At 55.2% G+C, this 50,855-nt stretch carries 49 protein-coding genes, 2 pseudogenes and 1 other annotated feature; of the genes and pseudogenes, 15 read left to right on the top strand and 36 right to left on the bottom strand.

Annotated elements, in window-relative coordinates:
* The coding region (locus ENTHG_RS16515) for a substrate binding domain-containing protein (RefSeq protein WP_044182032.1) at nucleotides 1–635 on the top strand (635 nt) is incomplete at its 5' end.
* On the opposite strand, the pseudogene ENTHG_RS16510 reads toward ENTHG_RS16515, so the two are convergent.
* The 8 genes and pseudogenes from ENTHG_RS16510 to ENTHG_RS26095 form a co-directional block, all read right to left on the bottom strand.
* A pseudogene (locus ENTHG_RS16510) lies at nucleotides 610–971 on the bottom strand (DUF805 domain-containing protein). The gene ENTHG_RS16515 and the pseudogene ENTHG_RS16510 overlap by 26 nt on opposite strands.
* Nucleotides 972–1,040: 69 nt before the next feature.
* Entirely contained in the window at nucleotides 1,041–1,955 is a 915-nt protein-coding gene (gene rihC / locus ENTHG_RS16505) for a ribonucleoside hydrolase RihC (protein WP_044182029.1), read from the bottom strand.
* Between the two features lie 64 nt (nucleotides 1,956–2,019).
* Nucleotides 2,020–2,970 carry a 4-hydroxy-3-methylbut-2-enyl diphosphate reductase gene (gene ispH / locus ENTHG_RS16500; protein WP_044182026.1) on the bottom strand — a complete coding sequence of 317 codons (951 nt, stop codon included), beginning with the start codon at nucleotides 2,968–2,970 and terminating at the stop codon, nucleotides 2,020–2,022.
* 1 nt (nucleotide 2,971) lies between these two features.
* Nucleotides 2,972–3,421, bottom strand: coding sequence for an FKBP-type peptidyl-prolyl cis-trans isomerase (gene fkpB / locus ENTHG_RS16495; RefSeq protein WP_044182541.1), 450 nt, complete (start codon nucleotides 3,419–3,421; stop codon nucleotides 2,972–2,974).
* A 78-nt stretch (nucleotides 3,422–3,499) separates the two neighbouring features.
* Nucleotides 3,500–4,000, bottom strand: a complete 501-nt coding sequence (gene lspA / locus ENTHG_RS16490; protein ID WP_044182023.1) for a signal peptidase II — start codon at nucleotides 3,998–4,000, stop codon at nucleotides 3,500–3,502.
* A complete protein-coding gene (gene ileS, locus ENTHG_RS16485; RefSeq protein ID WP_044182021.1) occupies nucleotides 4,000–6,849 on the bottom strand; it encodes an isoleucine--tRNA ligase in 2,850 nt (949 codons plus the stop codon). The genes lspA and ileS overlap by 1 nt, the downstream gene beginning before the upstream one ends.
* Before the next feature lie 33 nt (nucleotides 6,850–6,882).
* A complete protein-coding gene (gene ribF, locus ENTHG_RS16480) occupies nucleotides 6,883–7,821 on the bottom strand; it encodes a bifunctional riboflavin kinase/FAD synthetase (protein ID WP_044182018.1) in 939 nt (312 codons plus the stop codon).
* 7 nt (nucleotides 7,822–7,828) lie between these two features.
* Nucleotides 7,829–8,047 (bottom strand): DUF2575 family protein, encoded by a 219-nt coding sequence (locus ENTHG_RS26095; RefSeq protein ID WP_071825892.1) that lies wholly within the window; start codon nucleotides 8,045–8,047, stop codon nucleotides 7,829–7,831.
* Nucleotides 8,048–8,150: 103 nt separating this feature from the next.
* On the opposite strand from ENTHG_RS26095, the gene rpsT reads away from it, so the two are divergent.
* A complete protein-coding gene (gene rpsT / locus ENTHG_RS16475) occupies nucleotides 8,151–8,414 on the top strand; it encodes a 30S ribosomal protein S20 (protein ID WP_044182016.1) in 264 nt (87 codons plus the stop codon).
* Between the two features lie 61 nt (nucleotides 8,415–8,475).
* Here the strand turns inward: rpsT and ENTHG_RS16470 are convergent, their stop codons facing one another.
* The 10 genes and pseudogenes from ENTHG_RS16470 to dnaK form a co-directional block, all read right to left on the bottom strand.
* The gene (locus ENTHG_RS16470) at nucleotides 8,476–9,177 is read right to left on the bottom strand and encodes an ArsR/SmtB family transcription factor (RefSeq protein WP_044182014.1); all 702 of its coding nucleotides are present in this window, start codon (nucleotides 9,175–9,177) and stop codon (nucleotides 8,476–8,478) included.
* Nucleotides 9,161–9,559: an amino acid-binding protein gene (locus ENTHG_RS16465; protein WP_044182011.1), complete on the bottom strand. Its 399-nt coding sequence runs from the start codon at nucleotides 9,557–9,559 to the stop codon at nucleotides 9,161–9,163. Before ENTHG_RS16465 ends, ENTHG_RS16470 begins: the two co-directional genes overlap by 17 nt.
* Before the next feature lie 4 nt (nucleotides 9,560–9,563).
* Complete coding sequence (locus ENTHG_RS16460; RefSeq protein ID WP_044182009.1) at nucleotides 9,564–9,875, bottom strand: antibiotic biosynthesis monooxygenase family protein; 312 nt, start codon at nucleotides 9,873–9,875, stop codon at nucleotides 9,564–9,566.
* 82 nt (nucleotides 9,876–9,957) lie between these two features.
* A complete protein-coding gene (nhaR, locus tag ENTHG_RS16455) occupies nucleotides 9,958–10,848 on the bottom strand; it encodes a transcriptional activator NhaR (protein WP_044182007.1) in 891 nt (296 codons plus the stop codon).
* 52 nt (nucleotides 10,849–10,900) lie between these two features.
* Nucleotides 10,901–12,075, bottom strand: a pseudogene (gene nhaA, locus ENTHG_RS16450) (Na+/H+ antiporter NhaA).
* Between the two features lie 109 nt (nucleotides 12,076–12,184).
* A complete protein-coding gene (locus tag ENTHG_RS16445; protein ID WP_044182004.1) occupies nucleotides 12,185–13,438 on the bottom strand; it encodes an IS1/IS1595 family N-terminal zinc-binding domain-containing protein in 1,254 nt (417 codons plus the stop codon).
* Between the two features lie 170 nt (nucleotides 13,439–13,608).
* Nucleotides 13,609–15,111, bottom strand: coding sequence for a sulfatase family protein (locus tag ENTHG_RS16440; protein ID WP_044182002.1), 1,503 nt, complete (start codon nucleotides 15,109–15,111; stop codon nucleotides 13,609–13,611).
* A gap of 19 nt (nucleotides 15,112–15,130) precedes the next feature.
* Nucleotides 15,131–15,892, bottom strand: coding sequence for an outer membrane protein OmpK (locus ENTHG_RS16435; RefSeq protein ID WP_044182000.1), 762 nt, complete (start codon nucleotides 15,890–15,892; stop codon nucleotides 15,131–15,133).
* A 377-nt stretch (nucleotides 15,893–16,269) separates the two neighbouring features.
* On the bottom strand, nucleotides 16,270–17,415 hold the full coding sequence (gene dnaJ, locus ENTHG_RS16430) for a molecular chaperone DnaJ (protein WP_044181997.1): 1,146 nt from the start codon (nucleotides 17,413–17,415) through the stop codon (nucleotides 16,270–16,272).
* 84 nt (nucleotides 17,416–17,499) lie between these two features.
* A complete protein-coding gene (dnaK, locus tag ENTHG_RS16425; RefSeq protein ID WP_044181994.1) occupies nucleotides 17,500–19,416 on the bottom strand; it encodes a molecular chaperone DnaK in 1,917 nt (638 codons plus the stop codon).
* A gap of 295 nt (nucleotides 19,417–19,711) precedes the next feature.
* Here dnaK and satP point away from each other — a divergent pair, with 295 nt between their 5' ends.
* Together satP and ENTHG_RS16415 are read left to right on the top strand one after the other, a co-directional pair.
* On the top strand, nucleotides 19,712–20,278 hold the full coding sequence (satP, locus tag ENTHG_RS16420) for an acetate uptake transporter (protein WP_044181990.1): 567 nt from the start codon (nucleotides 19,712–19,714) through the stop codon (nucleotides 20,276–20,278).
* A 110-nt stretch (nucleotides 20,279–20,388) separates the two neighbouring features.
* On the top strand, nucleotides 20,389–21,648 hold the full coding sequence (locus tag ENTHG_RS16415; protein ID WP_044181987.1) for a chloride channel protein: 1,260 nt from the start codon (nucleotides 20,389–20,391) through the stop codon (nucleotides 21,646–21,648).
* A 9-nt stretch (nucleotides 21,649–21,657) separates the two neighbouring features.
* Here the strand turns inward: ENTHG_RS16415 and ENTHG_RS16410 are convergent, their stop codons facing one another.
* The 3 genes from ENTHG_RS16410 to tal (ENTHG_RS16400) form a co-directional block, all read right to left on the bottom strand.
* Nucleotides 21,658–22,968, bottom strand: coding sequence for an MFS transporter (locus tag ENTHG_RS16410; protein ID WP_044181984.1), 1,311 nt, complete (start codon nucleotides 22,966–22,968; stop codon nucleotides 21,658–21,660).
* 126 nt (nucleotides 22,969–23,094) lie between these two features.
* Nucleotides 23,095–23,682: a molybdopterin adenylyltransferase gene (gene mog, locus ENTHG_RS16405; protein ID WP_044181981.1), complete on the bottom strand. Its 588-nt coding sequence runs from the start codon at nucleotides 23,680–23,682 to the stop codon at nucleotides 23,095–23,097.
* A gap of 101 nt (nucleotides 23,683–23,783) precedes the next feature.
* Nucleotides 23,784–24,737 (bottom strand): transaldolase, encoded by a 954-nt coding sequence (tal, locus tag ENTHG_RS16400; RefSeq protein ID WP_044181978.1) that lies wholly within the window; start codon nucleotides 24,735–24,737, stop codon nucleotides 23,784–23,786.
* Nucleotides 24,738–24,950: 213 nt separating this feature from the next.
* On the opposite strand from tal (ENTHG_RS16400), the gene ENTHG_RS16395 reads away from it, so the two are divergent.
* Together ENTHG_RS16395 and yaaA are read left to right on the top strand one after the other, a co-directional pair.
* Entirely contained in the window at nucleotides 24,951–26,378 is a 1,428-nt protein-coding gene (locus tag ENTHG_RS16395; RefSeq protein ID WP_044181974.1) for an alanine/glycine:cation symporter family protein, read from the top strand.
* Between the two features lie 77 nt (nucleotides 26,379–26,455).
* Nucleotides 26,456–27,229 carry a peroxide stress protein YaaA gene (yaaA, locus tag ENTHG_RS16390; protein WP_044181972.1) on the top strand — a complete coding sequence of 258 codons (774 nt, stop codon included), beginning with the start codon at nucleotides 26,456–26,458 and terminating at the stop codon, nucleotides 27,227–27,229.
* Between the two features lie 47 nt (nucleotides 27,230–27,276).
* On the opposite strand, the gene ENTHG_RS16385 is transcribed toward yaaA, so the two are convergent.
* The 7 genes from ENTHG_RS16385 to yjjY all read right to left on the bottom strand — a co-directional run bounded on the left by ENTHG_RS16385 (nucleotide 27,277) and on the right by yjjY (nucleotide 34,026).
* Nucleotides 27,277–27,558 (bottom strand): DUF2502 domain-containing protein, encoded by a 282-nt coding sequence (locus ENTHG_RS16385; RefSeq protein WP_044181968.1) that lies wholly within the window; start codon nucleotides 27,556–27,558, stop codon nucleotides 27,277–27,279.
* 205 nt (nucleotides 27,559–27,763) lie between these two features.
* A complete protein-coding gene (thrC, locus tag ENTHG_RS16380; RefSeq protein ID WP_044181965.1) occupies nucleotides 27,764–29,047 on the bottom strand; it encodes a threonine synthase in 1,284 nt (427 codons plus the stop codon).
* Nucleotides 29,048–29,050: 3 nt separating this feature from the next.
* On the bottom strand, nucleotides 29,051–29,980 hold the full coding sequence (gene thrB, locus ENTHG_RS16375; RefSeq protein ID WP_044181962.1) for a homoserine kinase: 930 nt from the start codon (nucleotides 29,978–29,980) through the stop codon (nucleotides 29,051–29,053).
* 1 nt (nucleotide 29,981) lies between these two features.
* The gene (thrA, locus tag ENTHG_RS16370) at nucleotides 29,982–32,444 is read right to left on the bottom strand and encodes a bifunctional aspartate kinase/homoserine dehydrogenase I (protein WP_044181959.1); all 2,463 of its coding nucleotides are present in this window, start codon (nucleotides 32,442–32,444) and stop codon (nucleotides 29,982–29,984) included.
* Nucleotides 32,445–32,468: 24 nt separating this feature from the next.
* Nucleotides 32,469–32,583 (bottom strand) — a sequence feature (Thr leader region).
* Nucleotides 32,525–32,590 (bottom strand): thr operon leader peptide, encoded by a 66-nt coding sequence (gene thrL / locus ENTHG_RS25145; RefSeq protein WP_106403311.1) that lies wholly within the window; start codon nucleotides 32,588–32,590, stop codon nucleotides 32,525–32,527. (Overlaps the previous feature by 59 nt.)
* A gap of 210 nt (nucleotides 32,591–32,800) precedes the next feature.
* Nucleotides 32,801–33,487, bottom strand: coding sequence for a tRNA/rRNA methyltransferase (locus ENTHG_RS16365; protein WP_044181955.1), 687 nt, complete (start codon nucleotides 33,485–33,487; stop codon nucleotides 32,801–32,803).
* A gap of 398 nt (nucleotides 33,488–33,885) precedes the next feature.
* The gene (yjjY, locus tag ENTHG_RS25140) at nucleotides 33,886–34,026 is read right to left on the bottom strand and encodes a YjjY family protein (RefSeq protein ID WP_106403292.1); all 141 of its coding nucleotides are present in this window, start codon (nucleotides 34,024–34,026) and stop codon (nucleotides 33,886–33,888) included.
* A gap of 95 nt (nucleotides 34,027–34,121) precedes the next feature.
* Between yjjY and arcA the strand changes: the two genes are divergently transcribed.
* Complete coding sequence (arcA, locus tag ENTHG_RS16360; protein ID WP_044181953.1) at nucleotides 34,122–34,838, top strand: two-component system response regulator ArcA; 717 nt, start codon at nucleotides 34,122–34,124, stop codon at nucleotides 34,836–34,838.
* An 80-nt stretch (nucleotides 34,839–34,918) separates the two neighbouring features.
* On the opposite strand, the gene creD is transcribed toward arcA, so the two are convergent.
* Genes creD through creA form a run of 4 tightly spaced genes read right to left on the bottom strand, consistent with a single transcriptional unit; the run spans nucleotide 34,919 to nucleotide 38,954 of the window.
* Entirely contained in the window at nucleotides 34,919–36,301 is a 1,383-nt protein-coding gene (gene creD / locus ENTHG_RS16355; protein WP_044181950.1) for a cell envelope integrity protein CreD, read from the bottom strand.
* A 57-nt stretch (nucleotides 36,302–36,358) separates the two neighbouring features.
* Complete coding sequence (creC, locus tag ENTHG_RS16350; RefSeq protein WP_044181947.1) at nucleotides 36,359–37,783, bottom strand: two-component system sensor histidine kinase CreC; 1,425 nt, start codon at nucleotides 37,781–37,783, stop codon at nucleotides 36,359–36,361.
* Nucleotides 37,783–38,478, bottom strand: a complete 696-nt coding sequence (gene creB / locus ENTHG_RS16345) for a two-component system response regulator CreB (protein ID WP_044181943.1) — start codon at nucleotides 38,476–38,478, stop codon at nucleotides 37,783–37,785. The genes creC and creB overlap by 1 nt, the downstream gene beginning before the upstream one ends.
* A gap of 5 nt (nucleotides 38,479–38,483) precedes the next feature.
* The gene (gene creA, locus ENTHG_RS16340) at nucleotides 38,484–38,954 is read right to left on the bottom strand and encodes a protein CreA (RefSeq protein WP_044182538.1); all 471 of its coding nucleotides are present in this window, start codon (nucleotides 38,952–38,954) and stop codon (nucleotides 38,484–38,486) included.
* Between the two features lie 210 nt (nucleotides 38,955–39,164).
* Between creA and robA the strand changes: the two genes are divergently transcribed.
* Nucleotides 39,165–40,034, top strand: coding sequence for an MDR efflux pump AcrAB transcriptional activator RobA (gene robA / locus ENTHG_RS16335; protein ID WP_044181940.1), 870 nt, complete (start codon nucleotides 39,165–39,167; stop codon nucleotides 40,032–40,034).
* On the opposite strand, the gene gpmB is transcribed toward robA, so the two are convergent.
* A complete protein-coding gene (gene gpmB / locus ENTHG_RS16330; protein WP_044181938.1) occupies nucleotides 40,031–40,678 on the bottom strand; it encodes a 2,3-diphosphoglycerate-dependent phosphoglycerate mutase GpmB in 648 nt (215 codons plus the stop codon). The genes robA and gpmB overlap by 4 nt on opposite strands.
* 95 nt (nucleotides 40,679–40,773) lie before the next feature.
* On the opposite strand from gpmB, the gene yjjX reads away from it, so the two are divergent.
* Nucleotides 40,774–41,289: an inosine/xanthosine triphosphatase gene (yjjX, locus tag ENTHG_RS16325; protein ID WP_044181937.1), complete on the top strand. Its 516-nt coding sequence runs from the start codon at nucleotides 40,774–40,776 to the stop codon at nucleotides 41,287–41,289.
* Here yjjX and trpR read toward each other — a convergent pair.
* Complete coding sequence (gene trpR, locus ENTHG_RS16320; RefSeq protein ID WP_044181934.1) at nucleotides 41,280–41,609, bottom strand: trp operon repressor; 330 nt, start codon at nucleotides 41,607–41,609, stop codon at nucleotides 41,280–41,282. The genes yjjX and trpR overlap by 10 nt on opposite strands.
* Nucleotides 41,610–41,672: 63 nt before the next feature.
* Nucleotides 41,673–43,613, bottom strand: coding sequence for a murein transglycosylase (gene sltY / locus ENTHG_RS16315; protein ID WP_044181932.1), 1,941 nt, complete (start codon nucleotides 43,611–43,613; stop codon nucleotides 41,673–41,675).
* A gap of 205 nt (nucleotides 43,614–43,818) precedes the next feature.
* On the opposite strand from sltY, the gene ettA reads away from it, so the two are divergent.
* Entirely contained in the window at nucleotides 43,819–45,486 is a 1,668-nt protein-coding gene (ettA, locus tag ENTHG_RS16310) for an energy-dependent translational throttle protein EttA (RefSeq protein WP_044181929.1), read from the top strand.
* A gap of 347 nt (nucleotides 45,487–45,833) precedes the next feature.
* Here the strand turns inward: ettA and ENTHG_RS16305 are convergent, their stop codons facing one another.
* Entirely contained in the window at nucleotides 45,834–46,883 is a 1,050-nt protein-coding gene (locus ENTHG_RS16305) for a LacI family DNA-binding transcriptional regulator (RefSeq protein ID WP_044182534.1), read from the bottom strand.
* Nucleotides 46,884–47,097: 214 nt separating this feature from the next.
* Between ENTHG_RS16305 and ENTHG_RS16300 the strand changes: the two genes are divergently transcribed.
* From ENTHG_RS16300 to tal (ENTHG_RS16280), 5 genes are all read left to right on the top strand, one after another.
* Nucleotides 47,098–47,535 carry a PTS sugar transporter subunit IIA gene (locus ENTHG_RS16300; protein WP_044181927.1) on the top strand — a complete coding sequence of 146 codons (438 nt, stop codon included), beginning with the start codon at nucleotides 47,098–47,100 and terminating at the stop codon, nucleotides 47,533–47,535.
* Between the two features lie 13 nt (nucleotides 47,536–47,548).
* Nucleotides 47,549–47,815, top strand: a complete 267-nt coding sequence (locus ENTHG_RS16295; protein ID WP_044181924.1) for a PTS sugar transporter subunit IIB — start codon at nucleotides 47,549–47,551, stop codon at nucleotides 47,813–47,815.
* 30 nt (nucleotides 47,816–47,845) lie between these two features.
* Entirely contained in the window at nucleotides 47,846–49,108 is a 1,263-nt protein-coding gene (gene ulaA / locus ENTHG_RS16290; RefSeq protein ID WP_044181921.1) for a PTS ascorbate transporter subunit IIC, read from the top strand.
* Between the two features lie 24 nt (nucleotides 49,109–49,132).
* Nucleotides 49,133–49,813: a D-allulose 6-phosphate 3-epimerase gene (gene alsE / locus ENTHG_RS16285; protein WP_044181918.1), complete on the top strand. Its 681-nt coding sequence runs from the start codon at nucleotides 49,133–49,135 to the stop codon at nucleotides 49,811–49,813.
* Nucleotides 49,814–49,884: 71 nt separating this feature from the next.
* Nucleotides 49,885–50,844, top strand: coding sequence for a transaldolase (tal, locus tag ENTHG_RS16280; RefSeq protein ID WP_044181915.1), 960 nt, complete (start codon nucleotides 49,885–49,887; stop codon nucleotides 50,842–50,844).
* Nucleotides 50,845–50,855 lie beyond the last annotated feature (11 nt).

Raw genomic sequence — 50,855 nt, 5'->3', positions numbered from 1 at the left:
CGGTTGCGCAGGGCAAGCTGACGCTAAGCGTGCCGAAAGCGGTGGGGCGCTTTGTGATACATCCGCTGATGCTGGAGTTTTTTAACCGCTACCCGCAGGTCGATGTCTGCCTGCGGCTGGAAGACCGCGTACTGGATTTGATTGACGACGGCATCGACCTGGCGCTGCGCATCACCCATACGCCGTCGCCGGGGCTGTACGGCAAGCCGCTGATGCCTGTCCACCACGCTATCTGCGCGACGCCTGAATATCTGCAACGGCACGGCTGCCCGCAAACGCCGCAGGATCTGCGCGAGCACAGCTGTATTACCCTTGGCGAAACGCCTGCCGATTCACGCTGGAAGTTCCGCCGCGACGGTAAAACGGAGACCGTTCAGACCCGTGGCCGCTATGCCGCCAACCATACCGCCGTGCGGCTGGATGCCGTGAAACAGCATCTCGGTATCGGCAGCCTGCCCCTGTTTACCGCGCGTGAGGCGCTGGCAAGCGGCGAAATAGTGCCGGTACTGCCGGAATGGGAATTTATCAGCAGCTACTCCGGCCAGCTGTGGCTGCTGTGGTCAGGCAACAAACATATGCCCGCCAGAATGCGGGCGATGATTGATTATCTTAGCGAGAAGATGAAGCCGGCTTAAGGCAGCACAGCCATAGCGCGACGATCAGGAACCACGGGATAAACAGGCACAGGGCGAACCACCAGCCTGAACGGCCAATATCGTGCATCCTGCGGCAGCCAACGGCCAGCACCGGGACGATCATAATCAGCAACAGGATAACGCTGAGCGGCAACGCGAAAAATATAAAAACGCCGAACTGATAGTCGTACTGCATCACCAGCAACCAGACCGCGAGCGGTAACGCGACGATGGCCAGGTTAATAAGAAAAAAGACCAGAATTCCAACCTGCTGGCCATGCCGCTAAAATTAAAACCCTTCTTCCAGCCAAGAAGATAAGCTTGTCCATAAGTCATTGTTCTCTCCATGATAATGTGTGAATCCACTTTAGGCGGCGTCGCGTCGTTAAAGGCGTCATCGCCAGGCTACGGCGCCCTCGCAATCACTTCCGCCGCCCAGCGCTGGAATCCTTCCACATCAATACCCAGCGCCACCTGCGCGTTTGCCGGTTGCCCCAGTTTGCCTTCAATATCGACCATTGTCGTCCCGGACGTCCACTCCCCCTGGGTTTCCACCGCCACAAAACAGGGCTTAAGGGTAAAGATCTCCGGACGCGCCAGCCAGGCAATGGCGCACAGATCGTGCATTCGCAGCCCGCTGCTCATGCTGCCGCTACGGTAGTGGCTAAAGAGCGCGTGCAGCATTCTGCCGGTCTGGTTGAGCGTGGGTAGCGTGGCGAGATACTCCGGGGTCAGCACAGCCTGATTGGTGACATCCAGCCCGCACATCACAATCTCAAGCCCGCTCTGAAACACTTTCGCCGCCGCCTCAGGATCGATAGCGATGTTGAACTCGGCGTTGGGGGTAAAATTCCCGCGCCCGGCGGAGCCGCCCATGATCACCAGCCGACGAAGGTTGAACAGGCATTCAGGATAGTGGGTGATCAGCAGCGCGATGTTGGTAAGCGGGCCAATGGCAACCAGGGTGACAGGCTCCGGCGCGTGTATCAGCACATCGCGTATCGCCTGAAAGGCGGGTTTCTCCAGCAGTTGCCGCTGATGTTCGACAAACGTATACCCTTCCATACCGGACTCGCCGTGCACATAAGCCGCGTCTCTGAGGGGGCGCAGCAACGGCGTAGCCGCCCCCTGGGCAACGGGCAGATCCACATTCCAGAAATGAAGCAGCTGCAGGGCGTTGCGGGTGGTTTTTTCTACGGAGACATTTCCTGCGACCGTCGTCAGCAGTTGCAGATCCAGTTCAGGAGCGAACAGCGCGGCGGCGATAGCCGCGGCATCGTCAATGCCGGGATCGGTATCAAGGATGATGGGTAGACGCATTTTTTCTCCATAAAAAAGCCAGGCGCAGGGCCTGGCATTTTAGCAAACGGTGGCAGATGAAAGGTTATTCAACCTCACGAACATCCACACGCAGCTCTTTTGGCACTTCGAAAACGATATTCTCTTCGCGCCCTTCCAGCGGGATAGCCTCCCCGCCGCCCAGCTCCTGCAGGCGGGCAATAACGTTCTGCACCAGGATATCCGGGGCGGAAGCGCCCGCAGTCACCCCAACGCAGGCAACCGCTTTGACCCACTCTTCCTGGATATCGGTGGCGTCATCAATCAAAAACGCCGCCTTGCCCATCCGCTGCGCCAGTTCGGCCAGACGGTTGGAGTTGGAGGAGTTCTTTGAACCGACCACCAGCACCACATCCGCCTGTTCGGCCAGGGCGCGTACCGCTTCCTGGCGGTTGGTCGTGGCGTAGCAGATGTCATCTTTACGCGGCCCGACAATTTTCGGGAAACGCTCGCGCAGGGCGTCGATAACGTCAGAAGTGTCATCCACCGACAGGGTGGTTTGCGTCATAAACGAGAGCTTGCCGGCATCTTTGATATTCAGCGTCTGCACATCTTCCGGCGACTCCACCAGATACATCCCGCCCGCCGGGTTGCTGTACTGGCCCATCGTGCCTTCCACTTCGGGATGCCCGGCATGGCCTATCAGAATGGCCTCTTCGCCACGACGGCTGGCGCGGGCGACTTCCATATGCACTTTGGTCACCAGCGGGCAGGTGGCGTCAAACACCGTTAAATCGCGGCTTTTCGCCTCGTTACGTACCGCCTGGGATACGCCGTGGGCCGAGAAGATCAGGATCGCGCCGTCCGGCACTTCGCTTATCTGCTCAATAAAAATTGCCCCGCGCTCGCGCAGGCTGTCGACCACGTAGCGGTTATGCACCACTTCGTGACGGACATAAATCGGCGCGCCGTAAATAGCCAGCGCGTTTTCAACAATGCTGATAGCGCGGTCTACGCCAGCGCAAAAACCGCGCGGGTTGGCCAACAGAATCTGCATTTTACGCCTCCAGCGCCGGTTCAACTTCCAGCACGTCGATATCGAAATGAACGGTATGCCCGGCTAAAGGATGGTTAAAGTCAACGGTGATGGAGTCGCCATTGATTTCACGAATCACGCCAGGCATCTCGCTACCGTCCATGGCGGTAAAGAGCATGATTGCGCCGATTGAAGGCTCGCCCGCGTCCATAAATTCCCGACGCGAGAAGTACTGGATCAGATCGGGCGTTGAGACGCCAAAGGCCGCATCCGGCTCCAGAGAAAAGGTGGCTTTATCGCCCGCTTTCAGCCCCAGCAGATGCTGCTCCAGCCCTTCGGACAGGGAACCATCCCCCAGGCGAAACAGCGCCGGTTTGCCGTTGTTACGGGTAGACTCTGCGGTAGAGCCATCGTCGAGCTTTAAGGTGAAGTGCACCAGCACCGCACTGTTACTCTGTACTGATTTAGACATGCAGGTACAACCTTTATCACGGCGAAAGTAGTAGAGGTAGCCCGGATGCGGCATCACGCCTGGTCCGGGCTACCATTTTCAGGCCTGCTCTTTGACAGCGGCTTTCGGTAAAAAGCCTTCCAGCACAATCAACGCCGCGCCGACGCAGATAAAGCTGTCGGCAAGGTTGAAGGTGGCGAAATGCCAGTTACCGACATAAAAGTCGATCATGTCGACGACAAAGCCGTGCCACAGGCGGTCGAACAGATTGCCCAGCGCGCCGCCGATAATCATCGCATAGGCAATGTTGTTCAGCTTCTGAGACGCTTTTGAACGGTACATCAGCACCGCCAGCACCACGGAGATACCAATCGCGATACCTGCGAAGAACCAGCGCTGCCAGCCGCCGCTATCGGCGAGGAAGCTGAACGCCGCCCCATAGTTACGCGCATAATGCAGATTAAGCGACGGAAACAGCGGCACCGTATCCCCCAGCGCAAAGTGCTGGAGGATAAGGAACTTGCTGCCCAGATCGATAATCAGCACGACCACTACCAGCCACAACCAGCGTAGCCCTGTTGAAAAGATCGGTTTACTCATCAGGCAAACTTACGTTTTTCGCCGTCACCGGCGACGTTGCTGACACAGCGTCCGCAGATCTCTGCGTGTTCCGCTACCTTGCCAACGTCCTGAGTGTAATGCCAGCAGCGCGGGCATTTCTCACCGTCGGCCTTGCTTAACGCCACTTTCAGCCCTTTGAGCAGTTCGCTCTGCTGAGCATCGGTGGAAGCCTGCGCATAATCCGCAACTTTCGCACCGGAGGTCAACAGGACAAATCGTAATTCATCGCCCAGCGCCGTCAGCTTCGCCGCCAGTTCCGGCTCAGCATAGAGCGTGACCGCTGCTTCCAGCGAGCCGCCCACTTTCTTGTCGGCGCGCGCCTGCTCAATGACCTTGTTCACTTCGCCGCGGACTTTCAGCAGCTCGTCCCAGTAAGCGTCGTTCATGGCTTCGGTTTCCGCCAGCCCAAACAGGCCGTTATACCATTCGCCGGTGAAGACATACTTCTCACGCTCGCCCGGCAGGTAGCCCCAGATTTCATCTGCGGTGAAGGACATGATCGGCGCCATCCAGCGCACCAGCGCTTCCGCGATATGGTACAGTGCGGTCTGGCAGCTGCGACGGGCTACGCTGTCCGCTTTCGCGGTGTACTGACGGTCTTTGATGATGTCGAGGTAGAACGACCCCATTTCGATGGAGCAGAAACGCATCAGGCGCTGCACCACTTCGTGGAAATCGTAAGACTCGTAGGCTTTAACGATATCTTCCTGCGCCGCCTGCGCGCAGCCTACCGCCCAGCGGTCCAGCACTACCATCTCTTCCGGCTTCACCATGTCTTTGGCCGGATCGAAACCGCTCAGGTTCGCTAGCAGGAAGCGCGCGGTGTTGCGGATACGACGATAGCTGTCGGCAGCGCGTTTGAGGATCTCGTCCGACACGGCCATTTCGCCCGTGTAGTCGGTAGACGCCACCCACAGACGCAGGATATCCGCGCCCAGTTTGTTCATCACATCCTGCGGCGACACGGTGTTGCCGATGGACTTGGACATCTTGCGGCCCTGGCCATCAACGGTGAAGCCGTGCGTCAGCACCTGGCGGTACGGCGCTTTGCCTTTCATCGCCACGCTGATCATCAAGGAGGACATAAACCAGCCGCGATGCTGGTCGGAGCCTTCCAGGTACATGTCGGCGGCGTGACCGGCGAATTCCGGACGGGCGTCAACGACGGAGTAGCTGGTCGATCCGGAATCGAACCAGACGTCCAGCGTGTCCGGCACTTTGACGTAGTTATCCGCGTCGTCGCCAAGGATTTCGCGCGGGTCGAGATCCCACCACGCCTGAATACCGTCTTTCTCGACGTATTTGGCCACTTCTTCCATCAGTTCCGTGGTGCGCGGGTGCAGCTCTTCGGTGTCTTTATGCACGAACAGCGCCATCGGCACGCCCCAGGTACGCTGACGGGAGATACACCAGTCCGGGCGATTCGCTACCATCGATTCGATGCGCGCTTTCCCCCAGGCCGGGATCCAGCCGCTCAGGTTCTCTTTCGCCAGACCTTCCTGCTCAATGCGGTCGATCTCTTTGAGCGACTGAATGCGCAGACCTTTTTGATCCATGCTGACGAACCACTGCGGCGTGGCGCGGAAGATGATCGGCGTTTTATGACGCCAGCAGCACGGATAGCTGTGCTGCATTTTCTCAACGTGCAGCAGCGCGCCGCTTTCGCGTAGCATCTCGACGATGATGTCGTTGGCTTTAAAAACATTCACGCCGTCAAGCGTCGGATAGGTACCCGGCAGATACGCGCCGTCCGGGCCAACCGGGTTAGCGATTTCCAGGCCGTACTTCTGGCTGATGGTGTAGTCGTCCGGGCCGTGGCCGCCCGCGGTATGCACCGCGCCGGTACCGGCATCCAGCGTGACGTGGTCGCCAAGGATAGCCGGCACGTCGAAATCCAGGAACGGATGCTTAAAGCGCATCAGCTCCAGCTCCGCGCCTTTCACGGTGCCCAGCACGCTGTAATCAACAGCGTTGATACGTTTCATCACGCTCTCGACCAGATCTTTAGCGACGATCAGCGCCTGGCCGTCAATCTGCACCAGCGCGTAGTCAAACTCCGGCGAGAGAGAAATGGCGCGGTTCGCCGGCAGGGTCCACGGGGTGGTGGTCCAGATAACCAGTGAAACCGGGCCGCTTACCGCAGGCAGGTTGAATTTGCCTTTGATGGCGTCCTGGTCAACGGCCTGGAAGGCCACGTCGATAGACGGCGACGTTTTGTCGTAATACTCAACTTCCGCCTCCGCCAGCGCAGAGCGGCAGTCGACGCACCAGTGCACCGGCTTAGCGCCTTTGTGCAGGTGGCCATTGCCGATGATTTTACCCAGCGCGCGGATGATGTTGGCTTCGGTTTTGTAGTCCATCGTCAGGTACGGGTGCTGCCAGTCGCCCAGCACGCCCAGACGGATAAAGTCTTTGCGCTGGCCGTCAACCTGAGTCGCCGCATACTCGCGGCATTTAGCGCGGAACTCGGCGGCGGTGAACTTCTCGCCCGGCTTGCCAAACTCCTGCTCGACTTTCAGCTCGATAGGCAGCCCGTGACAGTCCCAGCCAGGCACGTACGGCGAGTCGTAACCCGCCAGGCCTTTGGACTTCACGATAATATCTTTCAGAATCTTGTTAACCGAGTGACCAATATGAATGCTGCCATTCGCATAAGGAGGGCCGTCATGCAGAATGAAGGTTTTTTTGCCTTTTTTAGCCGCACGGATGATGCCGTAGAGGTCATCATCGGTCCAACGCGCCAGCATTCCCGGTTCGCGTTTAGCGAGATCGCCACGCATCGGGAACCCTGTTTCCGGCAAATTCAGGGTTGATTTATAGTCACTCATCAGATTCTCGGTTCCGTATTTTTAACTCAGCCGTTAAGCCGGTTTTGTTAGCCCAAAAAATTCACGGGCCGTTAACTCATCTTTTGCGATTTGCGCCTTTAGCTCATCGAGCGAGGTGAATCGCTGCTCATTGCGTATTTTTTTACGCAGCACTACATCTATATGGCGTCCGTAGAGGTCCATTGCAATATCCAACAGGTGAACTTCCAGCTGCTGACGAACGCCGGCGACCGTTGGCCGGGTGCCGATATTGGCCACGCCGGGCAGTAGCGTATCGCCTAATCCTGCCACTTCAACCGCATAAACCCCTTTAACAGGGGAAACCTGACGGCGCAGCGGTATATTCGCCGTCGGAAAACCTATGGTGCGCCCCAGCGCATCGCCGTGCACCACCCGCCCTGAGATGCTGAACGGATGGCCCAGCAGCGCTTCTGCCAGCGTAAGGTCGTCGTCAGACAGCGCCTGGCGGACCGCCGTGCTGCTGACGCGAGCGCCGCCCGAGCAGAAGGTCTGCGTACTGGTGACGTCAAAACCGTATTTTTGCCCGGCTGTCTGTAATAACAAGAAATCCCCCTGGCGACCAGCGCCAAAACGGAAGTCGTCGCCCACGGCCAGAAATTTCACGCCGAGCTTATCCACCAGCAAATCACTCACGAACGCCTGCGCCGTTAAGGCGGCGAAACGGCGGTCAAAACGTACGCACAGTACGTAATCCACGCCGCACTGCGCCAGCAGGCGCAGCTTTTCACGCAGCCGCGTCAGGCGCGCGGGCGATTTGTCCCCCGCGAACAGTTCAAGCGGCTGCGGCTCGAATATCATCACCACGACAGGCAGTCCACGCGCGCGGCCCTCTTCGCAAAGCCCTTGTAAAAGCGCCTGGTGGCCGCGGTGTACGCCGTCGAAATTACCAATAGTCAGCACACACCCGTGCGGTGCCTGGCTGAGATTATGTATGCCGCGTATCAGCTTCATGTCTGGCTCAAAACAGTGAAAATCGCCCGAGTATACCTTGTACAACGGGCGACGTTAACCGACGATTGCCCCTGGCCGCCAGAAAGGAGAAGGATTTCATCACGCTGGCGTTCTTTGGGATGAAAAACTGCCCTACAGGGTGATTTTTTATCGTGGAAAAGCTGTATTCGAAGCCCGCAAGCTGGTAGAATCCTGCGCCATCACTACGTAACGTAGCGTCGTACACTAGCGGCGCTTATTTGCACAAATCCATTGACAAAAGAAGGCTAAAAGGGCATATTCCTCGGCCTTTGAATTGTCCACAATAGATCATATTTGGGAGTTGGACCTTGGCTAATATCAAATCAGCTAAGAAACGTGCCGTTCAGTCTGAAAAGGCTCGTAAGCACAACGCAAGCCGTCGCTCTATGATGCGTACTTTCATCAAGAAAGTATACGCAGCTATCGAAGCTGGCGACAAAGCGGCTGCACAGAAAGCATTTAACGACATGCAACCGATCGTGGATCGCCAGGCTGCTAAAGGTCTGATCCACAAAAACAAAGCTGCTCGTCATAAGGCTAACCTGACTGCGCAGATCAACAAACTGGCTTAATCGCCCGCTTGTTGTACTTTGTGAAAGAACCCGCGTAAAGCGGGTTTTTTTATGCCTGCGGCTAGCAGGCGATATCCAGTAATGACCGCAACGCCCGTCGCCCGCCCGAGGTAAATGTTACTTCCCGAAACCCCGGCGTCCGCGTAAGCCAGCCCTTTTTCTCAAAATATGCCAGCAGCAGCGCCCCCGCCTGCCCGCCAAGGTGAAACCGCCTTTCGCTCCAGTCCAGACAGGCGCAGCAGGGTTTGCGGGTTAATTTTCCCGCCACAGGCATACCCATTCCGGCAAAAAAGTCCGCGCCCGCTGCGGTAATCGCCGCACCGTCCTGTGTCAGCCAGTTTTTTTCCACAAGCGCATCATAGATAGCCACCGCCACTTCACCAGCGAGGTGGTCGTAGCAGGTACGGGCATGGCGCAGCGCCAGCGGGGTTCGCGTGACGGGTGGCGTGACGCGACGCCAGGAGACGCCCATCATCGTCTCTATCAACCGGGCGATATCCGGCCCGGCGAGACGATAATAGCGATGACGCCCCTGGGAAAGAAAGGTGACAAGCTGGCTTAAGACCAGCCGGTTGAGATGGCCGCTGGCGGTGGAAGCAGCGACGCCCGCTACCGCCCCCAGTTCTGTCGCCGTCCAGGACCGGCCATCCATCAGCGCACAGAGCATCTTAATACGTGAGGGATCGGCCATGGCGGCGGCAATCTCCGCCAGGGCCTTCTCTAAATGGCCGTCGTCGGCCAGCTGTTCAGGAGAGAGATGCATAGTTTGCCCAGGGTTCTGTCGCCTCGCAGGCGACGCTATGGTTATCGGTCACCAGGATGAGCCGGTTAGCGTGATCGCTGTACTGCACGACAATATTCACGCCCCGTTCCGCCAGCGCGGCGGCAATCGCCCCCAGTTCGCCGGGGCGCTCCTGTCTGAGCTTGCGGATTAGCGGCTGATAAAGCCCGGCGACCATAAAACCGTGCGCCTCCAGCACCGCTTTAGCTTTAACGCCCTCCTCTACCAGAAAATGCGCATGGGCTTCTTCCCGGCAGGTAAAGACGCCGCCGCCTTCCAGGCCCACGCCGTGGTTGCCCAGCGTTCGGCCCAGTCTTGCCAGCTCGCCCGGCGCGTTAGCTAAAATAACATGAATATCATACATATTCTTAGCCCCGCTCTGCTGAGGTGTATTCACGTTCAAGACGGGCGATGCGGATGTGGTAAGAAGAGAAAATAGCGTCGCGCCCTTCCGCCTGGGCGGCACGGTGGCACAGGTTCTGCCGCCACTGGGAGATAGCCTCTTCATCGCGCCACCAGGAGAGGGAAAGAATTTTTCCCGGCGTGGCGAGGCTCTGAAAACGTTCTATGGCAATAAAGCCATCAATATCGGCAAGTAGCGGCTTGAGTTCCGCCGCCAGTTGCAGGTAGCGCGCCTGCTGCGATTCAATGGCGTTCGCTTCAAAAAGTACGGCAATCATGGGTTATCCCTCTCGTTGATAAGAGGGATAACTTTATCGCGCGGGTAAAAACATACTTCGGCGCAGAGCGAAATATGGCGGGTCAGCTGCTGCGGAACAGCGCCGAGTAGTCGCGGTTACAGATACGCTGCACCGCAGGATGCTGGATCATGCGCTCGGCAAAAATAGCGTGATACTCCTCCATCACGTTATCTATCCGCCCAATTTCGGTGACAGCGTCATCGTTATATAAATCGTTCATATAGAGCGTGGGGGCGACAAAAATGGCGTTATGCGCCGCGCCGAACGCTTTCATCAGCGCCGCATCGTCAAACTCGCCGAGGATCTCCACCTTCAGCCCCTGCGAGTTCAACCAGTTCAGAATTTTTCGGCCCAGCATAGAGCGCCTGCCGGGGATCAGCAGACGCCGCTCCTCAAGGCAGGCGGGAAAGGGTTTCTCCGGCGGGTTCATACACCAGAAGCTGACGCTGCATTCGCCGATTTTCACTGAGAACAGCCCCTCCTGCTGGGTAGAATCGATGGGGCAGTCTGAGATGATCATATCCAGCTTATGCTGGCTAAGCTGCTCCAGCAGCATCTCATGGGTAGATTCAAAACAGCGCAGATGAATTTGTTCATCTTCAACGATCACGGCATCCAGCACGCCGCTCACCAGCCGTTTTGATAAGGCGTCGGCCACGCCAACGTCAAACAGCACGCTGGCCTCTTTGCGGTAGTTGACAATATCCAGCATCTCCTGGCTTAAGGTGAACATGCGATCGGCGTAGCGGAACACCAGCTCTCCCAGTTCGCTGGGCTCCAGCCCCCTTCCCTTACGCTTAAACAGTTTGCCCTGCAGGCGTTCTTCCAGCGCTTTGATCTGCCCGGTAATGGTCTGCGGCGTAAGATAGAGCGCCTCAGCCGCCCCAACCACAGACCCTTCCTTGTAGACGTGCCAGAAATAATAGAGATGGTTGTAATTAATATGCGACATGTTTCACTCCCTGATAAATGCCGGAGAGCCGTGGCAGGCTCTCCCTAAAAAATTATGCTGCCCGGGCGGGGTTGACTGCGCGCTTGCGCAATATGAGGTAACCCGTGACCGCCGATAAAACCGAGCCGATTAAGATGCTAAGCTTGGCCCAGTTGATCAATTCAGGCTCGACGCTGGCGAAGGCCAGAGAGGCAATAAAGATCGACATGGTAAAACCAATACCGCACAGGATCCCTACCGCCATAATTTGCCGCATTGATGTCCCTTCCGGCAACGTCGCCCATTTGAGTTTCAACGCGAGCCAGCAGAATGCGCTAATCCCCACCGGCTTACCAATAAACAGCCCGGCGATAATCCCCAGCGGCAGCAGCGAGGTCAGTCCTTCGAGCGTAACGCCCTTAAGCGACACGCCAGCGTTGGCGAAAGCAAACAGCGGCAGAATCAAAAAAGAGACCCACGGGTGCAGAATATGCTCAAGCTGTTTCGCCGGAGATTTACCGTCACGCTCTTTAAGCGGGATCATAAAGCCAATGATGACCCCGGCAAGCGTGGCGTGCACGCCGGATTTCAGTACGGCGGTCCACAGTATCGTGCCCACCAGAATGTAGATCCCGGTACGCCGCACGCCGCTCAGGTTCAGGGCGACAAGCACGACGATGGCCGCCGCGGCAATAATCAACGACAGCACCGACAGATCGTTGGTGTAGAAGAGCGCGATGATAACAATCGCCCCCAGGTCGTCGATAATCGCCAGCGCCATCAGGAAGATTTTCAGGGCCGGGGAACCCGGCTTCCCAGCAGGGCAAGCACGCCGAGAGCAAAGGCAATATCGGTGGCCGCAGGGATAGCCCACCCCTCTCTGGCGATGGGGTCCTGGGCGTTAAAGGCCAGGTAAACCAGCGCGGGAACAACCATGCCGCCCAGCGCTGCGATAATGGGGAAGACAGCCTGCCGACGGCTGGCCAGCGCCCCCTGGAGCATCTCGCGCTTTACCTCCAGGCCAATCAGCAGGAAGAAGACCGCCATCAGCGCATCGTTGATCCACAGCAGCATGTTCTTATTGATTTCAAGCGCACCAACGCGCAGCTGGACAGGCGTTTCCAGAAATGAGTGATACAGGCCGCTGGTCGCTCCCATGTTCGCCAGCAGCATAGCCAGCGCCGCGGCGATGATAAGAATGATGCCTCCGGAAGCGTCACTACTAAAAAAACGCTGCAGATGTTTCACTTTTAATCTCTCTTTATGGCTAATACATCGGTAAAACTATCTTAATCAGCCTGATAAATCGAAAAAACAAGTTTATTACTGCATTATAGTTCGTTTTTTACGAGCAAAGCTATGCTTCCGGGAGGCGACTGTTCCAGGCGTGGCGCAGATGTTCAAGCACAAGCGTTACGTTGCCGGGGGACATACCGTTAAGGTAGGGAAGGAATGGATGTGACTGAATAAACTGGATAAAAGCCGTGGCGCCGCGCAGTGTCGCGTAGCGCAGATGGCGGGTTTTTTTATTGCCGGTCAGGTTACAGACGGCCAGCGAATAGTCCCGCGTTGAGAAAGCGCGCCAGACATTATTGCGAATTCCGCCGCTGAGAAAAAGGCGCGGCGGCATATCCAGGCGCGGCGGCGTTGTCCCCCGCTCTCTGACAAAAGCAATATGACAGCGCCCCTGGTGAATATCGTTGACGTTGGCCATCAGACAGCCGCCAAAAATAAAGCACTCCTGATCCAGATAGTGCTGAACGTTGAGTGCGCGTTCATCGGTAAGCTTATGCACCAGTTCAAAATGGCGATAGGCAGGCAATACCGGCTTCACCAGCATGCCCCGATCGTGGCAGTGCAATGCTGCGGGACCGTAATCAATATCATACAGCGCCCCCTGACGGCGCATTGTGAGCGCCTCTTTACGCTGCACCAGGTGAGTCAGCGTCCCTGGCGGTAGACGTTCTTCATACCGGGAGCGGTACTGATATTCGGCTTCCACGGGCTGGGAAGCGTAGTTTGTTGAGAGCGCCACGACATGGCCGGAGCCTTCTTCAACGGTCACCAATACATACAACAGACTATCGCTGCCGTTAAACCTGACGGTAAACGCGCGGGTGCTCAGCGCGATATCACAGGGGAAGCTGAACCGACTGCCCTCCTGGCGGCCCTGGTAAGAAAGGTGCGCCAGTTCACGCCTGAGCGTGGTGCTGTCGATGGCAAGGGCTGTGCGAATATCCTGCAAGGAAGTACCGGCCTGAATCAGCGCCGCCAGCTGCGTCTGCCGGGGCGAGGCCACGGCCTTTTTCGCCGCGATAAAGGTTTTATTGCAGAGGCGGCACAGCATGCGCTGCTCACCCTGCCGGGAAAACCCGTGTCGCTTTAATGAATAACCGCCGCAGCCGGGACACTGTTTAATCAGCCCTTTCCAGCCATGATTTACCGCCCGGCGAAAAAGGTTTAATGCATTAGAGGAGATAAGAGGAAACAGAAAACCACATTCCCGGCAGAGGACATTATTGCCCTGTAAAAGGTAATCCGGGCTATTTATTATGCCCAGATTGCGACAGCCCATTGTTTTACAGCTATCGACATTGACATTATCAAACATATTCTCTTCCTGCTAATATCCGTATAACAGCATCCTGAGTGCTTTTGCAGAAAAGTAGGTATTTATCTTGTGCTCGTTACGCTAAAAATAAAAAACCCTGATTCAATGCCATGCATTGAATCAGGCGGGCAGAGCCCAGGTGGCATAATATCTTTTTTATTACAGAAATGTTAGCCCCAGGTCACAGGGGTAGGCTTCTCGCCCCGGGCTTTCATTAAAGAGTCGTTATCAATATCCTGCTTATATTGCATAAATTCAGCGAACATCCGTTTTTCAACCTCCGGCTGCTTGCCAATCTGGTTCATGGTTTCGGCGCGATCCTGCTTAAGGTTATAGAGATATTTCGCTTTGCCCTCCCGGTCGATAATCATTTTCCAGTCGCCGTCACGAATCGCCCACAGGTCGGTTGGATCGTCCTGGAAAGGCATATCAATACCGAAAATCAGCGGCTTTTGCCGTTTCAGCTCGGCTTTTTCGAAAACAGGCGTCAGGGATTGACCGTCAATCGTCCGATCTTTGGGCAGATCGAATTTCATCATTTGCGCAAGCGTCGGCATCCAGTCCAGACCGGAGGCTGGCGTGTCCGTCACCATCCCTTGCGGCAGATGTTTGCCATATTTAATAATTGCCGGAACGCGAATGCCGCCCTCCCACAAATTGTCTTTACGTCCGCGCAGGCCGTCGGTCTCCCCGGCCATATTTAACTCATAGACCTTACGTGCTTCGCGCGTTACCGGGCCATTATCGCTGGTAAAAATAATGATGGTGTTATCCTCTTCACCCATCGCCTTGATTTTTTCGACCACTTTCCCGACCTGCTCATCCATATAGCTGATATTGGCATAATACTCACCCGGCCCGCGCCAGGGTTTATCCGCCCAGTCGCCGTAATACATATCCGGGTGCTGCTTCTGATAAGCGCTCATATACTGCGAATACATATCGAGATATTTCTTCGGCGAAGCGACGGGGGTATGCACTTCGGTGAAAGCGACATACAGGAAGAAGGGTTTATCTTCTTTTTTCTTCTCGCGCTCATCCAGCCAGCTCACCACTTCGGTACTGACCAGCTCGCCGCTGAGTAATTTTGCTTCGCCGACAGGTTTACCGTTGCGAAGAAAAGCATCCGGGTAGACGGCCCCGTAGCGGGGGCGCTCTTTGGCATTCGCCAGCCGTTCATTAGTAATAAACCCGCCTGCGTGTACCAGCGAATAGTCAAAGCCGATATCTTTGGCCTGCGGCTGATCGGTGCGATCCGCCCCGGCATTGAGGTGCAATTTACCCATTAACGCCGTGTCGTACCCCTGATTTTTTAACAGGTTGGCGATGGTAAGCTCATTACGCCCAATGGCGACATCTTTACCTGCCGGAATCCACGAACGAATGCCGGTACGAAAAGGCATGCGCCCGGTCAGCAAACCGGCACGGGAAGGCGAGCAGAGCGGCGCGGGGGCATAGTAATCAGTAAATTTAACCCCTTCCTGGGCGAGCTTATCAATATTTGGCGTTTTAACGATTTGATGACCATAAGCGCCTAAATCACCATAGCCTAAATCATCCGTTAAAATAATGACCAGATTGGGGCGCTTTGTGTCCTCTGCATGGGCCGTAGATAATACGCTGCCTGCACAGAACGCCAGACCAATCATGCTGGCAACGACTGTTCTTTTCATTTCAGCTCCTTTGAATAGATTAAAATTCATAACCAAGCATATAAATCATTTGATCGCCAAAACCGTCGTAGCCGAGTTTGTTATCAAAATAACGCCAGGTCACTGCCGCTTTCCAGCGTGGATAGAACTTCCATGCCAGGGTTAACCCGCCGTTTATACCGGTATGCCCGTGCTGCTGTTCGGCATAGGCATCATTGCGATCAAGCTCAAATTCATGCCAGTCGGAGAGGACGAATTTCTCGCCGCCCACCGTAAAGAACCAGGCAGCCGTCCAGCCAACCACATAGCCGTTCCAGCCGCTGGTCTGCCCGTATTTCTGCGAAACATAATCGCCGGATTGATTATGTAAACCAATATAGGGTTTAAAAAAGCCCCATTGACCCTGCCAGCCAAGGTATCCCAGCCCGTAGAACATATCTAAATCATCGCTCCACGAGTTATCCCACTGGCCATAGATTTTGCCAAACGCCGTATAATCAGAATCGAAAAGACGAACGTGCGTCATGGCGGAAACGGTGTGGTTTCGTCCGGCAACCGAATGATTTAAGACATTGCTTTCAAAAAACGAATAAAACTCCGCTTCACGAAAGTTAACGCCAAAATCAATAGTCGCTTTCCATACTTCACCACGATGGACGTTCTCAAAGCCGCTGTTCCAGTCGGCATAACCGGCATTCACTGAACCAAACGCATTTTTATATTCCAGAGCATGAGCAGAAAAACTACCTGCGGCGGTAGTTAATAAGAGCGTACAGGCAAGCAAAATTTCCTTTTTGAACACGTGACAATCTCCTGATTATTATAATCCGTGCGAACATACCTGATCTTTATGCAGCATTACGAAGTGCAACAAACGAAGCCAGTGTACAAAAAGAGCCATTTTTATATGTGATAGAGATATCACAATAGCGGGGTCAGACGGCCTGCCTGAGCCGTGTGTCAGAACATGTGGTTTTACCCGCCGTTACTCTTTGAATATAAATACAGCCGTGGCAATTATGTTTTGGTAATGGTTTTTGTCGCTGGTACAAAAAGAAGTGAAATATAAGAATGTGCTTTAGTTTATTCACACGCAGCGCCAGCGCATGTGAAATTTCTGACAGGTTAAACAGCAGCAATAAAAAAGGGCTGCCGCAGCAGCCCTTTCGGGGAGATGACCTAGCGGGTCAAATCATCAAAGAACTTCTTTACCCCGTCAAAGAAGCTTTTAGAGCGCGGGCTGTTGTTTTCGCCCGTTGGGCCGCCAAAGCTCTCCTGCAGGTCTTTCAGCAGCTGTTTCTGCTTCTCATTCAGACCGACCGGGGTTTCTACCACCACGCGGCACAGCAGATCGCCCTGCGCGCCGCCGCGAACCGATTTCACCCCTTTGCCGCGCATACGGAACAGCTTGCCGGTTTGCGTTTCGCTTGGCACTTTCAGCATCACGCGGCCATCCAGCGTCGGCACTTCGATCTCGCCGCCCAGCGCCGCCATGGCGAAGTTGATCGGCACTTCACAGTAGAGGTTATTGCCTTCACGTTCGAAGATCGGGTGCTGTTTTACCTGCACCTGTACGTACAGATCGCCTGCTGGCGCGCCATGCTCGCCGGCTTCGCCTTCACCGGCCAGACGGATACGGTCGCCGGTGTCAACGCCTGCCGGGATTTTAACGGACAGGGTTTTGGTTTTCTCAACGCGACCATGGCCGTGGCATTTGTTGCACGGATCTTTGATTAGCGTACCGCGCCCCTGGCAGTGCGGACAGGTCTGCTGTACGGCGAAGAAGCCCTGGCGCATCTGTACCTGGCCTGAACCGTGACAGGTTGGACAGGTTTGCGGCTGGCTGCCCGCCTTCGCGCCGCTGCCGTGGCAGACGTCGCACTCTTCCAGCGTAGGAATGCGGATCTCTTTGCTTACGCCGCGTACCGCCTCTTCCAGCGTCAGCTCCATGTTGTAGCGTAAATCAGCCCCGCGCGCCGCGCGCTGACGCCCACGACCGCCGCCAAAAATATCGCCGAAAACGTCGCCGAAGATATCGCTGAAATCCGCGCCGCCGCCAAAGCCGCCGCCGCCGAATCCACCGCCGCCCATACCGCCCTGCTCGAATGCGGCATGGCCGTACTGGTCGTAGGCCGCGCGTTTTTGCGCGTCGGTCAGGACTTCATAGGCCTCTTTAATTTCTTTAAATTTGGCTTCGGCCTCTTTGTCACCCTGGTTGCGGTCCGGGTGATATTTCATGGCCAGGCGCTTATAGGCCTTTTTGATTTCACGCTCTTCCGCTGTTTTCGGAACGCCTAAAATCTCGTAATAGTCTTGTTTAGCCATCTTTTTTATCTGCCCCTAACATGCGAGCACGGGCGGAGAGGAAACCTCTTCGCCCGTGCCAGTAATTACCCGTTCAAAGGGCGATTATTTTTTATCTTTCACTTCTTCGAACTCAGCATCGACAACATCGTCATCTTTGGCGTTGTTCGCAGAAGCGTCAGCGGAACCCGCCTGCTGCTGTGCGTGCTGTTGCTGTGCGATTTCCAGCAGTTTCTGGGAAACCTGCGCCAGCGCCTGCATTTTGGCTTCGATATCCGCTTTGTCTTCGCCTTTCAGGGACGTTTCCAGCGCGCTCAGCGCAGACTCGATAGCGGTTTTATCATCAGCCGGCAGTTTATCGCCTGCTTCTTCAACCTGCTTACGGGTGCTGTGCAGCAGGTGGTCGCCCTGGTTGCGGGTCTGCACCAGCTCTTCGAACTTGCGGTCAGACTCGGCGTTAGCTTCCGCTTCGCGCACCATTTTCTGGATCTCTTCCTCGTTCAGGCCGGAAGAGGCTTTAATGGTGATCTTCTGCTCTTTTCCGCTGTTTTTGTCTTTCGCGGAAACGTGCAGAATACCGTCGGCGTCGATGTCAAAGGTGACTTCGATCTGCGGCATACCACGCGGCGCCGGGTTGATACCATCCAGGTTGAACTGACCCAGAGACTTGTTATCGCCTGCGCGTTTACGCTCACCCTGCAGCACATGGATGGTTACAGCAGACTGGTTGTCTTCCGCCGTAGAGAACACCTGGCTGTGCTTGGTCGGGATAGTGGTGTTCTTGGTAATCAGCGGAGTCATTACGCCGCCCATGGTTTCGATACCCAGCGACAGCGGGGTAACGTCCAGCAGCAGAACGTCTTTAACATCACCGGTCAGAACGCCGCCCTGCACCGCTGCGCCGATAGCCACAGCTTCGTCCGGGTTAACGTCTTTACGCGGCTCTTTACCAAAGAACTCCGCCACTTTTTTCTGCACCATCGGCATACGGGTCTGACCCCCTACCAGGATAACATCCTGTACGTCAGATACAGACAGGCCAGCGTCCTGCAGAGCGACTTTCAGCGGCTCGATGGAACGGTTCACCAGGTCTTCTACCAGGCTTTCCAGTTTCGCGCGAGTCACTTTGATGTTCATGTGTTTCGGACCGGTAGCGTCTGCGGTGATGTACGGCAGGTTCACGTCGGTCTGCTGAGCGGAAGAGAGCTCAATTTTCGCTTTTTCAGCCGCTTCTTTCAGACGCTGCATCGCCAGCGGGTCGTTGCGCAGGTCAATGCCCTGGTCTTTCTTAAATTCGTCAACGAGGTAGTTGATCAAACGGGTATCGAAGTCTTCGCCGCCCAGGTGGGTATCACCGTTGGTCGCCAGAACTTCAAAGGTTTTTTCGCCGTCAACTTCGTCGATTTCGATAATAGAGATATCGAAAGTACCGCCGCCCAGGTCGTAGACCGCGATGGTACGGTTACCGGTCTCTTTATCCAGGCCGTAAGCCAGTGCGGCTGCGGTCGGTTCGTTGATGATACGTTTTACTTCCAGACCAGCGATACGGCCAGCATCTTTGGTTGCCTGACGCTGCGCATCGTTAAAGTAGGCCGGAACGGTGATAACCGCTTCGGTTACCGGCTCGCCCAGGTAATCTTCCGCCGTTTTCTTCATTTTTTTCAGTACTTCGGCAGAAATCTGCGGCGGGGCCATTTTCTGGCCTTTTACATCCAGCCATGCGTCGCCGTTGTCAGCGCCGATGATTTTGTAAGGCATGATAGAAACATCACGCTGAACTTCTTCGTCCTGGAAGCGGCGGCCAATCAGGCGTTTGATCGCAAACAGGGTGTTTTGCGGGTTTGTCACTGCCTGACGTTTAGCCGGCTGACCAACCAGAGTTTCACCATCCTGGGTATAGGCAATGATTGAAGGTGTGGTGCGGTCGCCTTCAGCATTTTCCAGCACGCGCGCAGTCGTGCCGTCCATGATCGCTACACAAGAGTTGGTAGTACCCAGGTCGATACCAATAATTTTACCCATCTAAACGTCTCCACTAAAAATTCGGTCAACATGTGGTTGTGAACCTGTAATAAGGGCGAAACGTGCGGTTTCAACTGCCCTTGTCTGTTTTTTTTCAGGTCCACACATTGCGGTTGTCTACAAGATGGGGTCGCAACGAAGCTCATCAAGGGGAAGGCATAAAAAAAATTGTAATTTCCCCCTGTTCAGATCATAGACACGTTAAATGGCGCTATTTATGATGCCGCGCCCCGCCCGGGAGAGTTGGCGCGGGAAACCCTTTTTTCACCTTTTTTGATGATTTTTTTGAGGAATTATGGGCAACACTAAGTTGGCTAATCCGGCTCCGCTGGGCCTGATGGGTTTCGGTATGACCACCATTCTGCTGAACCTGCACAATAGCGGTTTTTTCGCGCTGGATAGCGTTATTCTGGCAATGGGTATTTTTTATGGCGGTATCGCGCAGATTTTCGCGGGTCTGCTGGAATATAAGAAAGGCAACACCTTCGGTTTAACCGCCTTCACGTCTTACGGTTCTTTCTGGCTGACGCTGGTAGCGATTCTGGTGATGCCGAAAATGGGCCTTGCCGACGCAGCGAATGGCCACTTCCTGGGCGTGTATCTGGGGCTGTGGGGCGTATTCACGCTGTTTATGTTCTTTGGCACCCTGCAAGGCGCGCGTATGTTGCAGTTCGTGTTCCTGAGCCTGACCGTGCTGTTCGCCCTGCTGGCAGTAGGCAATATCGTAGAAAGCGAAAGCATTATTCATATTGCCGGCTGGGTGGGCATTATCTGCGGCGCCAGCGCTATCTACACGGCGATGGGCGAAGTACTGAACGAACAGTATGGCCGCACCGTTCTGCCGATTGGCGAAAAACACTGATTTCTCCTCGTGCCTGCCAGTCAGGCACGTTGCACCGCTCTTAAGGGCGCATTTTCTGATGTATTCCCCGGCATAATATCGCCTCCTTAACTGCCTTTTCTTTAACCACGATGATTTTTCATACCCGTAAAATCTATTGGCTACAGCGCTGGGCGGCGCTTTTCCTCACCGGCATACTCTCCGGGCTGGGGGGAATGCTGCTCGCCATGCTGATGCATGAGATTCAGCATCTCGCCTACGGCTACAGCCAGCACAGGCTAATTAGCCCCCAGACCTTTTTAGAGGGGGTGACGGACGCCAGCGCGCAGCGGCGCTTTATCGTGCTGATGGCCGCCGGCGTTATCGCAGGCGTTGGCTGGTGGCTGCTGGCTCGCTATGGCAGGAAACGCGTGACTATCGCCGCGGCGGTCGCCTCGCCGGATAAACCGATGCCGCTATTGACGACGCTGATTCATATCATTTTGCAGATCGTTACCGTGGCGCTGGGATCGCCGCTTGGGCGCGAAGTGGCCCCCAGGGAGGCGGGCGCGCTTTTTGCCGGCAGGATTGCCCGCCGTTTACGGCTGACCCCAGAGGATTGCCGGTTGATGATTGCCTGCGGCGCGGGAGCGGGCCTAGCAGCGGTCTATAACGTGCCTCTGGCAGGCGCTATTTTTACCCTCGAAGTCCTGCTGGTGAGCGTGAGCTGGGATGCGGCAATCGCCGCGCTGGCAACCTCGGCGCTGGCCGCCTGGGTCGCCTCGCTGGGTTTAGGCGATGAGCATCAGTACCATTTTACCGCCGAGTTCGCCGCAGGTTCGCTAGTCTATTGGGCGCTGCTTTCAGGCCCGCTGATTGGCGTGTGCGCCTGGCTGTTTCGGCGAATGACGCAATCCGCCCGTAATCGCGTGCGCACCGACTGGCAAATGCCGGTGTTCAGCCTGCTGGCTTTTACTCTGCTGGCTGTTTGCGCCATGTGGTTCCCCCAGCTGCCGGGCAACGGTAAAGGCGCAGCGCAGCTCTCTCTGGATGGCAGCCTCACCGCTGCGCTGGCGGCGACGCTGCTTGTTCTCAAAGTGGTGATTATTTGCGCCGTGATCCGCGGCGGCGCGGCGGGCGGATTGTTAACGCCGGGGCTGGCCGTCGGCGGGCTGCTGGGTACGCTGCTTTACCTTGTGGCTGGCGGCTTTTTTCCTGGCGGCGATGTGGAGAGTTTCGCCCTGCTGGGGGCAACCAGTTTCCTTGCCGCCTCGACGCATATGCCCGTTACGGCCATCGCGTTAGTGATGGAGTCCACCCGCATGGACCACTCGTTTCTGGTGCCCGTAGCGCTGGCGGTGGCAGGTGCCTACGCAACCTGCCGGGGACTGGAGTCCCGTCACCGTCGTTGAACGCCCGCGCTAAACCTGACGGGCGGATTCGGCCAGCGCCGGGCTCTCCTGAGCCGTCAGGTCCTGTCGAAGCCAGAGCCCAAGCGCCAGGCCAATCAGGGAGAGCGCCAGCACGTACCAGGCGGGGGCCATCGGCGACACGCCCATCAGCATCGTAACGGCGATTGGCGTCAGGCCGCCAAAAATGGCGTAGGAGACATTGTAGGAGAAGGAGATACCGGTAAAACGTACCTCTGCCGGGAACGCACGAACCATGACATAAGGCACCGCGCCCACCACGCCAACGCAGAAGCCCACCAGCCCGTACAGGGTAAACAGATGTTCCGGGTGGCTGCCTGACAGATGATAGAAAAACCAGCTTGAACAGGCGAGCAGGATACTGCCGACAATGAACGTTTTGCTGGCGCCGACTTTATCCACCACCAGCCCGGCGACCAGGCAGCCCAGGCACAGCATTACGGTGGCAACGCTATTCGCCTGTAAGGTCAGCGCGGGCGCAAAACCATACTGTTTCTGCAGCCAGACCGGCGACATCAAAATGACCACCACAATCCCGGCGGAAAGCAGCCAGGTGAGCAGCATAGAGATAACCACCGCCTTTTTGTGTTTTAACACCACCGCTTTCACCGGCAGCTCTTTCGCCAGCGCTTTACGCTGCTGCATCTCCAGGAAAATAGGCGTCTCCTGCAGCCAGCGGCGTAAATACATGGCGACCAGGCCGAAAGCGCCGCCCAGCAGGAAAGGAATACGCCAGCCGCCGTCGTGGATTGCCTGCTGCGTCATGCTGGTGTTGATAAGGGTCGCCACGATAGAGCCGAGCAAAATGCCGACGGTCAGGCCCGCAGTCAGTGTGCCGCAGGCAATACCGATGCGCCGCGCCGGAACATGCTCAGCAACGAACACCCACGCCCCCGGCACTTCTCCGCCGATAGCCGCGCCCTGCAAGACGCGCATCAACAGCAGCAGCAGCGGCGCGACAATCCCCATTGAGGCATAGGTTGGCAGTAAGCCAATTGCCAGCGTTGGCACCGCCATTAGCAGGATGCTCAGGGTAAACATTTTTTTGCGACCCACCAGATCGCCAAAGTGCGCCATGACAATACCGCCCAACGGACGCGCCAGATAGCCAGCGGCAAAAATGCCGAAGGTCTGAACCTGGCGCAGCCATTCGGGAATATCGGCAGGAAAGAAGAGCTCACCCACGACCGCTGCGAAAAAAACAAAGATGATGAAATCGTAGAATTCGAGCGCGCCGCCTAAAGCGGCAAGGGTGAGCGTCTTATAATCCTGGCTATTGAGAGGACGATTGTGTTTTGACATAGCGGGCCACTTGTAAAGAGGTGTGTTAATAAAAAATTTACGGTCACTGTAAATTAAAAATTACTATACCGTAAATTAAAGAACACGCCATAGCCCGTATAGCTTATAGTACAAACCGCATTACATTCAGGATAATGTCTCGCGTCTTGCGCTTTTAGGGCGAAAAGCCGCTACCACCAGCGGATCGGTTTCCACATACGGCCCCTCAAGAAGCTGTACACAATACGGTACACTGGCGAAAATTCCTGCCACCTTCACCTGCCCGTCTTCACCTTTTACCCCCTCCAGCGTCTCTTTAATGGATTTGGGCTGCCCTGGCAGGTTAATAATCAGCGCCTGCTTGCGAATAACGCCTACCTGCCGCGAGAGAATGGCCGTCGGCACAAAGTGCAGGCTGATTTGACGCATCTGTTCGCCGAAGCCCGGCATTTCACGATCCGCCACGGCGAGGGTGGCGTCGGGCGTGACGTCACGACGCGCTGGCCCGGTCCCGCCGGTGGTCAGCACCAGATGACAGCTCATCTCGTCCACCAGTTCGCACAGGGTCTGTTCAATAATGCTTTGTTCGTCAGGAATCAGCCGCATTTCAAGCGTAAACGGCGTGGTCAGCGCCTGCGTCAGCCAGGCTTCAAGGGCAGGAATGCCTTTATCTTCATACACACCGCTGGAAGCGCGGTCAGAAACAGAAACTAAGCCAATGCGTAAGGTATTCATATCTCATCCGTTCAGAAAAAGCTGATAACGGAAATGATACACGCTGAGGAGGGATGCCAACAGAGGAAGAGCGTGACCGGGAGCCCGGTCACGCCAGAGGATTACAGCAGATCGCCGATCATTTTTTCCAGTTTTTCCTGGTCAACGGCAAATTTGCGGATGCCGTCCGCCAGTTTGTCGACCGCCATCGGGTCCTGGTTGTGTTCCCAGAAGAACTGCGCTTCGGTGATGCGCTCCGGACGCGCTTTGACTTCGCCGGTGTAAGAGAGCTTACGCTCGATAGCGCCTTCGCTTTCCGCCAGCTCTTTCAGCAGCGCCGGGGCGATGGTCAGACGGTCGCAGCCCGCCAGTTCCAGGATCTCGCCAACGTTACGGAAGCTGGCGCCCATCACGACGGTCTCGTAGCCGTGCTGTTTGTAGTACTGATAGATTTCAGAGACGGAAACCACGCCCGGATCTTCCGCTGGGGCATACTCTTTCTTATCGGTATTGGCTTTGTACCAGTCGAGAATACGGCCCACGAACGGGGAGATCAGGTAGACGCCCGCTTCGGCGCAGGCGCGCGCCTGAGCGAAGGAGAACAGCAGCGTCAGGTTACAGTTGATGCCCTCTTTTTCCAGCTGCTCCGCTGCGCGAATGCCCTGCCAGGTAGAAGCCAGTTTGATCAGAATGCGATCGTTGCTGATGCCTGCATCGTTATAGAGCTTGATAAGACGTTTTGCCTTGGCGATAGACGCGTCGGTATCGTAAGAGAGACGAGCGTCAACCTCTGTAGAGATACGACCAGGGATCAGCTTGAGGATTTCCAGACCGATATTCACCGCCAGCTTGTCAGACGCATCGACGATCTGCTGCGCGCGGTCGCTGCTCTGGCCTTTCGCCCAGTTAATAGCATCATCAATGAGCTTGCGGTATTCAGGGATTTGCGCGGCGCCCAGGATCAGAGAAGGGTTGGTGGTCGCGTCCTGCGGCTGGTACAGCTTCATTGCCGCGATATCTCCGGTGTCAGCCACGACTGTGGTGTATTGACGCAGAGAAGTCAATTTATCCGTCATGATAGTGTTTCTCTTTGAACTTGTTAGGGGGATGTAACCGGTCTGTCCTGATGATAACACGACGCCCTGCCAGCGCAACCGCAGACATGACCCGGAGAAAGCCTCCCGCAGGCGGAAATATTACGTTAAATTTATTAATTGCCCGCTAACGATGACTTTGCGGATAATGGGCGCAGACAATCCTGCGTACCGGCATCAACAAGAGGGATGTTAATGCCTGAATTTTTCTCATTCATCAGTGAAATATTATGGGGTTCACTGATGCTTTATCTGCTGCTTGCCGCAGGCATCTGGTTTGCTTTTCAAAGCAAATTCGTGCCGTTTCGTCTGTTCGGCGATTTTTACCACAATCTCAAAAACAGCCGCGCGCAGTCCGGCGGGCTCACCTCGTATCAGGCATTATTTCTTAGCCTTGCCGGGCGTATGGGCAGCGGCAACATTGCCGGGGTCGCGCTGGCGATTTTGGCCGGGGGGCCTGGCGCACTCTTCTGGATGTGGGTCTGCGCGTTTATCGGTATGGCAACCTGCTTTGCAGAAGCAACGCTGGCGCAGCTCTATAAAGAGCGGGATACGCATCAGCGCTTTCGCGGCGGCCCTGCCTGGTATATGGCGCGTGGCCTGGGCATGCGCTGGATGGGTGTGCTCTTCTCGGTCTTTTTGCTGGTGGTGTACGGTCTGCTGTTTAACACCATTCAGGCAAATGCCGTGGTGCATGCGGTGCGCTATGCCTGGGATATCCCGGAAACCTGGACCGGCATGCTGCTGGCAGGCCTGCTGCTGCTGTTGATAAGCGGCGGCTTACGGCGAATCGCGCGCTTTATGCAGTACGCGGTGCCGGTTGTTGCCATCGCCTGGGTGGCGATGAGCATCGGGGTCGGCGTTGCGCATTTTAGCCAGGTACCGGGGGCCATTATCGCCATTATCAAGGGGGCCTTTGGCTGGCAGGAAGCGGCAGCCGGAACGATGGGGTACACCTTAAGCCAGGCGCTGACCAGCGGCTTTCAGCGTAGTATGTACTCCAATGAAGCGGGAATGGGCTCAACCCCTAACGCCGCGGCAGCCGCGGCGTCATCGCCCCCTCACCCTGCCGCGCAGGGCTTCGTGCAAATTATCGGCGTGGTGATCGACACCTTTATCGTCTGCTCCGCCAGCGCGCTGGTGCTGCTGCTGGCGAATATCACCCCCACCGAAAATAACTTCAACGGCATTCAGATTATGCAGCAGTCGATTGTCGCGCTGACCGGGCCATGGGGGTCAGGTTATGTGGCGGCGATCATTTTTATGTTCGCCTTCAACTCCATCGCTATCAATTATGTCTATGCGCAAAACAACCTGGTGTTTCTGCGGCTCAACAGCAGGCGCAACCGCTGGCTGCTGCGCATCGGGATCGTATTGATGATCATGGTGGGCTCGCAGCTCAGGCTGACGATGTTCTGGTATACGGCGGATGTCATCATGGCGTTTATGGCGATAACCAACCTGACGGCGATCCTGCTGCTGTCGCCGGTGGTAAATGTTGTCGCCAGCGATTACCTGCGCCAGCGCAAACTGGGTTTAACGCCGGTATTTGACCCGAAACGCTACCCGGACATTGAGAGGCAGCTCGCCCCCGGCGCGTGGGATGAGCGATCCGGCGTGTAAACGACAATCGCAACTATTGATCATTCGCGCGCCGTTTTTTGTTAGAGTCAGCAAAAATTCTCCTGCAAGGACCGATTATGCTGATTCTTATCTCTCCGGCTAAAACGCTTGATTACCAAAGCGAGCTGGCTACCACGCGCTTCACCCAGCCGGAACTGCTGGACTATTCCCAGCAGTTAATTGATGTGGCGCGCCAGCTAACCGCCCCGCAGATTAAAGCGCTGATGGGAATCAGCGACAAACTCGCCGACCTTAACGCCACCCGTTTTCATGACTGGCAGCCCGATTTCACGCCCGATAATGCCCGCCAGGCGATCCTGGCGTTTAAAGGCGACGTCTATACCGGTTTGCAGGCGGAAACCTTTAGCGAGGCGGATTTCGATTTCGCGCAGCAGCATTTGCGAATGCTCTCTGGCCTGTACGGCGTGCTGCGCCCGCTGGATCTGATGCAGCCCTATCGCCTTGAGATGGGCATCCGCCTGGAAAATAGCAAAGGCAAAGACCTTTATCAGTTCTGGGGCGAAACCATTACCCATACGCTGAATGACGCTATCGCAGCCCAGGGCGACGATATCGTGGTGAACCTGGCGTCGGATGAGTATTTCAAAGCGGTGAAGCCGCAAAAACTGAACGCGCAGATCATCAAGCCGGTCTTTCTCGATGAGAAAAACGGCAAGTTCAAAGTGATCAGCTTCTATGCGAAAAAAGCGCGCGGGCTGATGAGCCGCTTCATTATTGAAAACCGACTGACAAAGCCTGAGCAGCTCACGGCATTCAATAGCGAAGGCTACTTCTTTGATGAGGAAGGGTCTGCCGGGGGCGAACTGGTGTTCAAGCGCCACGAGCAGTAAAACGTTGCTCCCGGATTGCGCCGTCTCTTGTCCGGGAGCCTCTGCGGTTAATGATGATACCCGCGGTCCGGCCCGCGACGGTGGTCATCATGACGATCGTGATGGTCACGATTGTCATGGGCGCGCCAGTGGTTATCCCGCCATTCGTAGTGTGATTTCCACCAGCCATGATCGCGCCAGTGGCCGCCGTCCCAGTAATTCCCATGATTATCACGATCGCCGATTTGCAGCTTCACCGCCGGTAGCAGGGTGATTTCCGCCGCCTGTGCCGCCATCGGGGCAGCCAGCATCAGCGAAAGCGCAATGAGAGCAGGTTTTAATTTAGACATGGGTGACTCCTTTTCACTGTTGCCCGATATGGGCTGAAAAAGAGATTACGTGAAGTGAAGCCGGGGCGTAAGACGTTACAATCCTAATATCTAAGTGCCCGCATTTATTGGGAATTTCTACTTTTTTCCTGCTTTTTTTCTCCTTATTTTCTCCATAAAAAAAGCCGGGCGGCATCTCTGCTTCGCCCGGCCTTTACGGCTGTTTTTATCGCGCCATCATCAGCTTACGCAGCTGCGCAAAATCGGCAGGCAGGTGGTGGGAGAGCAGCGGCAAGTCGGCGCGCTCCGCCAGCTCTTTCGGCAGCGGCAGCGGCTCGCCGAGGATATCCTCCACGCTCTCTTTGAACTTCGCCGGATGCGCAGTGCCAAGGAACAGGCCGTATTCGCCCGGCTTAAGCTGATCGCGCAGCGCCCGGTACGCTATCGCCGCGTGCGGCTCAGAAAGATACCCTTTATCTTTCAGCTCACGCATAGTGGCTTTGGTGGTTTCGTCATCCACCGCCGCATAACCCAGTTCGTTCAGGCGCCAGATCTTACGACGGAACAGCTCCTCTACGCGCGGCCAGTTGTTCGGCTGTGACACATCCATCGCGTTAGAGAGCGTCGCCTGGGTCGCATTGGGCTTCCACTCCCCTTCCTTGAGGAAGCGCGGCACGGTGTCGTTGGCATTAGTGGCGGCGATAAAACGCTTGATCGGCAGCCCCAGCGCTTTTGCCAGCAGGCCCGCAGTGAGGTCGCCGAAGTTGCCGCTGGGTACAGAGACCACAAGTTGATTGCGCGCTTCCTGCGGCAGCTGCGCCACCGCTTCGAAGTAGTAGCAAATCTGCGCCAGCAGGCGGCTGATGTTAATCGAGTTGGCGGAGTTCAGGCCCAGCGCAGTTTTCAGCTCTTCATCATCAAACGCCTGCTTCACCAGCGCCTGGCAGGCGTCAAAATCCGCATCCACGGCTACGGTTTCGATATTGCCGCCAAGGGTACAGAACAATTTTTCCTGCAGCGGGCTGATTTTGCCGTTCGGATAGAGGATCACTACCCGGACGTTTTTCAGGCCGTAAAAGGCGTGGGCAACCGCAGCGCCTGTATCGCCGGAGGTGGCAGTCAGAATGGTCACCGGCTTATCGCCGCTGATGGCGGTAAGCATCTGCGCCATAAAGCGCCCGCCAAAATCTTTAAACGCCAGCGTCGGACCGTGGAACAGCTCCAGGCAACCGACATCCCCTTCGACCTGGCTTACCGGAGCCGGGAAGGTAAAGGCCGTGCGCACACGCGCCTCCAGCGCCTCCTGCGGAATCTCATCACCGATGAAAGCCGCCAGAATTTTGGCGCTGCGGGTGACAAAATCCATATTCAGCATGTCATCAATTTCAGTCAGGCTAAATTCCGGTAGCTCGAGGGGAAAGAACAGCCCCTGGTTTTTGCCAAGCCCTTGCGTGACGGCCTGCGCAAAGCTGACCTGTTCGTTGTGATCTTTTAAATTATAGAGTTTCATTGGTTATCCCACTACTCGTGCACCTGCCGTGTCCAGACGGCAAATATGAACAAAGCCTTCCTGATTTTGCAAATAGTGTTTGCTGAGCCAGTCGGCCACGCGCTGCGCCGTCTCCGTTTTATCACACAGGGCAAACAGCGTTGGCCCGGAGCCGGAGATACCGCAGGCAAGCGCGCCGATATCGGTCGCCGCCTGCCGCGCCTCGTTAAAACCCGGCAGCAGTTTCATGCGGTAAGGTTCGGCAATCACATCTTTCATTAATTTCGCCGCCAGCCCAGGCTGGCGGGAATAACAGGCGTGAATAAAGCCCGCCAGATGCCGCCCGTGGGCGATACAGTCCTGTCGGCGATACTGAGCCGGCAGGATTGCCCGCGCCTCTGCCGTCGAGACTTTAATCCCCGGATAGGCCAGCACCCACAGCCATTCGTCAAAGCCTGGCACCTGCTGGCTGATGATGCCGTTTTCCTCGATCATCAGCTGCATCCCGCCCAGGTAACAGGGCGCAACGTTATCATAATGCACGCTGCCGGAGATGCGCCCTTCCAGCTCGCCCATCAGCGCCAGCATACGCTGTTCACTGAGCGGCTTGCCGCAATATTCATTCATCGCCACCAGCGCGGCGACTACCGAGCAGGCGCTGGAGCCGAGGCCTGAGCCAATCGGCATGTTTTTTTCCAGCGTCATCGCCACCGGCACCGTTTTGCCTATCTCCTGGCAGAAACGCTCCCAGCACTGGTACACGATGTTTTCCCGCGGCTCTGTGGGCAGTTTGCTGGCGAAACGCCCCACGTTTTGCAGGCTAAAACTGTCCGCCGCCTCCACCGAGACATTGTCGCCGAGCAGCGTGCCGTCAACGGGAGTGACCGCCGCGCCCAGCACATCAAAACCCACGCTCATATTGGCGCTGGAGGCCGGAGCATATACTTTCACCATCTTAAACTCCCAGCTTCCAGGACAGGGTACGTAACAGGTCAGCGAAAACGCCAGCCGCGGTAACATCATTACCCGCGCCGTAACCGCGCAGCACCAGCGGTAGCGGCTGGTAATAGTGGCTATAGAACGCCAGCGCGTTCTCGCCGTTTTTCACTTTATAAAGGGGATCGTTGCCGTCAACCTCGGCGATTTTCACCCGGCAGGTGCCATCGTCCTCAATGTTGCCGACGTAGCGCAGCACTTTGCCTGCGTCGCGCGCCTGGGCAACGCGTGCGGCGAAAGCGTCATCCAGCTTCGGCAGGTTGGCCATAAAGCTTGCCACATCGCCGCTGTCATCGAACGTGTTCGGCAAAACTGGCTCAATCACGATATCGCTGAGTTCCAGTTCACGGCCGGTTTCACGGGCCAGAATCAACAGCTTACGGGCAACGTCCATGCCGGAGAGATCGTCGCGCGGGTCTGGCTCGGTATAGCCCATTTCGCGCGCCATGTTAGTCGCTTCGGAGAGGCTCATGCCTTCATCCAGTTTGCCGAAGATAAACGACAGCGAGCCGGAAAGAATGCCGGAGAAACGTTGCAGTTCATCCCCTGCGTTCAGCAGGTTTTGCAGGTTTTCGATAACCGGCAGCCCTGCGCCGACGTTGGTGTCATAAAGGAATTTACGGCGCGACTTCGCCGCGGCGTGGCGCAACTGGTGGTAGTACGCCATTGACGAGGTGTTCGCTTTTTTGTTCGGCGTCACCACGTGGAAGCCCTCGCGCAGGAAATCGGCGTACTGATCGGCCACGGCCTGGCTGGAGGTACAGTCGACAATCACCGGGTTCAGCAGATGGTACTCTTTCACCAGCCGGATCAGCCGCCCAAGGTTGAAAGACTCTTTGGCTTCCGCCAGCTCGGCCTGCCAGTTTTCGAGGTTCAGACCGTGAACACTGGTCAGCAACGCCTTCGAGTTGGCGACGCCGCAGACGCGCAGGTCAATGTGCTTGTTCTTAAGCCAGCCCTGCTGACGTTTAATCTGCTCAATCAGCGCGCCGCCGACGCCGCCGACGCCGATAACGAAGACTTCGATAACCTGATCGGTGTTGAACAGCATCTGGTGGGTCACACGCACACCGGTGGTGGCGTCGTCATTATTGACCACCACCGAGATAGAGCGCTCGGAAGAGCCCTGGGCAATGGCGACGATATTGATATTGGCGCGGGCCAGCGCGGCAAAAAACTTCGCCGAGATGCCGCGCAGCGTGCGCATACCATCCCCCACGACGGAGATGATCGCCAGCCGCTCTACCACCGCTAACGGCTCCAGTAAGCCCTCTTTCAGTTCCAGGTAGAATTCATCGTTCATGGCGCGCTGGGCGCGGACGCAGTCGGACTGCGGCACGCAGAAGCTGATGCTGTATTCCGAGGAGGATTGCGTAATCAACACCACCGAAATACCGGCCCGGGACATGGCGGCAAATACGCGCGCCGCCATGCCGATCATCCCTTTCATGCCCGGCCCGGAGACGCTGAACATCGCCATATTATTCAGGTTAGAGATGCCCTTAACCGGCAGGCCGTCTTCATCGGACGTCGCGCCAATCAACGTGCCTGGCGCCTGTGGATTACCGGTGTTTTTAATCAGGCAGGGGATCTGAAACTGGGCGATGGGGGTAATGGTGCGCGGGTGAAGCACTTTCGCGCCAAAGTAGGAGAGTTCCATCGCCTCCTGGTAGGACATGGACTTGAGCAGGCGGGCATCCGGCACCTGGCGCGGGTCGCAGGTGTAAACGCCGTCGACATCGGTCCAGATTTCACAGCAGTCGGCGCGAAGGCAGGCGGCAAGCACCGCCGCTGAGTAGTCGGAGCCGTTACGCCCCAGCACCACCAGTTCGCCCTTCTCGTTACCGGCGGTAAAGCCCGCCATCAGGATCATATGGTCGGCAGGAATTTTGCTGGCGGCAATACGGCGGGTGGACTCAGTGATATCCACCGTTGATTCAAGGTAGTGACCAACGGCCAGTAATTTTTCGACGGGATCGATAACGCTGACTTTATGGCCGCGTGCTTCCAGCAGGCCCGCCATAATAGCGATGGAGAGCTTTTCACCGCGGCAGATCAGCGCCGCATTGATGCTGTCCGGGCACTGGCCAAGCAGGCTGATGCCGTGCAGGACATGTCGTATCTGGGCAAACTCTTGTTCAACGAAACTTTTTAACTGTGCGAGGGGAAATTCGGGTTGCGCCTCCGCCAGTCCCTGTAGCAGTTCGGCAAAAATACGTTCGGCATCGCTGATATTCGGTAACGCATCCTGTCCACTGATGGTTTTTTCAATCATCGCCACCAGGTGGTTAGTAATTTTCGCCGGGGCAGATAACACAGTCGCCACCTGCCCCTGCCTGGCATTACTTTCCAGGATATCGGCAACACGCAGAAACCTTTCCGCATTTGCCACTGATGTACCGCCGAACTTCAACACTCGCATGGTTTTACCCCTTGAACTTTAGTCGAAAAAAAAGCCCGCACTGTTCAGGTGCGGGCTTTTTTCTGTGTTTCCTGTACGCGTCAGCCCGCACCGTTACCTGTGGTAATGGTGGTGGTAATAATGGTGGTGGTGCTGATGCGTGTCATGGATGTTGTGTGCTCTGTCATTTTAATCTGTCTGTGCAGTACCTATACTGGTTAAAGTATCTGCCTGCGTAAGTCAATGTATTTTTAGTTTTGGCGCTTTTCTCGCCAGGCCTCGCTACGCTGGCAGAGCGCGCGTCAGCAATGCAAAAAGCCCTTACCCAGCCCCGGTGTATAGTCAATGAATCTATAAAAAAATGTTATGACGGTAGTTTATTCCGCGAGCTTTTTTTCAATGTCATGCAGCAGACGGTGCAGCATTGCGGTGTCGCGCTGCTCAAGCATTCCCAGACGCTGTTCCAGCCAGTCAGCCATTTTGATGTCATCGGCGACCTTCAGCTTTTCCAGCAGCGCTTTTGTCCGCGCGCGCAGGGCTCGCAACGGGTTATCGTCGCCTGTCACCGGGGGACGTGGCGCGTTTTGTATTAACGCAGCTAATTGATAGCAATACACCATCACCGCCTGTCCCAGATTGAGGGATGGATAGTCGGCCACCATCGGCACGCCGGTTAAGATGTCTGCCAGCGCCAGTTCTTCATTGGTCAGCCCGGAATCCTCCCGACCAAAGACCAGCGCCGCTGAATCCATCCAGGCGCTTTTCTCCTGGAGCAGAGGCACTAACTGTGCCGGGGTTGCGTAATAATGAAATTTCGCGCGGCTGCGCGCCGTGGTTGCCACGGTAAACTGAATGTCCGCCAGCGCATCGGCTAACGTCGCGTAAGTGGTTATATTGTCGAGAATATCTCCAGAGCCATGCGCCACCCATCGCGCCGCTTCCTGCAAATGCGCTTCGCTATCGACAATGCGTAGATCGGTGAACCCCATGGTTTTCATTGCCCTTGCGGCGGCCCCTACATTTTCTGCTCTGGCAGGAGAAACCAGTACAACTGACAGCTTCATTTTCGCTCGCTTTTTAATCAATTCATTAATAAAAGGGGGTTAGAACGCACATATTTCGCGGCGTGAATTTACAATTATGTAACAGCAATCACTGAATTTTATCTCGCTTAAGCTTAAATAAAGCTAAACTGTTACTGAGTATAATTGCAGCATAAAATGTTAACAGAAAGCCCTTATCCTTCTGTTTAATCATATTATTTTACTTATGAATCTGAAACACCTATTGGATTCATGTTGTTTATCAATTAATATTCGCAACTGATTGGTTTATTGAAAAATTGTGACAAACGCTAGCAAACAGATATCAAGATTTCACCAAACTGTTAACGTGCTACAATTGAACTTGATATATGTCAACGAAGCGTAGTTTTATTGGGTGTCCTTTGCGCCTTAGCCTGTTATGTTGCTGTTACAATGGTTAGGATGACACCCGTTTTTGACACTGTCGGGTTCAAAGGGAAAGTGCCCACGACCAAGCTAATGATGTTGTTGACGTTGATGGAAAGTGCATCAAGAACGCAATTACGTACTTTAGTCATGTTACGCCGTTCATGTTAATTTGCGACATGTACCAGGCAGGTCAGGGACTTTTGTACTTCCTGTTTCGATTCAGTTGGCAATTTAGGTAGCAAACATGCAGATCCCGCACATTCTTATCGTTGAAGACGAGTTGGTAACACGCAACACGTTAAAAAGCATCTTCGAAGCAGAAGGTTACGATGTCTTTGAAGCGACTGATGGCGCTGAAATGCATCAGATCCTTTCCGAAAATGACATTAACCTGGTAATTATGGATATTAACCTGCCAGGTAAAAACGGCCTCCTGCTGGCCCGTGAACTACGCGAACAGGCAAACGTGGCGCTGATGTTCCTGACAGGCCGCGACAATGAAGTTGATAAAATCCTTGGCCTCGAAATCGGCGCTGATGACTATATCACTAAGCCGTTCAACCCGCGTGAGCTGACCATCCGCGCACGCAACTTGCTCTCCCGCACCATGAATCTGGGCTCGATCAGCGAAGAGCGTCGTAGCGTCGACAGCTACAAATTCAATGGCTGGGAGCTGGATATCAATAGCCGTTCCCTGATCAGCCCTAACGGTGAGCAGTACAAGCTGCCGCGCAGTGAATTCCGCGCGATGCTGCACTTCTGTGAAAACCCGGGCAAAATTCAGTCCCGTGCTGAACTGCTGAAAAAAATGACCGGCCGTGAACTCAAACCCCACGACCGTACGGTTGACGTCACCATCCGTCGCATCCGTAAACATTTTGAATCCATCCCGGATACGCCGGAAATCATCGCCACCATCCATGGCGAAGGTTACCGTTTCTGCGGCGATCTGCAGGAGTAAGCGTTACCTCCCCGGATACGACGTAAAAACGCCTTATCCGGGCGGCACAAAACAAAAAACGGCGCCAGGCGCCGTTTTTTTTATTTCCACAACCGTAGCGCATCCTCCGGCGCGTCTTTTTTCTCTGCCGCTTTTTTACTTTTACGCGAGAGCGAATACCAGTCAAAGCGCCGCGTCAGGATCATAACGGTACTGAGCGCGATAAACAGCACGCCGGAACCCAGCAGCAGGGCGTTATCCTCTGAGTTCAACAAACTCCACATAATGCCATATAGCACCAGCAGCGCAGCGGTGAACGAGAGGCTGATCCCCCAGCTTTTTAATACCCCCTGTAAATAGATACCGTTAATGGTGGTGCCCAGCAGGCTGGCGATAATCCAGGCGGTGGTAAAGCCCGTGTGCTCAGACAACGCCAGCAGTACCAGATAGAACATGACTAGCGACAGCCCCACCAGCAGATACTCCATAGGGTGCATCTGGCGCGCCGTCAGGCTTTCAAAGACGAAGAATGAGGTAAAAATCAGCGCAATCAGCAAAATGGCATATTTTATCGCCCGATCGGTAAGCTGATATTGATCCGCAGGAGTAGCGATGTTGACGCTAAAGGCGGGCAGCCGCCAGTCCGTCTCATTGGTGGTAGTCAGAACGTCATTAATTTTGCTGTCGATATTGTTGGCAAACCAACTGCTTTGCCAGTGCGCCTGAAATCCGCTCGGGCTGATTTCTCGTGTAGTGGGTAAAAAATCGCCCATAAAGCCAGGGTGCGGCCAGTCGCTCACCAGCGTCATTTCACTGTTGCGCCCCAGCGGCACCACGGAAAAGGTACGGGTGCCGTTGAGACTGAGCGAAGCTTCCAGGCTCACCGGGCTTTGGGTGATTGACGCCGAGGCCAGCGGTACGTGCACCCCTTGCAGATCGCTGCTTCTGAGCCCCACGCCCGGTTCGACCACGTTTTCCGCACCGTTAATGTTCATAGTGCGAACCTGAACAATGCCCCGCGCGTCGCTGACGGCTATCACCACAAACGGTTTGCCAAACTGCAGGCTGTCACTCTCCTCAAGGCCGAAGCGCTTAGGGTCGAACTGCGCCTTGATGCTGATATCGCTGTGCCAGACCTGCCCCTCATAAATGCCGATCTCGCGGCTTTCTACCTTTTGCTTACCGTCCACCATCAGCGACTCCGGCAGCCAGAAGCGAATAAAGCTCTTTTTGCGCTGGATCTCCTTCGGCGCTTCATTGCCGTTAGACTCAAGCGTAGTAACCACTTCGGTTACCGGGACGGCAATCAGCGGGCCGATGAGTTTTTGCGAGCCCGCGCTGCTCTGACGCAGCGTACCGGCAACATCATCGCGGTAATCGCTGCGCTCTTTAATAAGATCGCTGACCATGATCAGCGGCAGCATAAGCAGGCAGAAACAACCCGCCAGCGTGCAAATTTTCCAGAATAGTGGTGATTTTGGCATAGCCCCTCCTTTTGTATTGAACAGAGGTTAACGGGGCTATAAGGAGAGAGGCTGAAGTTATGTGAAGTGACGGTGAAGTGCCAGCCGGGCTTCAACGCCACCTTCGCGTCGGTTACTGACGTTGACCGTGCCGTGGTGCAGGCGCGCCACCTCCTGCACAAAAGCAAGACCGAGGCCGCTGCTCTTCTGGCCGTTCTCCCGCGGCAGGGAGTAGAAGCGTTCAAAAATACGGCTCAGCGCGAAGTCCGGTATCCCCGGCCCGCTGTCGCACACGGTAAAGACCACCTCGTCCCCCTCTTCCCGCGCGCGAAGAACGAGAGTGCCGTTTTGCGGCGTGAAGTCGATGGCGTTATCAAGCAGATTCCCCAGCGCCTGGCTCAGCAGGCCCGCATCGGCATGAACGGCCACCGCGTCAGCCTGGCTTTGGAACTGTAGGTTTTTAGCAGCCAGCACCACGCTGCGCTCGTCGTAAAGCTGCTGAAAGAGCGCCGCCACATCAATGGATGTTGTCACTATTTGCTGGCGATTTTCCAGTTTCGCCTGCTGCAACAGTTTTTCCACCAGCGCCTGCATGCGGGCATTTTGTGTGAGGATATTTTGCGTAAAGCGGGCGGCTACCTCGGGCGGCGGCCCCTCGTGCAGAATCTCCGCCGCCCCGCGAATCGCCGCCAGCGGGCTCTTAAGCTCGTGGGTTAACGCATGCACATAGTGCTCAATATAATTTTTACCTTCAAGCTTCAGACGCATGCTTTCCAGCGCCTGCGCCAGTTTACGCAGTTCGCTGCTGCCGGTATCAGGCAGCGGCAGCGGCCGGTTTTCGCTGACGGAATCAGCGTAGCGGGTAAGCTTGCCGATGGCGCGGTTAATCCATAACGTTACCCCGAGGCCAATCACCAGCGCGATCCCCAGCAGCGCCGCACTGGCCCACAGCATCCGCCTCTCGCTACGCCAGATCACCGGGGCGATGGAGCTGTTGGGTTTACCGACGCTAAGCACGCCGATGATTCGCCCGCCGTCGGTAATGGGCGCGGCGACATACATCACCGAACTCTCTTCATCATCAGGATCGATACGCGTGCTGCGCGCGCCGTATTTCCCGCGCAGCGTCAGCCAGACGTCGTTCCAGCGCGAATAGTCCTGCCCCACCGCTTTGCCTGCCGAATCGAAAATCACCCGCCCGGCGGCGTCGGTCATATAGACGTGATACTCATTACGCACTTTACGGATGCCGCTGATGTCAGCGTTAATTTTCCCTTCATGGAGCGAGGCGAAGGCCTGCGCCAGCCGACCGTTTTGCGCCTCGCCGGAAAGGACGTCATCACGCGCTACACCGGCCAGCAGCGTGGCGGCGTCAATCAGCGTCCCTTCGGTGGCGCGCCGCACGCCGGGCTTGATCTCCTGGACAAAAATCGCCAGTACGAACCATGCGGCCACCGCCACAATCAGAAAGTACCCCAGCAGCAGCCGCATGCCGATGCGCATTAGCGTGTCCCCAGGCTGTAGCCCATGCCGCGATGGGTATTGATAGGGGAAAGCTCGCTGTTGATGGCGCGTAATTTGGCGCGCAGGGTTTTGATATGGGTATCGACGGTGCGGTCAAAACTCTCTTCGGCATCTGTCCAGACGAGGTCCATAAGCTGCTGGCGGGAAAAGACCCTGCCGGGGGCATGCAGTAAGGTTTTGAGCAGCAGAAATTCATAGCGCGTCAGCGGCAGGGTTTCGCCGCACCAGCGAATCATCGCCGCCTCTTCGTCCAGTTCGAACTGCCCGACGCGAAGGCGCGACGGCGGAACCGCCGCTTTTTGCAGCCGTCTGAGCACGGTACGTACCCGGGCCGCCACTTCCCGTGGTGAAAAGGGCTTGGCGATATAGTCATCCGCGCCTATCTCCAGCCCCAGAAGCTTGTCGACCTCTTCGCTGCGGGCGGTCAGAAACAGCACGGGCAGCCCTGGCGCCAGCGTTAACAGGCGCCGGCACAGCTCAAAGCCGCTGATGTCCGGCAGCCCCACGTCGAGGATCGCCAGATCGGGCAACGCCCTTCCCGCAGCTTCCAGGACGGGCAGACCCCGCTCAAATGCGGTCACCGCAAAGCCTTCCTGCTGCAGCATATAGACCAGCGTCTCGGCGATGCTGGCCTCATCTTCGACTAACCAAATCCGTGGTTGCGATAGCGCCATAGCGGTTATTTACCCCACGGCATGATGGGCACCGCGCTAAGGGCATTTTTCGGCGACCCTTCGACCACTTTATCGGAGTAGGTCAGGTAGACCAGCGCGTTGCGTTTGCTGTCGTAAAAGCGTACCACCTGCAGTTTCTTGAAGACTAAAGAGGTACGCTTCTGGAAGACCACATCACCCTGCGCCTTGCCATTCTTGATTTTATCGCTAAGCGTAATCGGCCCCACCTGCTGGCACGAGATGGCCGCATCAGAGGTATCCTCTGCCAGACCCAGCCCGCCTTTGATGCCGCCGGTTTTCGCCCGGCTCAGGTAGCAGGTCACATTTTGTACATCCGGATCGTCAAACGCTTCGACGACAATTTTGTGATCCGGGCCGAACATTTTAAACACCGTATCCACTGAGCCTATCTGTTCGGCCTTTGCCGCCCCGCAGAGTAAAAAAAAGGATGTAAGGAATAAGCCTGTATATTTCATATTGTTACCATTCTTAAAAATAACGGTGGGCAATTATTAACCTTTCTAAAAGGAAAAAGGTTACAGATCACTAATTTACAAAAATTATCATGAAAATCAGACACAATGCGCATCTATGCGCAAAAAAAACACTGAATGCTAAAAGAGCAAACAATGGTATTATCCCTGTCCTGGTATCGGGCGTAAGCATTTTATGGATGAGGACATTGTATGGATCAGGCTGGGATTATTCGCGATCTTCTTACCTGGCTGGAAGGTCACCTGGATCAGCCGCTGTCACTGGATAATGTGGCGGCAAAAGCTGGCTATTCCAAGTGGCATTTACAGAGGATGTTTAAAGACGTGACGGGCCATGCGATTGGGGCCTATATTCGCGCGCGCCGCCTCTCTAAATCAGCCGTTGCGCTGCGCCTGACCTCGCGCCCTATCCTGGATATCGCCCTGCAATATCGCTTTGATTCGCAGCAGACCTTTACCCGCGCGTTCAAAAAGCAGTTCAACCTTACGCCTGCGCTCTATCGTCGCTCCCCGGACTGGAGCGCGTTCGGTATCCGTCCGCCTCTGCGGCTGGGCGAATTTACCCTGCCGAAGCATGAATTCGTTACGCTGCCCGAAACACATCTTATTGGCACTACGCAGAGCTATACCTGCGCGCTGGAAGAAATTTCTGACTTCCGCAACCAGATGCGCATCCAGTTCTGGCGCGAATTTCTGGGCAACTCGCCGACAATCCCGGCGGAAATGTACGGCCTGCATGAACCGCGCCCCAGCCTGGAGCGGGATGATGAGCAGGAGGTGCTTTATACCACCGCGCTCACGCCGGAGATGGCCAACGGGCACATTCCCAACTCCCATCCGGTGGTGCTGGAAGGCGGCGAGTATGTGATGTTCTTTTACGATGGTCCGGGCACCGGCCTGCAGGAGTTCATCCTCACCGTCTATGGCACCTGTATGCCAATGCTGAGCCTGACGCGGCGTAAAGGGCAGGACATTGAGCGCTTCTACCCGCAGGACGATGCGCGGGGCCAGGAGCCGCCGCTGCATATTCGCTGCGAGTATATGGTACCGATTCGCCGTTAACGCTGCAGCTCGTCAAGGGCGGGAGCGTCGAGGTGCGAGACGTCTCCTGCTGTCTCCACCACCCAGCCAGAGGCCAGCCAGGGGCTGTCCTGGTAATCGATGCGGGAAATCGAGCAGTTACGCAGACGCAGGCGACGCTCGGCATACGCCGGCAGCCCCAGAATGGTACTCACCAGGCAGCCCAGCGCCATACCGTGGCTGACGATAAGCGGGCGGCTTCCTTCCGGCAGCGACAGGCAGGTCGCCAGCGCGGCGTGCATACGGTCGCTCAGCTCCTGCATGGATTCCCCCTCAGGAATGCGGCCATCGGCGGTGCCATTCACCAGCTGGCGACGCCAGCCCTCTTCTTCTTCGGTTAGCGATTCCAGAGGACGCTTTTCCAGTACGCCCATATCCAGCTCGCGCAGCCGTGAATCAAAGGTGATATCGCAACCGCATTTGTCGGCGATAATTTCAGCCGTGCGCCGCGTGCGGCCCAGATCGCTGGCGATAATATGGGTGATACCCAGCGCCTTCGCGCGCTCGCCCACCTGCCACGCCTGCTGCTCGCCCTTTTCGGTTAACGGACTGTCTGACTGGCCTTGAATACGACGCTCGGCGTTCCACTGCGTTTCACCGTGGCGAACAAGGTATACCTGTAACATGCTTTTATATCCATTATACTGCGATGAAATTTATGATAGAGGAGGCTTTCCCGTGATGCAGAACGCGTCTCGTTACGGGCGGCCAGTTATTGATTATGCATCATGTTATCGCAGCTACCACCAATCCCGCCAAAATTCGGGCGATTCTGCACGCTTTTCAGCAGATTTTCGGCGAAGGAGCCTGCCATATCGATTCCGTTGTCGTTGACAGCGGCGTGCCGGAACAGCCGTTAGGCAATGAACAGACGCGGGCCGGGGCGCGCAATCGCGTGGCTAATGCCCGGCTGGCGCAGCCAGAGGCCGACTTTTGGGTCGCCATCGAGGCCGGTATTGATGACGACAGCACCTTTAGCTGGGTGGTGATCGAAACGCGCGAACAGCGTGGGGAAGCCCGCTCGGCCACCCTGCCGCTGCCCGAGGTGATTCTGGAAAAGGTGCGCGCCGGAGAGGCGCTGGGGCCTGCGATGTCGCGCTACACCGGCATCGACGAAATCGGCCGTAAAGAGGGAGCGATTGGCGTTTTCACCGCCGGAAAGCTGACCCGCGCCAGCGTTTACCATCAGGCGGTCATTCTGGCGCTAAGCCCCTTCCACAACGCCGTTTACCGCTGAGTATTGAGCAGCGTCTGCTCCAGCCATAAACGCAGCTCCGGCGGGGCTGCTTTCAGGCTATTTGAACCGCGAGTGATGGTGGCAATCCCCGCCCCCAGTTCGCTTTTCAGTTCGCGCTGGCTCATCTCGCCCCGCAGCAGCTCCTCGATAATCCGTACCCGGGTGCCCAGCGCTTCGCGCTCGTCGGGAGTGAGCATCAGGTTGAGCAAAGGAAGATGCAGGTCCTGTTCGTAAGATTGCCTGACGAGTTCAACAAAGCGCAGCCACTCCTGGTTGCGTTGTTCGGCCATGGCCGCTGAATAGGGTGATTGTTGAGTCATAGTATTCCGCCATTATGCTGCGTACTCGTTAGAGAGTACGCAGCATAACACAAACGAACCAAATCAGTAACGGCGCTGCCATTCGGCGTCGGTCAGCACCGGTACTCTGCTGCCATCCATAAAGAAGCGATAGTAGGCGTCGTAGGCCAGCACATTTTTTACATAGCTGCGGGTCTCGGAAAACGGAATGCTTTCGATAAACGCCACGGCGTCAATCCGCCCGCCGCTATTGTTCAGCCAGGTACGCACTCGCCCTGGCCCGGCGTTATAGGCCGCCGACGAGAAGATGCGGTTATTGCCGAATTGCTGATAGACATACTGCAGATAGCTGGTGCCAATGTTGATATTGGTCTCCGGGTCGAGCAGCTGCGCCGAATTGCTGTAGCCGGGAATGTTGAACATCTTCACCGTATGGGTCGCCGTCGCCGGCATGATCTGCATCAGGCCGCTGGCGCCGACCGGGGAGCGCACTTTCGGGTTCCAGGCGCTCTCCTGGCGTGAAATCGCCATTGCATAGCTCTGCGGAATGTCTTTGCCTCGCGTATAGCGCGCATAGAGATCGTTGTAGGCCAGCGGGAAGCGCTCCTCCAGCTGATCCCAAAGCTTACCGGCTATGGTGGCCTGCACGCTTAAATCCCACCAGTTTCTCTCAAAGGCGTAGCGCGCCAGCTGCGCTTTCTCCTGCGCGCTGCGGCTGGTAATCAGATTGGCCCATTCGCTGCGGGCGGTGTTGTCCAGCCCCCAGTACATCAACTCGCGCACGCGGGCCATTTCCGCCCCCTGCGCCAGCGCCGGGTCGATAGCGCCCTGCGCTTTATCAATCTTCATCACATAGGTTTCACCCAGCCGCTGCGCGGCGACCATCGGATAGAACCCGCGCTCCTGCATCAACGCGTGGAGGATCTCCTGCGCTTCCGTATCGCGGCCGCGTTCAAGCAATAGATCGGCCTGCCAGTAGCGCCACTCATCCTTCTCTTTCGCCTCCATCGGCAGCCGCGCCAGCCAGGTATTCAACCCGCGACGATCGCCGGTGCCGATCGCCATACGTACCCGCCGCTCAACAATGGAGATCGACTGCGAGCGCATAATGGCATCGTCACGCCAGCGCGCCTGTTCGCTGGTGACGTCGTTGCCCATCAGCCGCCAGGCGACGATATCGCGCAGGGTTTGCGTCTGCTCTTCATTGAGCTGCTGCGCCTGAGCAAGGGAAGGAATCATCAAGCGGGCATTTTCGACATCCTGCCGCGCCACGCTTTCGAACGCTTCCGCCGCCATCTGGCGGGTAAAGTCGGTCGCCCCGGTAGTGCGGGCGAAATCCATCACGCTATTGGGATTGTTGGCCAGGGTGATAATCGCCGAGGAGATCGTCTGGTAATCCGCTGGCATCTGGCCCGCCAGCAGCGTGACCAGCCGCGTGTTGCCCGCTTTCATCGCCAGACGAATACGCTCCAGGTACGCCAGCGGATCCTGCTGTCCGGAGGCGCGCCACGCGCCGAAAAGCTTATCGCAGGCGTTGGGGCGGTTGCTGCCGGTTAGCCACAGCTCTTTCGCGCCCTGCCAGGCCTCTTCGGCCTGCCCGGTGTTCCACTTCGCGTAGTAATAGTTGCACTGGGCTTCGGTGGCGGTGGGTTTATCCGGGCTGAACGCTAGCAGGCCGCGCCAGTCTTCCCGTCGCGCCAGCTCGTTAATAAAGCGGGTTTTCAGCGTGCGGGCCGGCGGCAGGGTCGGGTTCGCCTGGATGAAGTTGCTGACGGCGATCGTCGGCTGATTCATCAGCGAGTCAGTTAACTGACGGTACTGTAAATAGGGATACAGGGGATAGTCCTGCAAGGTGGGCATCAGTTGCGACACCACGTCCATCTGTTTGCTATCCCATGCCTGTTTGATTTGCGCATAACGGCTACGTTGTTCATCCAGTGAGTCCGCCCGCGCAATATTGCTAAGGGACAGCAAACACATGCTGGCCGCCAGTAAGCGCCAGGCGGCAGGTTTGGCTTTCTGCACTGCTTCTTCCTCTTTTACCTGTGTTAGCAGCCTCATGCCGCATAATCTATTAATGCTAACCGGGCGAACCGCAACGCGCCACGTCATGCACACTTTTTTACCTTTCTTGTACGATTTAACACTCCGGGCGCGGCTGGCTGGGATTGAGCGTCGAAAACGGCTACACTCCGCTGTTGAATATTACATAGAAGAGGCGAAGTCCAACGTGGCTCAATTCGTATATACCATGCATCGTGTCGGCAAAGTTGTTCCGCCGAAACGTCATATTTTGAAAAACATCTCGCTGAGTTTCTTCCCTGGCGCAAAAATCGGCGTACTGGGCCTTAACGGCGCCGGTAAGTCTACCCTGCTGCGCATCATGGCTGGCATTGATACCGATATCGAAGGTGAAGCCCGCCCGCAGCCCGGCATCAAAATCGGCTACCTGCCCCAGGAGCCGCAGCTCAACCCTGAACATACCGTCCGTGAATCCGTGGAAGAAGCGGTTGCGGAAGTGGTTAACGCGCTGAAAGGCCTTGATGAGGTGTACGCGAAGTACGCCGAGCCGGACGCCGATTTCGACAAGCTTGCGGCCCAACAGGGCAAGTTTGAAGAGATTATCCAGGCGCATGATGGTCATAACCTGAACGTACAGCTGGAGCGCGCGGCAGATGCCCTGCGCCTGCCGGACTGGGATGCGAAAATCGCTAACCTCTCCGGGGGTGAACGTCGCCGCGTGGCGCTGTGCCGCCTGCTGCTGGAAAAGCCGGACATGCTGCTGCTCGACGAACCGACCAACCACCTAGACGCCGAGTCCGTGGCCTGGCTGGAGCGCTTCCTGCACGATTTCGAAGGCACCGTGGTAGCGATTACCCACGACCGTTACTTCCTCGACAACGTGGCGGGCTGGATTCTGGAACTGGACCGCGGCGAAGGCATTCCGTGGGAGGGCAACTACTCCTCCTGGCTGGAGCAGAAAGATCAGCGTCTGGCGCAGGAAGCCTCTGCCGAAGCGGCACGCCGTAAGTCTATCGAGAAAGAGCTGGAGTGGGTTCGCCAGGGTGCGAAGGGCCGCCAGTCTAAAGGTAAGGCGCGTCTGGCTCGCTTTGAAGAACTCAACAGCATGGAGTACCAGAAGCGTAACGAAACCAACGAACTGTTTATTCCGCCTGGCGCACGTCTGGGGGATAAAGTTATTGAGGTCAATAACCTGCGTAAATCGTACGGTGACCGCCTGCTGATTGACGATTTGAGCTTTTCGGTTCCGAAAGGCGCTATCGTTGGCATTATCGGCCCGAACGGCGCGGGTAAATCGACCCTGTTCCGCATGATGTCTGGGCAGGAACAGCCGGATGCAGGCACCATTACCCTGGGTGATACCGTTAAGCTGGCGTCCGTGGATCAGTTCCGTGATGCAATGGACAACAGCAAAACCGTGTGGGAAGAGGTTTCCGGCGGTCTCGATATCATGAAGATCGGCAACACCGAGATGCCAAGCCGCGCCTACGTTGGCCGCTTCAACTTCAAAGGCACCGACCAGGGCAAACGCGTTGGCGAGCTGTCCGGCGGTGAACGCGGCCGTCTGCATCTGGCGAAGCTGCTGCAGGTTGGCGGCAACGTGCTGCTGCTCGATGAACCGACCAACGACCTGGATATCGAAACCCTGCGCGCGCTGGAAAACGCCCTGCTGGAGTTCCCGGGCTGCGCGATGGTTATCTCGCACGACCGTTGGTTCCTCGACCGTATCGCCACCCACATTCTGGATTATCAGGATGAAGGTAAGGTGGAGTTCTTCGAAGGTAACTTCACCGAATACGAAGAGTATAAGAAACGCACGCTGGGCGCCGACGCGCTGGAGCCGAAGCGTATCAAGTACAAACGTATTGCAAAATAAACAGCAAAAAAGCAGCGCAAGCTGCTTTTTTGAGGTTATTGACAAACCCGGGAGTGACGAAAGAGCGGCACAATGACGGTAGCCCGGATAAGGCGTTTCGCCGCATCCGGGAGTCCCAGGTGCACTACGTTTACCCGGGCTACGCCGTTCCATGAATTCCTGTTGGCTTTGTCAGCAGTCTGAAAAAAGCAGCGCAAGCTGCTTTTTTTATGCCGGCTTCGCCTTATCCGGGCTACGCCGGTGCCACCAGGCCGCACTAACGCAATAGCTACCCATTCAGCCGCTTACTTTTAATCTATTCTGGAGTCTGACAAGGAAGGGGGCGTTAAGCCGCTGTTCGGCAACGTTTAATGAGTTGTGCTTGCTCTGACTTTTAACGTTGAGGGGATCTCAATGAATTTTTCCCCGGGAACGTCGTTAAGAAGATCAAGGAGCGCTTTCCCGGCTTTGATGCCGATTTCACTCCAGGGAAACTCAACGGTTGTCAGGGAAGGCGAGCATACCATTGATAGCGCGCCACCGCCTAAACTCGCAATGGAAACGGTATTGGGTATTTTTATACCCGCGCTGTGGCACGCCAGCATACATCCACATGCCATTTCATCCGACGTGCAAATTAATGCGTCCAGATCATCCCAGGTAATCATCATATCCCGGAAGGTATTAACGCCAGTGGTGATGGTTGATGGCAAATGGGTTGTCACTACCCGGTGTGGAGAGCGATTCAGGGCGAGCATGGAGGTATTCCACCCGCTTAATACCTGACGAAACATCGTATTGTTGGCGGGGGTACAGAGCAACGCAATGTTTTTCAAGGATGCATTGGCCATATGCGTGATGATTTTGTTAATCGCCTTACCGTAATCCACACCAACGCTCATCCCAATAGAGTTGGGATTTAACGCGCCAATTTCCAGTATCGGCACATCGACATTGGCAAGCAGTTGGGTACACCCCTCAACGGTGTCGATATTGAACTGGATGATCGCCGCCGGGTTATAGGCGAGAATTTTTTCAAACGTTTTTTGTTCACTTTGGCCATCGTGACCCGATTCCATGAACATCATGGTATAGCCCCGTTTGGACAGTACAGTTTGCAATGATTCAGATACTGTCAAAAAGCCGGGCGAAGAGAACGTTGGCGCGACGACTAAAATGAGATCGGAGTGGACGGATGCCAGGTTTCTCGCCTGGAGGTTCGGTACATAGCCAAGCTGACTCACTGCGGCATCAATACGATTGCGAAGGTCGGGATTGACTTTTTCAGGCATCCTTAATGCACGTGAGACAGTCATGGCACTCACGCCAACAAACTCAGCCACTTCGTTCAGGGTAATCTTGCCTGTCCCTTTACGCCGTTTTTCTTTCGGGCTACCGTCTGAGTCTGAAATCTGCACAAACTTCTCCAACCATTTGAAAACTCGTGAAATAGAAAAAAATATCTTTGACACATATTATAACTTAACACAAAAGTAAGCACATCATGAATCTTGTTAGCGGTAACTCAATTTTTAACATTTTTACGTGTTAGCGCTAACTCTGCGATACAGATCACAGTTGCATTTTAGTTTGCTGTTTATAGTTCAGCCTGATGAAGCCTTAGAGGTAAACATGATCAGCGACTGGTTAACACCCGACAAAATTAATGTCATCGACGCGATTGATAGCTGGGAAAATGCCGTTCTGCTTTCAGCAGAACCTCTACTGGCGCAGGGTTATGTAACCGATGACTATATTAATGCGATCATTAAAAGCCATAATGAATTAGGGCCTTATTATGTATTAGCGCCAGGCCTGGCCATGCCGCATGCCCGGCCTGAACAAGGCGCAATAAAAAATGGTTTGTCGCTTCTTCATATCAGAAAGGGCGTTTCATTCAACTCTGCAGAGAATGACCCCGTATATGTGGTTATTATGCTGTGTGCCCACTCCGGCGAAGAGCACATCAACATGATCAGTGAACTGGCAAATATTTTTAGTGATGAAGAGAAGTTAAATCGGTTGTTAAAAGCAGCAGATCTCAATGCCATTCAGGCTGTAATTAACTGAAAGGATAAATCCCATGAAGAAAGTGCTTATCGTTTGCGGTAATGGTTTAGGCAGCAGTTTTATCGTTGAAATGAATGTCAAAAAAATACTTAATGAGATTAATAAAGAGGCAGAGGTGAGCCACACCGACATGACTTCTGCGAAAAGCGAGTCCGCGGATATTATTCTCAGCGCAAAAGATATTGCAGAGCATCTCAAAGACCATCCTGCGAAAGTTTTTGGGCTCAGCAATTTACTGGATAATAATAAAATCAAAGAAATTTTAGAAGCAAACATCTAAGCACTTTCCCTCTGATTCCTGGAGTTTATCATGCTTCATTTCGTTATTTACGATGTACTAGGGACACCGGCAATTCTGGTCGGGTTGTTTTCACTGATTGGTCTGCTGTTACAGAAAAAATCGGTGTCAGATATTATCGCTGGCACCCTCAAGACAATAATGGGTTTTGTGCTTTTAACTGCCGGCGCAGGTATTGTAGCGACTACCTTAACTGTCTTTAGCCAATTATTTGAACATTCATTTCATATTCAGGGCGTGGTTCCTAATACGGATGCCATGGCCGCGCTGGCGCAGAAGAATTACGGCACGGCAACCGCTATGATTATGGTTCTGGGCATGCTTATTAATATCGCCCTCGCACGTTTAACGCCATTGAAGTACATCTTCCTCACCGGGCATCATACCCTCTATATGGCAGCAATGCTGGCGGTAATCTTGTCTGTAGGTGGGTTGTCGGGATTTTGGGTGGTGGCTATCGGTGCGGTCATTCTGGGCGCCATGATGGTGATTTCGCCTGCAATTTTGCAGCCCTTTACGCGTAAAATTACCAATACCGATGACCTGGCGCTGGGGCATTTTGGCTCTATCGGTTATCTGCTATCCGCGCTTGTTGGCAAAGTTGTAGGCAAGGGAAGCCCTTCAATCGAAGAAGTTAAGGTTCCTAAGTCGCTGAACTTTCTCCGTGATTCTTCTGTCGCGATCTCTCTCACCATGATGATTCTTTTCCTGGTGCTGGTCAGCGTTGCGGGGAAATCTTTCGTTGAGGAAACGCTGAGTTCAGGCCAGAACTACATTATCTTCGCCGTTATTCAGTCCCTCACCTTCGCCGCAGGCGTTTATGTCATCCTTGCCGGGGTGCGCATGGTGATTGCCGAGATCGTTCCTGCCTTTAAAGGAATAGCTGACAAACTGGTGAAGGATGCGAAGCCCGCTCTGGACTGCCCGACAGTCTTTCCCTTTGCCCCTAACGCCGTCATCGTCGGGTTCCTTTCCAGCTTTGTAGCAGGTCTGGTGAGCATGTTCCTCTGCCCGCTGTTCGGGTTGAGCGTCATTGTACCGGGACTGGTTCCACACTTTTTCTGCGGAGCAACGGCTGGCGTTTACGGCAACATTACCGGCGGACGGCGCGGCGCGGTGGTAGGCGCATTTGCCCACGGCCTGCTTATTTCCTTCCTGCCCGCCATTCTTCTCCCCCTGATGGGCGATATGGGACTGGGCTCTACCACGTTCGGTGATGCTGACTTCGGCGTCGTAGGGATCATCCTGAGCCACATCATTTCCATTTTTAACTAACTATTTTCATATCAGAGGTCGTTCATGGACGCTAAATTTTCACCGTCATTAATGTGTATGGATCTGACACAGTTCAAAGAGCAAATTACCGCATTGAACAATAAAGCAGACTTTTATCATGTCGATATTATGGATGGTAACTACGTTCGTAATATCACGCTGTCTCCCTTTTTTATTGAGAATCTGAAAAAAATCACCACCGTGCCCATTGATGTGCATCTGATGGTTAACCATCCCGAAGACATTATCCCAATGTGTCTCGATGCCGGGGCGGACATTATTAGTTTCCATCCGGAGACGGCGAATAACAAAATTTTCCGCCTTCTTAATCAGATCAAAGACGCAGGCAAAAAATGCGGCGTGGTACTTAACCCGGCAACCCCGGCGGAAAGCATCGCGGAATATGCACATCTGCTGGATAAAGTCACCATAATGTCCGTTGACCCTGGCTTTGCGGGTCAGAAGTTCATCCCTGAGTCGCTTAATAAAATCAAAAAACTGATCGCTATGCGTGAGCGTAATAATTACCACTACCTGACAGAAATCGACGGCTCATGTAATGAAAAAACGTTTGGGCAAATTGCTGCATCAGGCGTCGATGTGTTTATCGTTGGGACGTCCGGCCTGTTTTCTTTACACGCCGATGTCAGTCAGGCATGGGATAAGATGATTGATATCTTCCAGCGCGAAACCGTTGCTGCATAAAATTATATTTTTGCCCTTATTTCACTGCATTTTATTTTGAAACGCAGTTTATTTTTACGCCAGGAGCTAACATGACAGCACTTGACACATTAAAAGAACTCACCAGTATTGTGGTTGATAGTGGTGATTTATCTTCAATTGTACAATTGCATCCTGAAGACGCGACGACTAACCCGTCCCTTATTCTCAAAGCCGCAGCGATTCCTGAATATGCCTCTCTCATTCAGGATGCCGTGCAGTTCGCTAAAGACAAAGCCGCCGACCAACAGTCTCAAACGGTTATTGCCTGTGAGAAACTCGCAGTTAACATTGGCTGCGAAATCCTGAACAATATACCGGGTCGTATATCAACAGAAATAGATGCCCGTCTTTCCTTTAATACCGAAGCCTGCGTCGAGCGTGCTAAACGTATCATCGGGCTTTATCAATTACAGGGCATCGATAAATCTCGCGTACTTGTTAAAATCGCCGCGACGTGGGAAGGAATCCGGGCCGCTGAAATACTCGAAAAAGCGGGGATCAACTGTAACCTGACGCTCATTTTCTCTTTTGCTCAGGCCAGGGCTTGCGCCGAAGCCAATGTCTTTTTGATTTCACCTTTTGTCGGTCGTATTTACGACTGGTATCAGAAAGTAAACCCGCTCAGTGAATACGATCCTGAACAGGATGAAGGGGTTAAATCTGTTCGCACTATTTTTAACTACTTCAAACAGCACGGGTACTCAACTGTCGTTATGGGCGCCAGTTTCCGCAAAGTTGAACAGGTGCTGGCGCTGGCAGGCTGCGACAAACTCACCGTCTCTCCGCAACTGCTGCAAATGCTGGATAAAGGCCACTACAACGTTATTCAGCACCTGCATTTGCCTGCGCAGACAGAGGCCAAACCCTCCCCCATCACCGAGGCTGATTTCCGCTGGCAATTCAATGAAGACGCCATGGCTGTAGAGAAGCTTGCTGAGGGCATCAGGTTATTCGCAGAAGATCAGCGCAAGCTGGAAGCAATGATCGCACTTCATTTAGAGAAAGCATAATGACGACACGT

This window comes from Phytobacter massiliensis JC163 (assembly GCF_000321045.1).
Lineage (GTDB): Bacteria > Pseudomonadota > Gammaproteobacteria > Enterobacterales > Enterobacteriaceae > Phytobacter_A > Phytobacter_A massiliensis.
The sequence above is the reverse complement of the archived record's forward strand: the minus strand, read 5'-3'. Positions and strand labels throughout refer to the sequence as shown.

Bases quoted from the DNA above. Each gene is read 5' to 3' on its own strand.
- rihC (WP_044182029.1), bottom strand. From the start codon at position 1,955: ATGCGTCTACCCATCATCCTTGATACCGATCCCGGCATTGACGATGCC.
- ispH (WP_044182026.1), bottom strand. From the start codon at position 2,970: ATGCAGATTCTGTTGGCCAACCCGCGCGGTTTTTGCGCTGGCGTAGAC.
- fkpB (WP_044182541.1), bottom strand. From the start codon at position 3,421: ATGTCTAAATCAGTACAGAGTAACAGTGCGGTGCTGGTGCACTTCACC.
- lspA (WP_044182023.1), bottom strand. From the start codon at position 4,000: ATGAGTAAACCGATCTTTTCAACAGGGCTACGCTGGTTGTGGCTGGTA.
- ileS (WP_044182021.1), bottom strand. From the start codon at position 6,849: ATGAGTGACTATAAATCAACCCTGAATTTGCCGGAAACAGGGTTCCCG.
- ribF (WP_044182018.1), bottom strand. From the start codon at position 7,821: ATGAAGCTGATACGCGGCATACATAATCTCAGCCAGGCACCGCACGGG.
- ENTHG_RS16470 (WP_044182014.1), bottom strand. From the start codon at position 9,177: ATGCATCTCTCTCCTGAACAGCTGGCCGACGACGGCCATTTAGAGAAG.
- ENTHG_RS16465 (WP_044182011.1), bottom strand. From the start codon at position 9,559: ATGTATGATATTCATGTTATTTTAGCTAACGCGCCGGGCGAGCTGGCA.
- ENTHG_RS16460 (WP_044182009.1), bottom strand. From the start codon at position 9,875: ATGATTGCCGTACTTTTTGAAGCGAACGCCATTGAATCGCAGCAGGCG.
- nhaR (WP_044182007.1), bottom strand. From the start codon at position 10,848: ATGTCGCATATTAATTACAACCATCTCTATTATTTCTGGCACGTCTAC.
- ENTHG_RS16445 (WP_044182004.1), bottom strand. From the start codon at position 13,438: ATGTTTGATAATGTCAATGTCGATAGCTGTAAAACAATGGGCTGTCGC.
- ENTHG_RS16440 (WP_044182002.1), bottom strand. From the start codon at position 15,111: ATGAAAAGAACAGTCGTTGCCAGCATGATTGGTCTGGCGTTCTGTGCA.
- dnaJ (WP_044181997.1), bottom strand. From the start codon at position 17,415: ATGGCTAAACAAGACTATTACGAGATTTTAGGCGTTCCGAAAACAGCG.
- dnaK (WP_044181994.1), bottom strand. From the start codon at position 19,416: ATGGGTAAAATTATTGGTATCGACCTGGGTACTACCAACTCTTGTGTA.
- satP (WP_044181990.1), top strand. From the start codon at position 19,712: ATGGGCAACACTAAGTTGGCTAATCCGGCTCCGCTGGGCCTGATGGGT.
- ENTHG_RS16415 (WP_044181987.1), top strand. From the start codon at position 20,389: ATGATTTTTCATACCCGTAAAATCTATTGGCTACAGCGCTGGGCGGCG.
- ENTHG_RS16410 (WP_044181984.1), bottom strand. From the start codon at position 22,968: ATGTCAAAACACAATCGTCCTCTCAATAGCCAGGATTATAAGACGCTC.
- mog (WP_044181981.1), bottom strand. From the start codon at position 23,682: ATGAATACCTTACGCATTGGCTTAGTTTCTGTTTCTGACCGCGCTTCC.
- tal (WP_044181978.1), bottom strand. From the start codon at position 24,737: ATGACGGATAAATTGACTTCTCTGCGTCAATACACCACAGTCGTGGCT.
- ENTHG_RS16395 (WP_044181974.1), top strand. From the start codon at position 24,951: ATGCCTGAATTTTTCTCATTCATCAGTGAAATATTATGGGGTTCACTG.
- yaaA (WP_044181972.1), top strand. From the start codon at position 26,456: ATGCTGATTCTTATCTCTCCGGCTAAAACGCTTGATTACCAAAGCGAG.
- ENTHG_RS16385 (WP_044181968.1), bottom strand. From the start codon at position 27,558: ATGTCTAAATTAAAACCTGCTCTCATTGCGCTTTCGCTGATGCTGGCT.
- thrC (WP_044181965.1), bottom strand. From the start codon at position 29,047: ATGAAACTCTATAATTTAAAAGATCACAACGAACAGGTCAGCTTTGCG.
- thrB (WP_044181962.1), bottom strand. From the start codon at position 29,980: ATGGTGAAAGTATATGCTCCGGCCTCCAGCGCCAATATGAGCGTGGGT.
- thrA (WP_044181959.1), bottom strand. From the start codon at position 32,444: ATGCGAGTGTTGAAGTTCGGCGGTACATCAGTGGCAAATGCGGAAAGG.
- ENTHG_RS16365 (WP_044181955.1), bottom strand. From the start codon at position 33,487: ATGAAGCTGTCAGTTGTACTGGTTTCTCCTGCCAGAGCAGAAAATGTA.
- yjjY (WP_106403292.1), bottom strand. From the start codon at position 34,026: ATGACTAAAGTACGTAATTGCGTTCTTGATGCACTTTCCATCAACGTC.
- arcA (WP_044181953.1), top strand. From the start codon at position 34,122: ATGCAGATCCCGCACATTCTTATCGTTGAAGACGAGTTGGTAACACGC.
- creD (WP_044181950.1), bottom strand. From the start codon at position 36,301: ATGCCAAAATCACCACTATTCTGGAAAATTTGCACGCTGGCGGGTTGT.
- creC (WP_044181947.1), bottom strand. From the start codon at position 37,783: ATGCGCATCGGCATGCGGCTGCTGCTGGGGTACTTTCTGATTGTGGCG.
- creB (WP_044181943.1), bottom strand. From the start codon at position 38,478: ATGGCGCTATCGCAACCACGGATTTGGTTAGTCGAAGATGAGGCCAGC.
- creA (WP_044182538.1), bottom strand. From the start codon at position 38,954: ATGAAATATACAGGCTTATTCCTTACATCCTTTTTTTTACTCTGCGGG.
- robA (WP_044181940.1), top strand. From the start codon at position 39,165: ATGGATCAGGCTGGGATTATTCGCGATCTTCTTACCTGGCTGGAAGGT.
- gpmB (WP_044181938.1), bottom strand. From the start codon at position 40,678: ATGTTACAGGTATACCTTGTTCGCCACGGTGAAACGCAGTGGAACGCC.
- yjjX (WP_044181937.1), top strand. From the start codon at position 40,774: ATGCATCATGTTATCGCAGCTACCACCAATCCCGCCAAAATTCGGGCG.
- trpR (WP_044181934.1), bottom strand. From the start codon at position 41,609: ATGACTCAACAATCACCCTATTCAGCGGCCATGGCCGAACAACGCAAC.
- ENTHG_RS16300 (WP_044181927.1), top strand. From the start codon at position 47,098: ATGATCAGCGACTGGTTAACACCCGACAAAATTAATGTCATCGACGCG.
- ENTHG_RS16295 (WP_044181924.1), top strand. From the start codon at position 47,549: ATGAAGAAAGTGCTTATCGTTTGCGGTAATGGTTTAGGCAGCAGTTTT.
- ulaA (WP_044181921.1), top strand. From the start codon at position 47,846: ATGCTTCATTTCGTTATTTACGATGTACTAGGGACACCGGCAATTCTG.
- alsE (WP_044181918.1), top strand. From the start codon at position 49,133: ATGGACGCTAAATTTTCACCGTCATTAATGTGTATGGATCTGACACAG.
- tal (WP_044181915.1), top strand. From the start codon at position 49,885: ATGACAGCACTTGACACATTAAAAGAACTCACCAGTATTGTGGTTGAT.